At 31.2% G+C, this 57,671-nt stretch carries 55 protein-coding genes and 8 tRNA genes (2 of these 63 only partly in view); 19 read left to right on the forward strand and 44 right to left on the reverse strand.

Annotated elements, in window-relative coordinates:
- The 3 genes from OTK55_RS01695 to OTK55_RS01705 form a co-directional block, all read right to left on the reverse strand.
- Positions 1-465: the 5' end (the start) of an Ig-like domain-containing protein gene (locus OTK55_RS01695; protein WP_274870223.1), read on the reverse strand. 2,883 nt of this gene lie to the left of the window's left edge; 465 of the gene's 3,348 nt are visible here — the first part of the coding sequence; its start codon is at positions 463-465; its stop codon lies off the left edge, out of view.
- 329 nt (positions 466-794) lie between these two features.
- Positions 795-1,613 carry a metallophosphoesterase gene (locus tag OTK55_RS01700; RefSeq protein ID WP_274870224.1) on the reverse strand — a complete coding sequence of 273 codons (819 nt, stop codon included), beginning with the start codon at positions 1,611-1,613 and terminating at the stop codon, positions 795-797.
- A 7-nt stretch (positions 1,614-1,620) separates the two neighbouring features.
- On the reverse strand, positions 1,621-2,823 hold the full coding sequence (locus OTK55_RS01705) for an aldo/keto reductase (protein ID WP_274870226.1): 1,203 nt from the start codon (positions 2,821-2,823) through the stop codon (positions 1,621-1,623).
- A 193-nt stretch (positions 2,824-3,016) separates the two neighbouring features.
- Here OTK55_RS01705 and OTK55_RS01710 point away from each other — a divergent pair, with 193 nt between their 5' ends.
- Entirely contained in the window at positions 3,017-3,511 is a 495-nt protein-coding gene (locus OTK55_RS01710) for a GyrI-like domain-containing protein (protein ID WP_274870227.1), read from the forward strand.
- Between the two features lie 753 nt (positions 3,512-4,264).
- On the opposite strand, the gene OTK55_RS01715 is transcribed toward OTK55_RS01710, so the two are convergent.
- Positions 4,265-4,663 (reverse strand): translation initiation factor IF-5A, encoded by a 399-nt coding sequence (locus OTK55_RS01715; protein ID WP_274870228.1) that lies wholly within the window; start codon positions 4,661-4,663, stop codon positions 4,265-4,267.
- Positions 4,664-5,072: 409 nt separating this feature from the next.
- On the opposite strand from OTK55_RS01715, the gene OTK55_RS01720 reads away from it, so the two are divergent.
- Positions 5,073-5,690, forward strand: coding sequence for a biotin transporter BioY (locus OTK55_RS01720; RefSeq protein WP_274870229.1), 618 nt, complete (start codon positions 5,073-5,075; stop codon positions 5,688-5,690).
- Positions 5,691-5,915: 225 nt separating this feature from the next.
- Here OTK55_RS01720 and xerA read toward each other — a convergent pair whose 3' ends face one another.
- Complete coding sequence (gene xerA / locus OTK55_RS01725) at positions 5,916-6,866, reverse strand: site-specific tyrosine recombinase/integron integrase (RefSeq protein ID WP_274870230.1); 951 nt, start codon at positions 6,864-6,866, stop codon at positions 5,916-5,918.
- A gap of 92 nt (positions 6,867-6,958) precedes the next feature.
- Entirely contained in the window at positions 6,959-8,296 is a 1,338-nt protein-coding gene (gene dnaG, locus OTK55_RS01730; protein WP_274871738.1) for a DNA primase DnaG, read from the reverse strand.
- Positions 8,297-8,795: 499 nt separating this feature from the next.
- Between dnaG and OTK55_RS01735 the strand changes: the two genes are divergently transcribed.
- From OTK55_RS01735 to OTK55_RS01745, 3 genes are all read left to right on the forward strand, one after another.
- Positions 8,796-9,086, forward strand: coding sequence for a DUF211 domain-containing protein (locus OTK55_RS01735; protein ID WP_274870231.1), 291 nt, complete (start codon positions 8,796-8,798; stop codon positions 9,084-9,086).
- Between the two features lie 163 nt (positions 9,087-9,249).
- A complete protein-coding gene (locus OTK55_RS01740; RefSeq protein WP_274870232.1) occupies positions 9,250-9,921 on the forward strand; it encodes an RraA family protein in 672 nt (223 codons plus the stop codon).
- 451 nt (positions 9,922-10,372) lie between these two features.
- A complete protein-coding gene (locus OTK55_RS01745) occupies positions 10,373-10,657 on the forward strand; it encodes an H/ACA ribonucleoprotein complex subunit GAR1 (protein WP_274870233.1) in 285 nt (94 codons plus the stop codon).
- A 25-nt stretch (positions 10,658-10,682) separates the two neighbouring features.
- Here OTK55_RS01745 and OTK55_RS01750 read toward each other — a convergent pair whose 3' ends face one another.
- The gene (locus tag OTK55_RS01750; RefSeq protein ID WP_274870235.1) at positions 10,683-11,240 is read right to left on the reverse strand and encodes a hypothetical protein; all 558 of its coding nucleotides are present in this window, start codon (positions 11,238-11,240) and stop codon (positions 10,683-10,685) included.
- Between the two features lie 226 nt (positions 11,241-11,466).
- On the opposite strand from OTK55_RS01750, the gene OTK55_RS01755 reads away from it, so the two are divergent.
- Positions 11,467-12,402 (forward strand): transcription initiation factor IIB, encoded by a 936-nt coding sequence (locus OTK55_RS01755; protein ID WP_274871739.1) that lies wholly within the window; start codon positions 11,467-11,469, stop codon positions 12,400-12,402.
- Positions 12,403-12,574: 172 nt separating this feature from the next.
- On the opposite strand, the gene OTK55_RS01760 is transcribed toward OTK55_RS01755, so the two are convergent.
- Together OTK55_RS01760 and pyrH are read right to left on the reverse strand one after the other, a co-directional pair.
- The gene (locus OTK55_RS01760) at positions 12,575-12,769 is read right to left on the reverse strand and encodes a DUF2116 family Zn-ribbon domain-containing protein (RefSeq protein WP_274870237.1); all 195 of its coding nucleotides are present in this window, start codon (positions 12,767-12,769) and stop codon (positions 12,575-12,577) included.
- A 32-nt stretch (positions 12,770-12,801) separates the two neighbouring features.
- Entirely contained in the window at positions 12,802-13,476 is a 675-nt protein-coding gene (gene pyrH / locus OTK55_RS01765; protein WP_274870239.1) for a UMP kinase, read from the reverse strand.
- A 362-nt stretch (positions 13,477-13,838) separates the two neighbouring features.
- Between pyrH and prf1 the strand changes: the two genes are divergently transcribed.
- On the forward strand, positions 13,839-15,074 hold the full coding sequence (prf1, locus tag OTK55_RS01770) for a peptide chain release factor aRF-1 (RefSeq protein WP_274870240.1): 1,236 nt from the start codon (positions 13,839-13,841) through the stop codon (positions 15,072-15,074).
- 250 nt (positions 15,075-15,324) lie between these two features.
- On the opposite strand, the gene OTK55_RS01775 is transcribed toward prf1, so the two are convergent.
- The 27 genes from OTK55_RS01775 to tpiA all read right to left on the reverse strand — a co-directional run bounded on the left by OTK55_RS01775 (position 15,325) and on the right by tpiA (position 39,955).
- Positions 15,325-15,933: an ABC transporter ATP-binding protein gene (locus OTK55_RS01775; protein WP_274870241.1), complete on the reverse strand. Its 609-nt coding sequence runs from the start codon at positions 15,931-15,933 to the stop codon at positions 15,325-15,327.
- Between the two features lies 1 nt (position 15,934).
- Complete coding sequence (locus OTK55_RS01780; protein ID WP_274870243.1) at positions 15,935-16,891, reverse strand: oligopeptide/dipeptide ABC transporter ATP-binding protein; 957 nt, start codon at positions 16,889-16,891, stop codon at positions 15,935-15,937.
- 11 nt (positions 16,892-16,902) lie between these two features.
- Positions 16,903-17,769: an ABC transporter permease gene (locus OTK55_RS01785; RefSeq protein ID WP_274870244.1), complete on the reverse strand. Its 867-nt coding sequence runs from the start codon at positions 17,767-17,769 to the stop codon at positions 16,903-16,905.
- Positions 17,747-18,739: an ABC transporter permease gene (locus OTK55_RS01790; RefSeq protein WP_274870245.1), complete on the reverse strand. Its 993-nt coding sequence runs from the start codon at positions 18,737-18,739 to the stop codon at positions 17,747-17,749. Before OTK55_RS01790 ends, OTK55_RS01785 begins: the two co-directional genes overlap by 23 nt.
- 100 nt (positions 18,740-18,839) lie before the next feature.
- A complete protein-coding gene (locus tag OTK55_RS01795) occupies positions 18,840-20,468 on the reverse strand; it encodes an ABC transporter substrate-binding protein (RefSeq protein WP_274870247.1) in 1,629 nt (542 codons plus the stop codon).
- A 1,249-nt stretch (positions 20,469-21,717) separates the two neighbouring features.
- Positions 21,718-21,801 (reverse strand) — tRNA-Ser (locus OTK55_RS01800).
- 82 nt (positions 21,802-21,883) lie between these two features.
- Positions 21,884-22,192 (reverse strand): 30S ribosomal protein S10, encoded by a 309-nt coding sequence (rpsJ, locus tag OTK55_RS01805; RefSeq protein WP_274870248.1) that lies wholly within the window; start codon positions 22,190-22,192, stop codon positions 21,884-21,886.
- A 176-nt stretch (positions 22,193-22,368) separates the two neighbouring features.
- Positions 22,369-23,610 carry a translation elongation factor EF-1 subunit alpha gene (tuf, locus tag OTK55_RS01810; protein WP_274870249.1) on the reverse strand — a complete coding sequence of 414 codons (1,242 nt, stop codon included), beginning with the start codon at positions 23,608-23,610 and terminating at the stop codon, positions 22,369-22,371.
- Between the two features lie 385 nt (positions 23,611-23,995).
- Positions 23,996-26,188, reverse strand: coding sequence for an elongation factor EF-2 (locus tag OTK55_RS01815; RefSeq protein ID WP_274870250.1), 2,193 nt, complete (start codon positions 26,186-26,188; stop codon positions 23,996-23,998).
- Positions 26,189-26,325: 137 nt separating this feature from the next.
- A complete protein-coding gene (locus OTK55_RS01820; protein WP_274870251.1) occupies positions 26,326-26,889 on the reverse strand; it encodes a 30S ribosomal protein S7 in 564 nt (187 codons plus the stop codon).
- 28 nt (positions 26,890-26,917) lie between these two features.
- Complete coding sequence (locus OTK55_RS01825) at positions 26,918-27,343, reverse strand: 30S ribosomal protein S12 (RefSeq protein ID WP_274870252.1); 426 nt, start codon at positions 27,341-27,343, stop codon at positions 26,918-26,920.
- 257 nt (positions 27,344-27,600) lie between these two features.
- Positions 27,601-28,032: a NusA-like transcription termination signal-binding factor gene (locus OTK55_RS01830; RefSeq protein ID WP_274870253.1), complete on the reverse strand. Its 432-nt coding sequence runs from the start codon at positions 28,030-28,032 to the stop codon at positions 27,601-27,603.
- Positions 28,033-28,041: 9 nt separating this feature from the next.
- Positions 28,042-28,338 (reverse strand): 50S ribosomal protein L30e, encoded by a 297-nt coding sequence (locus OTK55_RS01835; RefSeq protein WP_274870254.1) that lies wholly within the window; start codon positions 28,336-28,338, stop codon positions 28,042-28,044.
- 10 nt (positions 28,339-28,348) lie between these two features.
- Positions 28,349-29,518 carry a DNA-directed RNA polymerase subunit A'' gene (gene rpoA2 / locus OTK55_RS01840; RefSeq protein ID WP_274870255.1) on the reverse strand — a complete coding sequence of 390 codons (1,170 nt, stop codon included), beginning with the start codon at positions 29,516-29,518 and terminating at the stop codon, positions 28,349-28,351.
- Between the two features lie 14 nt (positions 29,519-29,532).
- The gene (locus OTK55_RS01845; RefSeq protein WP_274870256.1) at positions 29,533-32,154 is read right to left on the reverse strand and encodes a DNA-directed RNA polymerase subunit A'; all 2,622 of its coding nucleotides are present in this window, start codon (positions 32,152-32,154) and stop codon (positions 29,533-29,535) included.
- A gap of 20 nt (positions 32,155-32,174) precedes the next feature.
- Positions 32,175-33,986: a DNA-directed RNA polymerase subunit B gene (gene rpoB / locus OTK55_RS01850; RefSeq protein ID WP_274870257.1), complete on the reverse strand. Its 1,812-nt coding sequence runs from the start codon at positions 33,984-33,986 to the stop codon at positions 32,175-32,177.
- A 31-nt stretch (positions 33,987-34,017) separates the two neighbouring features.
- Entirely contained in the window at positions 34,018-35,529 is a 1,512-nt protein-coding gene (locus tag OTK55_RS01855) for a DNA-directed RNA polymerase subunit B'' (protein WP_274870258.1), read from the reverse strand.
- A gap of 1,112 nt (positions 35,530-36,641) precedes the next feature.
- Positions 36,642-36,875: a DNA-directed RNA polymerase subunit H gene (locus OTK55_RS01860; RefSeq protein ID WP_274870260.1), complete on the reverse strand. Its 234-nt coding sequence runs from the start codon at positions 36,873-36,875 to the stop codon at positions 36,642-36,644.
- A 143-nt stretch (positions 36,876-37,018) separates the two neighbouring features.
- Positions 37,019-37,092, reverse strand: a tRNA-Lys gene (locus tag OTK55_RS01865).
- Positions 37,093-37,144: 52 nt separating this feature from the next.
- Positions 37,145-37,218: transfer RNA gene (locus tag OTK55_RS01870), tRNA-Lys, on the reverse strand.
- Between the two features lie 84 nt (positions 37,219-37,302).
- A tRNA-Lys gene (locus tag OTK55_RS01875) sits at positions 37,303-37,376 on the reverse strand.
- 9 nt (positions 37,377-37,385) lie between these two features.
- Positions 37,386-37,457, reverse strand: a tRNA-Asp gene (locus tag OTK55_RS01880).
- Positions 37,458-37,595: 138 nt separating this feature from the next.
- Positions 37,596-37,669 (reverse strand) — tRNA-Tyr (locus tag OTK55_RS01885).
- 6 nt (positions 37,670-37,675) lie between these two features.
- Positions 37,676-37,750 (reverse strand) — tRNA-Pro (locus tag OTK55_RS01890).
- Positions 37,751-37,763: 13 nt separating this feature from the next.
- Positions 37,764-37,837, reverse strand: a tRNA-Thr gene (locus OTK55_RS01895).
- Positions 37,838-38,011: 174 nt separating this feature from the next.
- A complete protein-coding gene (locus tag OTK55_RS01900; RefSeq protein ID WP_274870261.1) occupies positions 38,012-39,241 on the reverse strand; it encodes a phosphoglycerate kinase in 1,230 nt (409 codons plus the stop codon).
- Between the two features lie 36 nt (positions 39,242-39,277).
- Positions 39,278-39,955, reverse strand: a complete 678-nt coding sequence (gene tpiA, locus OTK55_RS01905) for a triose-phosphate isomerase (protein ID WP_274870263.1) — start codon at positions 39,953-39,955, stop codon at positions 39,278-39,280.
- Between the two features lie 178 nt (positions 39,956-40,133).
- On the opposite strand from tpiA, the gene twy1 reads away from it, so the two are divergent.
- Both twy1 and OTK55_RS01915 read left to right on the forward strand, forming a co-directional pair.
- A complete protein-coding gene (gene twy1 / locus OTK55_RS01910; RefSeq protein WP_274870265.1) occupies positions 40,134-41,081 on the forward strand; it encodes a 4-demethylwyosine synthase TYW1 in 948 nt (315 codons plus the stop codon).
- 32 nt (positions 41,082-41,113) lie between these two features.
- On the forward strand, positions 41,114-42,028 hold the full coding sequence (locus OTK55_RS01915) for a DUF1002 domain-containing protein (protein WP_274870266.1): 915 nt from the start codon (positions 41,114-41,116) through the stop codon (positions 42,026-42,028).
- A gap of 139 nt (positions 42,029-42,167) precedes the next feature.
- Here the strand turns inward: OTK55_RS01915 and sucC are convergent, their stop codons facing one another.
- The 5 genes from sucC to OTK55_RS01940 are packed head-to-tail and all read right to left on the reverse strand — an operon-like array spanning position 42,168 to position 46,049.
- Positions 42,168-43,274, reverse strand: a complete 1,107-nt coding sequence (gene sucC, locus OTK55_RS01920) for an ADP-forming succinate--CoA ligase subunit beta (protein ID WP_274870267.1) — start codon at positions 43,272-43,274, stop codon at positions 42,168-42,170.
- Between the two features lie 11 nt (positions 43,275-43,285).
- Positions 43,286-43,840: a 2-oxoacid:ferredoxin oxidoreductase subunit gamma gene (locus OTK55_RS01925; protein WP_274870268.1), complete on the reverse strand. Its 555-nt coding sequence runs from the start codon at positions 43,838-43,840 to the stop codon at positions 43,286-43,288.
- 3 nt (positions 43,841-43,843) lie between these two features.
- Positions 43,844-44,716 (reverse strand): 2-oxoacid:ferredoxin oxidoreductase subunit beta, encoded by an 873-nt coding sequence (locus tag OTK55_RS01930; RefSeq protein WP_274870269.1) that lies wholly within the window; start codon positions 44,714-44,716, stop codon positions 43,844-43,846.
- A 5-nt stretch (positions 44,717-44,721) separates the two neighbouring features.
- On the reverse strand, positions 44,722-45,849 hold the full coding sequence (locus OTK55_RS01935; RefSeq protein ID WP_274870270.1) for a 2-oxoacid:acceptor oxidoreductase subunit alpha: 1,128 nt from the start codon (positions 45,847-45,849) through the stop codon (positions 44,722-44,724).
- Between the two features lie 2 nt (positions 45,850-45,851).
- Positions 45,852-46,049, reverse strand: coding sequence for a 4Fe-4S dicluster domain-containing protein (locus OTK55_RS01940; protein ID WP_274870271.1), 198 nt, complete (start codon positions 46,047-46,049; stop codon positions 45,852-45,854).
- Between the two features lie 960 nt (positions 46,050-47,009).
- On the opposite strand from OTK55_RS01940, the gene OTK55_RS01945 reads away from it, so the two are divergent.
- Positions 47,010-47,741, forward strand: a complete 732-nt coding sequence (locus OTK55_RS01945) for a hypothetical protein (protein WP_274870273.1) — start codon at positions 47,010-47,012, stop codon at positions 47,739-47,741.
- Positions 47,742-47,755: 14 nt separating this feature from the next.
- Here the strand turns inward: OTK55_RS01945 and OTK55_RS01950 are convergent, their stop codons facing one another.
- The 3 genes from OTK55_RS01950 to OTK55_RS01960 all read right to left on the reverse strand — a co-directional run bounded on the left by OTK55_RS01950 (position 47,756) and on the right by OTK55_RS01960 (position 50,200).
- On the reverse strand, positions 47,756-48,112 hold the full coding sequence (locus OTK55_RS01950; protein ID WP_274870275.1) for a dihydroneopterin aldolase family protein: 357 nt from the start codon (positions 48,110-48,112) through the stop codon (positions 47,756-47,758).
- Positions 48,113-48,152: 40 nt separating this feature from the next.
- Entirely contained in the window at positions 48,153-49,307 is a 1,155-nt protein-coding gene (locus tag OTK55_RS01955; protein WP_274870276.1) for a DUF515 domain-containing protein, read from the reverse strand.
- A 113-nt stretch (positions 49,308-49,420) separates the two neighbouring features.
- The gene (locus OTK55_RS01960) at positions 49,421-50,200 is read right to left on the reverse strand and encodes an archaetidylserine synthase (RefSeq protein ID WP_274870277.1); all 780 of its coding nucleotides are present in this window, start codon (positions 50,198-50,200) and stop codon (positions 49,421-49,423) included.
- A gap of 290 nt (positions 50,201-50,490) precedes the next feature.
- On the opposite strand from OTK55_RS01960, the gene rnhB reads away from it, so the two are divergent.
- The 9 genes from rnhB to OTK55_RS02005 all read left to right on the forward strand — a co-directional run.
- Complete coding sequence (gene rnhB, locus OTK55_RS01965) at positions 50,491-51,126, forward strand: ribonuclease HII (RefSeq protein WP_274870279.1); 636 nt, start codon at positions 50,491-50,493, stop codon at positions 51,124-51,126.
- Between the two features lie 139 nt (positions 51,127-51,265).
- Positions 51,266-52,108, forward strand: a complete 843-nt coding sequence (locus OTK55_RS01970) for a MotA/TolQ/ExbB proton channel family protein (RefSeq protein WP_274870280.1) — start codon at positions 51,266-51,268, stop codon at positions 52,106-52,108.
- Positions 52,109-52,131: 23 nt separating this feature from the next.
- Positions 52,132-52,551, forward strand: a complete 420-nt coding sequence (locus OTK55_RS01975) for a biopolymer transporter ExbD (RefSeq protein ID WP_274870281.1) — start codon at positions 52,132-52,134, stop codon at positions 52,549-52,551.
- Between the two features lie 40 nt (positions 52,552-52,591).
- A complete protein-coding gene (locus tag OTK55_RS01980; RefSeq protein ID WP_274870282.1) occupies positions 52,592-53,200 on the forward strand; it encodes an IMP cyclohydrolase in 609 nt (202 codons plus the stop codon).
- A 152-nt stretch (positions 53,201-53,352) separates the two neighbouring features.
- A complete protein-coding gene (locus tag OTK55_RS01985; protein ID WP_274870283.1) occupies positions 53,353-54,117 on the forward strand; it encodes a coenzyme F420-0:L-glutamate ligase in 765 nt (254 codons plus the stop codon).
- Between the two features lie 8 nt (positions 54,118-54,125).
- Positions 54,126-55,028, forward strand: coding sequence for a 2-phospho-L-lactate transferase (cofD, locus tag OTK55_RS01990; RefSeq protein ID WP_274870284.1), 903 nt, complete (start codon positions 54,126-54,128; stop codon positions 55,026-55,028).
- Between the two features lie 71 nt (positions 55,029-55,099).
- Positions 55,100-55,861, forward strand: coding sequence for a GTP cyclohydrolase III (locus OTK55_RS01995; protein ID WP_274870285.1), 762 nt, complete (start codon positions 55,100-55,102; stop codon positions 55,859-55,861).
- Positions 55,862-55,982: 121 nt separating this feature from the next.
- Positions 55,983-56,714, forward strand: a complete 732-nt coding sequence (locus OTK55_RS02000; protein ID WP_274870287.1) for a tRNA-dihydrouridine synthase — start codon at positions 55,983-55,985, stop codon at positions 56,712-56,714.
- Positions 56,715-56,914: 200 nt separating this feature from the next.
- A protein-coding gene (locus OTK55_RS02005) for a TMEM175 family protein (protein WP_274870288.1) crosses the window boundary here: on the forward strand, positions 56,915-57,671 show its 5' portion. Its footprint extends 257 nt past the window's final position; the window shows 757 of its 1,014 coding nt (coding positions 1-757); it begins with the start codon at positions 56,915-56,917; the stop codon falls past the right edge of the window.

Genomic DNA, 57,671 nt, shown 5'->3' on the forward strand with positions numbered 1-57,671 from the left:
GTTTTTATATTTTAAACTTCCTGAAAAATCTATTGTTAGATTATAAGTACCTGCATCGTATCCGTCCGTGTCAAATTCAAATGGTTCCTGAGATATTGATATATTTTGTACGCCAATAATCTCCTTATTAATATAATAGGTTAATATTCCATCATCTAAATTTGCAGGTTCTGATGATACATTAATATCAATTACATCACCTACCTGACAAGTTACATTATCTGTTGATATTTCGATATTTTCTTGTTCTTTTGCTTTTTTCAGGACTTTTGATTGACTCTTATTATTAACTGTTTTATAACTTGTATGAGTATGATGTGATGTATTTACCTGACTGTTAGTTGTAGTTGTATTTGATATAACCTGTGTATCATTTATATGTTCTATTGTCATAGAATCTGGATTTTCAGCATTACTAACTGATAAACCATACATTAATAGTAGAAGACAGACTACTAATAACATTGTAGTAATTAATTTATTATTGTTAAATTATTGCACCTCCACATTATATTCTTATTATGAAATGTAGAGGTTAAAAGAAAAATCATGGGGGATATTTTTTTATTAATTATTCACTTGACAGTTTTAATATGATTATACTTGGAGTCTTGTTTAGTTTAATTAATTTATAGGTAATTCTTTTAACCTCTACCATTTATTTTGTATGAAGGTTAAAAGTTGCTTATTTATGATATCAAAAAATAGAAAGAAAAAAAGAGTTTAAACGATTATTTAGGATTATTTTTAATAATAACTTATTCCATTCAATTATTTTCAAATATAAACATATTTTATGTGGATTCTAATGTTACAATTGTTATCTGTGGTGTTGCCATGAACCTAAAGGGTACAATTCGTTCACCAATTCCATTAGTTACTACTAACTGTGAACCATCTTCTTCATATAATCCAGAGATATATCTGTTACCTTTTGATGATTTCTGCACCCATGGAGCATATCCAAAGAAATTAATTTGTCCACCATGCGTATGTCCTGTTAGAGATAAATCTATACGTGAATGATTTATCAGGTCAAAGTAGTTTGGGTTATGGTATGCCATTATCACAAAATCATTTTCTGTTGTTCCGCTTGTTGTTCTACGAGGATATTGTAGGTCTGTTGAAATATCTCCTACTCCTCCTAATCTTATTCTTGCACTGTTCTTCTCTATCCATACCCCGTCATTACGTATGTTAGTTATTGTAGTGGATTCATCTAATAATTCACTTGTTTTATTTTTTGGATCATTATTTCCAAGTATACCGTATACTCCGTATTTTGCATGAAGATTATTTAGTATTTTAATACAGGTGTCAGCATCATTTTCATCATTTGTCACATAGTCTCCTACTAATACTATTATATCAGCATTTTGTTCATTTGTTTGATTTACTATGTAACTTACCCTGTTTTCATTAACATATTCCCCATAATGTATATCACCCACAACTGCTATTCGTGTACCATTAAATTCCGCGGGTATGTCACTAGATTGTACTTTTATTTCATTTACGTCAAGTTGTGTAGGTTCAACTACCAGTATTGTTAGAAATATACAGAGTATAATCATTATTATCTTTGATTTTTTACCTACCATGCGTCTAACCATCCCCCCCTTAACGATTTAAATACCATTTGAATATAGGTTTTCCTACTACATTTACTAGTTTCATAAATGTTTTTAATCCAAATGGTTCTAGTTCATCAGATACTTTCTTTAATTCCTGAGGTATGTTAATTTTTTGTGGACATTTAATTATACATGCACCACAATTTATACAATTACTTGCATATCCTGGTTTTCCACCCATTATCCCAGATACTCGAAAAGTATACTTTGTATCTTTTTTAAATATGTATTTTGCATTATATGCTTCGAAACATGCTGGTATATCCACATGTGCTGGACATGGCATACAATATCTACACTGTGTACATGGTACCTGAATTAATTCCTCATATACCTTTTTAACATTATTGTAGACTTGTAACTCTTCATCAGATATTGAATCAGATTCAGTGCTATTCATCGTTTCAATATTTTCATCTAGCTGTTTTATTTCACCCATTCCTGATAATATACATGTTATCTCTTTTTGATTGGCCAGCCATTTTAATGCCCATCTACTAGGTGTTTCATCTATATTTTCCTCTTCCATGGTTACTTTTACTTTTTCAGGAACATCATGTGCTAGTAATCCACCTTTTAATGGCTCCATAATAAATACACTTACATCATGATTATATGCGTATTGCACTCCTTTTCTTCCAGCTTGAACTTCTTCATCTATAAAATTGTATTGTAGTAGACACATATCCCAATCATAGTCATCAATTATCCTTGTGAAATCATCATAATTATCATGATACGAGAATCCTACATGTTTTACTTTTCCCTCTTTTTTTATTCTGTCAAGAAATTCTAAGACATGTAACGGTTTTAGTCTTTTATATGTTTCATAATTTAAGGAGTGTAGAAAGTAATAATCAATATATTCCACGCCTAACTTTTCCATTTGTTTATCCAGATACTCTTCTAAATCCTCTTCTTTTTTAACAAACCATACAGGCAATTTTGTTGAAATCTGCACATCATTTCTTCTATCTTGAAGAATATTTCTAAGAAATGTTTCACTTTCCCCATTATGATATAGATAAGCAGTATCTATAAGATTTACACCATGGTCAATCGCATAGTTAACTAACTTAGTAGCTTTTTGTTTGTCTATTCTACCATTTCTTGTCGGTAATCTCATAGCACCCAAGCCAAGTAATGAGACTTCTTCCCCTGTTTTTTTTATTGTTCTAGTTTGAATCATGGGCATTAACACCTTTTAATCCTAAATTAATCGTTTTTAACATTTTAATATATTAATACTATTATCAAATCTATTATTTATAAATGATATAACTTATAAATAATTAAATGTATCAGACGTATAATAAAAAAACAAAATTAATTTTTATATAACAATTTTATATTAATAAAAAAAATTATAGGAGTGTAAATAAATGGTTGAAATAGTTGAAAAAAGAATCCCTGAGCAAAAAGTAGCTTATGTTCCACATACAGATAGTTTCAGTAAATTACCTGAATTTATCAAGGAAGTAGGAGATCTTATAGCTGAAAATAACTTTAAAGCTGTTGGCTATCCTTATGGTTCATATGAGAACGATCTTGAGGAACGTGCTGAAAATAACCAAATGTTTGAAGTAGGTATGCCTATTGATAACTTCTACAACGATGGAAAACCTGCTGGTAGAATAGGAAAACTTGGACTTAAAGAAGTTACATCACATACAGTATTAGCTGCTCGTCATAAAGGAACTCATAAAAATTTTAATGAAACTATTAAGGCTATAGTTGATTATGCTATAAAAAATCAATATGATATTGTTGGACCTATCACTGAGATATACTTCCCTGCAGAAGAGGGTAGCCCTGTTGAAGAAAACATGACTGAAATACAAATTCCTGTAATATATATGGGTCCTAAACGAGATTAAAACATTTTATTTAATATTTTACTATTTTTTATCTTTTTTTTATAATAATTAGAATTAGCTGTTTATCTAAAAAAATTTCTATTTCTATAGAAGATTAATTATCTGATTATTTGAATCTATTTCCCAGTATAACAGGAATAGAGTTTAAATTAAAAATATAATTAAAAATATTGAAAAAAAGGTTATGTAGTTAATTAATAGAACTTAGCATTTTTTTATTCTATCTGATTAGCTATTATCTTTCAAAAATAAATTATAATTAATAATTTTATTGCTCAGGATTTTATTGTGTAGATTAATTCCTTATTAATTTATCTCTTGAAAAGAATGTTATAAAGTATTTAAAGATTAATAAAATATTTTTCATAAATCTTTAAAAAAATTTTGAAAAAATTATACTATATCTTTTTAAATTTAATATTTTGTGAGTTTTTCTTTTATTTAACTTTAAATACTATACCATTCGTTAATAGCTAATTAACTAATTATATATTATGTTGATACTCCTATATAAAAAATTGGTAATTCATCACTAATTATCATTAAATTTTTTTGTATAATATTTTCTGTATAAAATAAGTATTGTTTAATATTATTATCCTAGTTAAGAGATAATATATAACTTTTAACTATTGATATTATAAATATTTCGAAAATTAGTGAAATTTTAATTCAGAAAAAGTATTCAATTTTATTTTAAAAAAAAGGTATTATTATTTATTATATGTAATAAGAAAATATGAGAAAGAAGAATTAGTTTCCTCCTTTTGTTCTCATGATTTTCATGTTTCCTAATGCTTCTATGTATTCTACTTCTTTACCTTCTGTGATTTGATCTTTTAATTCATCAGGTATTGGTAAATCGATGGTTTCGTAGGTTTCTAAATCCATAATTTGTACTTCTGAACCCATGATTGCAATTACTTGACCTGCTCTTTTATCAATGATAGGTATGTCTACTTTTGCGTTTACAGGTTTTACAAGACTTCTTTTTTGGTTATCGAATATTCCTACTGCTTCTATACGAGCTTTTGCTGCTCCGTGTTTACCAGGTGATGATGTTGATATACTGGTAATTTTTGAAGCTTCTCCATCTAATACTAAGTATTTTCCTTGTTTTAAAGTTTTAATTTCTACTACTTTTGTTGGCATTAAATTCCCTCGAAAATAAATAAATTTTATATTTTTTTATGATTTATCCTAGATAATTCATTGTTCTTCCATTAATCATGTATTAAACAGTATTATACTGATTTGAAGAACAATCATCGTTACTTTCTAATTATAAGTAATTAAATCACATTATAAAAAAATTAATTGTATAACATTGATACAATATAAATATGATATAATTTATATTCAATCTAATTAATATAAGTTACTCTCATCTATAAGTATCTATAGATATTAGGAATACATAATATGTAATAATGATGAAAAATAAATATCTTATTATAAGATAAATAATCTTATAATTACTGATTAGATTTAAAGAAAATCTAATATATTTTTCAATAATTTTAATAAGATATTATAAAATAAACAATACGAGGTAAATTATATGCCTATAAACAGTAATATTAATAAATTTCATGAGATGCAATCATCATGGTATACATGGAGAAATAATGCAAATACCATTACGATGGTAGGATTATCATTTCTAGTTGCATGTTTCACCGGATTAATGGCACAAGTAACAATTGCAACTCCTTGGAGTCCAGTATTAATCTCATTCCAAACATTTGCAGTACTACTTGCAGGTGCATTCCTCGGAGAAAAATGGGGAGCATTCAGTATGGTATTATATGCATTACTAGGAATTATAGGAATGCCATGGTTTACTGGAATGGAACACGGCTTTGCATGGATTTTATCAGCTAGTGGAGGATATATTGTAGGATTTGTTTTCGCTGCAGCATTCACTGGTTACATGTTTGACCATCATCCTAGTTCTAGAAAACCTGTTCAAACAGTAATTGTTATGTTAATAGCTAACTTCATTTGTATATACATTCCAGGATTAATTGGATTATATAACTTTATGTTAGGTACTGGCAGTGCATTATCAATTAGTCAACTAATATTAATGGGTGTATTACCATTTATTGTAGGTGACATTATAAAAATTGCAATTGCATCTGGTATATCAACATCAATATTACCAAAAGAAGATTAAATTCTTTAATAATGTGAAATGGAGAATATTATTTTTTCTATTTCATTAACTTCTTATTTTTTTAATAATATACTCTTTATTTTAATAAACACTATTTCTAAAAAAAAGTTTATATGATAACTAAAAAAGGGATATCATAGTCTATGTTATATTTAATATTCTACAAAAAAAGTATTTCTATTCAAAATTTAAAAAAAATAATAGATAGTACTGAAAAATTATAAGTTATTCAGTAGTACTATCTATTGGATTTTTATGTACATTATGATCTCTGTTAAGCCATGCTTCATCATATACATTTTTAAGAGTATGCATATCCACACTTGTATAAATCTGTGTTGTACTAAGATTACTATGTCCAAGTAATTGTTGAATAGATCTTATATCAACACCATTTTTAAGTAAGTGTGTAGCAAATGAGTGTCTTAATATGTGGGGAGTTACCCGTTTATTAATACCTGCTCTTTTAGCATGATCTTTAATCATTAACTCTATGTAACGTGAGGTTAGTTTATTATTTTTTTGGTTAACGAAGAGATATTCATTCTCCACTCCCCGTTTATCAAGATATTCATTAATAAGATTTAATGTAGTATCATCAAATATTACAATTCTATCTTTTTCTCCTTTACCTCTGACTCTTATTGTTCTTTCATCCTCATCAATCGCTCTTATCTTAAGATTTACTAGTTCAGATACACGTAATCCTGTAGAGTATAATAATGTTAAGATTACTTTATTTCTTAAACGTGTGATATTCTGTGGGTTTGATTTCTTAGGATCATAATCTGCATCTCTAGCATGTATAAGATCATATACTTCTTGTTCATTCAAGGATTTTGGTAGTGATTTTGTTCTTTTTGGTGCTTTAATTTCATCATATATTGGAATTTCAGCATATTCAAAGAATTTCTTTAACACTACTGTTACCAGATAAAGGTAGTTCTGTGATACTTCCTTTTCTCTTTTTAGGTATTGTAAATATCTTTTAAATGAACGTAGCATGTCTTTTGGAGAATTAAGCTTTTTTTGTGATAATAGAAATCTGTGAAAACTGTTAAGGATTGACTTGTATGTTTTCAAAGTATTTGTTGAGTAACTTTGAATATCTAATTCAAGTATGTAGTCCTCGATTTGATCTTCTAATTCTAATTCTTCTAGGTATTCTGATGTCAAGTAGATACACTTCCTTATCTCTATTTTCACTTATTCTACGATTTCTTCTATTAAGTTTATCATAATGTATTTTTTTATGATTGTTGTTGTAATTATTTTGTAATTATTTTTATTGTTTCAGGTTTTTTTACAACTTCATTCATTTTTACTGCTGTTAGACATTCAACATTTTTTTCTCTGGCAAGATCAACCAATCTTTGACTTATTATTCCATCAAAGACTACTGTTTTTACATCATCTTGGGTGTTTTTTATTTCATTGTATATGTTTGCTACTGGTACTTCCTTGATTTCATTGAAATCTGCGTTGTAGAATTTTCCTTTGCTGGTTCCTGATAGTTGGTTTAATATTTTTTGATATTTGTTTAGTTTTGGTTGTTTTTTTTCTGTTTCCTGTTTTTGTGTGTTCTCTTCTTTTTCATGTCTGGGTTTGTCTTCTGGTCTGTGTTGTTTATATTGGTGTCTTATTTCTTGTTTGTGTTGTGGCTGTTTTTTTTCCTCGTGGTTGTATTGTGTTGTTTGTCTGTGTATTTTATTGTTTTCTGTGTGGTTGTTGTTTGTTCTTGGTTTGTTGTGGAATTTGTGTTGGTTATGGTTGTAATTTGCATGACTTGTTATTTTGTCTACTGATGTTTTGTTTTTTAGTGCGTAGATTACTTGGTCTTTATCTAGGTATTCTACTTCCTGTCCTCTTGGTGCTCTTGTAACATAGTCTATGTCACCTATTTGGAGTAATTCTTTTAGTATTAGATCTCCTCCTCTGTCACCATCTAGGAATGCTGTTATTGTTCTATCTTTTGTAAGGTCTACTACTGTTTTTGGTATGTTTACTCCTTCTACTGCTATGGTGTTTTTTATTCCATATTTTAGTAGGTTTAGTACGTCTGATCTTCCCTCAACAATGAGAACTGCATCTGATGTTGGAGTATTTGGACCTGCAGGAAGGTTATCTTCACCATATTCTATAATTTCAGGCATTCTTATTGATTCTTTAACTTCTTCTATCATTCTTGAACTTTCAGGTGTGAAGTCTTCCATCATGTTCTGATATAATTCTTTTGCTCTTTCAACAATTGTTCGCCTTTTTACTGCTCTTACATCTTCAATTTTCGTTATTTTTAGGTTTGCTTCGCATGGACCTACTCTATTTATTGTTTCTAATGAAGCAGCGAGTATTGTTGTTTCTACTCTATCTAAGCTTGATGGTATTATTATTTCTCCCTGGGTTCTTCCTGATTTGTTAGTCATCTCTACTTTTATTCTTCCTATTCTACCAGTTTTCTGTAATTCTCGTAGATCCAGACTATCACTTAGAAGTCCTTCGGTCTGTCCAAATATTGCTCCTACAACATCCGGTTTTTCTACAAAACCCTTTGCATTTATTTGTGAATGTATTAAATATTTTGTTGTTGTAATTTCATCTTTTACCATGTAATAATAATCTTCGTCATCATGGTATTTGGCATTTTTATGTGTCATTTAATCGCCTTTTTTTTATATTTTAAGCGATTGATGAAAGGAATTGTTTCTATATATTTATTATTGTTAAGGAAATATTCAATGATGAATTTCCATAACTTCGGTTTATTTATGATTTTAGTAAATTTTATAATAATATAATAAATTAACTTAAGAATTCTTCTTATATGAAAGAATCTAAGTAATTTTAGTCTTCCATTAGAATTTTAAGCCTTATTTTTATCATGTTTTATCATACAACATGTAATTATTGTCATCAATAATTAATGCTTATTATTGTAATAAATTCATACATATATTTTATAACTACTTCGTTATATCATATACAGTTAATAATTTATATCATATATTATATTAAGTTATTGGATAAACTATAGAAGAATATATCTAACATAAAAAATATATATATAGTAAAAACTAGCGATTATATTAATCGGAGGATATTATAGAAATGGAAAATTCATTAATAAGAGTAGTTTTAGACATACTAAAACCACATTCACCATCACTACCATCATTTGCTATGTATTTAAGTAGTCTTGAAGGTGTAGATGGAGTAAATATAACATTAATTGAAATAGATAAAGATACAGAAAACATTAAAATTACTATGGAAGGAAATGACTTAAATTACGATAAAATACGTGAAGCAGTAGAACATTACGGTGGATCAATCCATAGTGTCGATGAAGTTGTTGCAGGAAGAAGACTTGTAGAAGAAGTAACAACACCACAGGACTAAATAAACTAGTATCTAACTAACCCCCTCTTTTCTTTCATTCATTTCTTAATTATTAATTATTTTTTTTAGATAATGAAACTTGAATAAAAATATAATGTATAATAAAACACTAATCATATGGAGAACATTAATACAATAAATTATTATATAGGATGTGCATAAAATGTCAGGAAAAATAACACCAAAAACTGTTTTAAATTTCAATAAAAAAGAGCCTAAGAAAATAACACTAGATAATTTACTTGATATTTCTAGTACAGATAATGTGTCAGATGCAATGAAAAACTTATATGGAAAACAAGGTTTACTCTGCGATGTTAAACCAATAGATTCATCATATAAGGTAGTTGGAAAAATTAAAACAGTTGAAACTGATTCTTATGATTGGGGTACATGTATAAAAGGAATCTATGCTGCTGAACCTGGAGATGTGTTACTCATAAAATGTTCAGATACCGAACATGCTGTCTGGGGTGAAATGGCTTCTCAAGCAGCTAAAAAACATGGATTAAAGGCAACAGTTGTATATGGAGCATCACGTGACACTCCTGATATTATAAAACTAGGTTATACAGTATTTTCAAAGGAAATAAAATCCCGTGCAGGTCTACCAACAAATGATGGTACCATAGGAGACAGATTAATCCTTGACGATATGGCTATTTGTGATGGAGACATCCTTGTTGGAGATATGGATGGTGTTGTTATTATACCACAAGAAAAAGTAGAGGAAGTACTTGAAGAAGTTAATAATATTAAAAAATTTGAATCTAGTTGTATTAAAGAATTAATAAAAGAAGATAAGCCATTAGATAAGATATTAAAAATAGAATAAAATTTTTTATTAATCGCCCCCATTTATTTAATCTTTTTTTACAATGTAATAGAATATGAACTAAAATAAATTTATCATGCATACTATGTGATATAACCTGTTCCTATAGTAAACCTATTTATAAAAAAATAGATAGTATTTAAAGCTATCCAAAAGTATAAATATAAAGACATGTAAACTTTATAATATCATTTATAAAAAAAATGTGATAAAATATATAAAGGAAAAAAATAATTTTTAATGAATAAAAAAATACAATTCAGAAAAAACAGAAAATCACCTTCAAAACTAAAATAAACATAACAACCACCCTTCAATAAACCAAGAGAAATAATTAAGACTAATTTTCAAAAAAGTATAATTAATCCAATAACAATCATCAATCATTTTATTATAAAAAAATTATTAATTCCAATTCCATATAATGGAATAAAATAAAATATTAAAGAAAATGACGAAAAAAGATAATAAATTTAAAGAAATAGGTACAATAAGCCACATAACAAGCACAAACAAAATAATTGTACCGTCAAAACAAACACCACGGATTGGCACAACGATACTAAACAAAAAACACAAGCCAATAGGTAAACTAAGTGACATCTTCGGATCCACTAAAAAACCATACCTATCAATAAAAACCAGCAAAAAATACAGAAAAGCCAAGCCCGGTGAAAAAGTATATTTACCACCAAGAAATAATAAAAGGAGGATGAAACAACGGCAGGCATACTAAAAAGAAAAAGAAGATACGGAAGACCTCACAAAACACGAAAATCAGAGAAAAACAAAAAATCATCCAAAAAAGAAACAACTGAGAAACCAACACCCACCACAAAACCAAAAACACAAACCAAACCAAAAACTAAAAAACGAGGACCGGGAAGACCACCAAAAAGCAAAAAAACCAGTAAGAAAAAAGATGAGGCAATCACAGATACCGAATCTAAACATACGACAACAATCCTAGAAAAACAAGAACCACCAAAGAAAAGAGGACCAGGAAGACCACCAAAAAGTAAAAACAAGAAAACACAGGAAAAAGAAGTTAAACGAGGCCCTGGAAGACCAAGAAAAGAAACAAAAAGAAAACCAGGAAGACCTAAAAAAGAAACAACTGAAACAAAACCTAAACGAAAACCAGGAAGACCAAGAAAAAATAAGAAAAAAGAAGACGAAACTAAGACAACAACCAAAAGAAAACCAGGAAGACCACCAAAGAACAAAAAAGAAGAGAAATCCAACGACGATAAGAAGAAAGAGAAAAACAAGAAACCAAATCCATTACTAGAAATAATGGATAACTTCAAAGACGACAACAACGACACATCATCCGATGACGATACTGAAGCAGAATTAAACGATTTAATAATCAACAATCCAATGGGAGATAATGTTGATGTTATAATACCTGAAGATTCTGATATAGAACTCATGTCCAATTCTGACCTAGACGTTGAAGAAATCATCAAGATAGACACAACAGACACTGATGAAATTGAAAAAGAATTAGAAAATAATAATGGACTCAGTGAAAAAGAACAGATGAAAGAAGACGTTGCAGAGATGGAGAAAAAAGAGACAAAATGTCCAGAGTGTGGTTCAACAAAACTAATCAATGACCATGAACGTGGAGAAGTAGTCTGTGGAGCCTGTGGTTTAGTAATCGATGATAACATTGTAGACATGGGTCCGGAATGGAGAGCATTCGACCATGAACAGAGAGATAAAAGAACCAGAGTAGGAGCTCCAATCACATACACAATACACGACAAAGGACTATCAACTATGATAGACTGGCGTAACAAAGATATCTATGGAAGAGATATACCAGCAAGAAACCGTGCACAATGGTACAGATTAAGAAAATGGCAACGTAAAATCAGAATCAGTGGTGCAACAGAAAGAAACCTGGCATTTGCATTAAGTGAGTTAGACCGTGACTCATCAAGATTAGGACTTCCAAGATCAGTACGTGAATCAGCATCAGTTGTATACAGAAATGCTGTGGACAACAAACTTATACGTGGACGTAGTATTGAAGGAGTTGTAGCTGCATCATTATACGCTGCTTGTCGTAGATGTAAAGTACCAAGAACACTTGATGAAATTGCAGAAGTATCCAGAGTAAGTAAAAAAGAAGTTGGAAGAACTTACAGATTCCTAACCAGAGAATTACATATAAGACTACCACCAACATCCCCTATCGACTATGTACCTAGATTTGCTAGTGAACTAAACCTATCAGGTATTGTTCAATCTAAAGCAATAGAAATCATTAACCAGGCAATGGAAAATGGTTTAACAAGCGGTAGAGGTCCAACAGGTGTAGCTGCTGCTGCATTATATATTGCAAGTGTATTATTAGGTGAAAGAAAAACACAACGTGATGTAGCAGATATTGCAGGAGTAACAGAAGTAACAATCAGAAACAGATACAAAGAGTTAACAGAACAACTAGATATGGGTGTAAACCTATAATACTAGTTATTTAATCCTCACCATTCTCCTTTTTTTAGAAAAAATAGCTAATTATATTATTTATTTAAGAAACAGTTACGAATTAAATTTTATTTTATAGAAAAAAATAGTATTAAAAAGGGAATTATAGAAATAAAATCCCTAGTCATTTATATAAAAAATATTTTTGATTCTAGAACGGTTTAAATACCATTACAGCCCATACTATGATGAATAATATAACAACACCATATAATATTTTTCTTTGTTTTGCTACTTGTTGCTGTTTTAATTGATATTGTTCCTGACATTTATCAGAGCAGAATGATTCAGTCATAGGAATAGGTTTACCACAAATAGCACAATGTCTATGAGCTTCAACTACCATAAAATATTACCTCCCGTAGGTCATGTGAATGTCTAATCAGTAGTTATGAGTGTACCGATAGGTTCATTGATAGCTTTTTTAACATTCTCTGGATTGTTACCATTAAGTATTACGGTTTTTATACCTGAACGTTTTATTATTTCTATAGCTGTTTTATCAATGAATTCATAAGTACCTGCTTTTGTTTCGTTGCCTGATACTATTTCCATTAAGTTATCTGCTGTTACTTCATCGAACATGACTGCGTCATCATACTTGTTTGGATCTTTATCATATAATCCGTCAACACTAGTAGCATTGATAACTAGGTCTGCTCCAACAAATTCAGCTAGAATACTACCAACAGCATCTGTACTGTGAGCAGGTTCTGTACCACCCATAACAACAATTTTATTAGTAGCAGAGTATTCTAGTGCTTGTTGGAAGTTAACTGGAATAGCAGGGAATGCTATGTCTTTAAGAGCTAGTTGAAGTAATCTTGCATTAATTCTAGTAACTTGTATTCCAATCTCGTCACATATGGATTCTGTTTCACCCATATCTCTGACAACACTTATATAATCACGTGCAGGTCTACCTCCACCAACAACAATGAATATTTCATGTTCATTGTAGAGTTCTCTGATTACATCTGCATATGCTTCAAATTTCTTATTATCATATTCTTTTAGTAGAATTGATCCACCAATTGTAATAACTATACGCATTAATACTCTTCTCCTAATAACTTTAATCAATATACTACAAACAATCTATAGAATAGAAAGTTTAAATTTTAACTATTTATATTTATCTATTCTATTATTTTTATATTTAATTGATAAGCAAAAAACTAACATAAAACTAAAATAGAATATAAAACATAAATATAAACATAATGTAAAATTGAATATTATTCACATATATATTCAAAAAATAGAGTAACAGGAACTAAGGATTACATGACAATAGAGTGATTAAAGTATAATCCAATGATAAATAAGAAAGTCACCTGCTACTAAAAACAACACATATTAACGCTAAACAATATCATCAAATTATTAAAAAAAAAAGGAAAGTGAATTATAAAATGAGTGACGTATCATCAAAAGAAATGTACGAAGTTAAAAAAACTCTAAAAGAATTAGAAAATAAGAAAGGAAGAGGAACTGAACTAGTAAGTGTATACATACCGCCTGACAAGCAAATTAGTGATGTAAGAAAACAGATGGTTGACGAAATCGGACAGAGTTCAAACATTAAAAGTAAACAAACAAGAAAAAATGTACAGTCAGCTATTGAAGTAATTATACAAAGATTAAAACTATTCCCAAAACCACCAGAAAAAGGATTAGTAATGTTTGTAGGTATGATTCCAAAGGGAGGACCTGGAACAGAGAAAATGGAAACATACGTATTCCAACCACCTGAACCAGTACAGACCTACATATACCACTGTGACAACCAATTCTTTGTAGATCCACTAAAACAGATTATAGAATACAAGGAAGTATATGGAGTAGTTGTACTAGACAGAAAAGAATCAACCATAGCAACATTAAGAGGAAAAAGAATAGATATCATCAAACACTTAACTAGTGGAGTACCTGGAAAACATAAAGCAGGAGGACAGTCACAGAGAAGGTTTGACAGAGTAATTGAATTAGCAGCACACGAATTCTTAAAACGTATAGGAAGACATGTTGATGAAGCATTCCTACCACTGAAAGATGAACTAAAAGGAGTACTAATTGGTGGACCAGGACATACAAAGAATGATTTTGTAGACGGAGACTATATACACTATGAAATACATGATAAGATTATCAACATTGTAGACACATCATATACTGGAGATTTCGGAATAAGAGAAGTGATAGATGAATCCATGGATACATTAGCAGAAATGGATATCATCAAAGAAAAGAAACTTATGAAAAGATTCCTCCACGGATTAATATCAGAAAATGGATTATCCACATATGGTGAAGAAGAAGTTAGAAGAAACCTGCAGATGGGAGCAATAGAAACACTGCTGCTATCTGAAAACCTTAAATCAAAAAGACAAACATACACCTGCCCAGCATGTAACACAATAGAAGTCATAACAACAAGACAACACCAGGAACCACCGGAAAAAAGATGTCCAAAATGTAATGAAATCATGAAAATAACAAAAACACAAGAAACAACAGAAGAACTAATAGAACTAGCAGAAGAAGTAAACACCAAAGTAGAAATAATATCCATCGAAACAGAGGAAGGAACCCAATTAGACAAGGCATTTGGTGGAATAGCAGGAATACTAAGATACAGAGTTAAATAAATAAAACACTATTAACCCCCCCCCCCCTCAAATACCTTTTTTTAAAATAAAATTAATAAAAAAATACCTCCACATACACATGAACTACTTATAAATAAAGAAATAATAATATAACCCTTATTCAGAATAAAAGAATTCATAATATAAAACAAGATTACTACTTAACTACCATTAAAATTAGAAGAAAAAATAAATAAAACAATAGAAAAATAATTAAAAAAAATAAAAGCAGGGTATTAAAATAACAGACCTACTTATTTAAATCATCAAGATAAACAATATCATCAGTAACCCTATTTAATAATCGCTTATCATGACTGACAAGAAGAACACCGACATCCCTCTCACGGACAATGGTAAGTAAACTATCTAAAATCTGAACCTGAGTAACAGCATCAAGCATAGTCGTGATCTCATCAGCAATAATAAACTTAGTTCTAGGATTCATTGCTCTGAGAATAGAAAAACGCTGTAATTCTCCACCGGATAACTCTGAAGGAAAACGTTTGAACCATTCTTCCTTAATACCAAAAGTATCAAGAACATCCTCTGGTGGCATCCAAGACTCAGTAAGTACCTGACGCATATTCCAGCGCGGATTCATAATCTTCTCAGGATGCTGATAGATTAATTGAATAGGATTGAATCCAGAGCTAAACTGTTCACCATTAACGGTTACCTGACCATCATAATTCTTGATAAATCCAGTTAATATCTTACAAAAGGTACTTTTACCACTGCCACTATCACCAAATAATCCTATAACCTTATCATTAGTCATTTCAAAGTTCACATTATCCAATACTTTATGTTTACTTGTGTATCCATAGGATATGTTTTCTGCCTTCAATGTATTCATATTAATCCTCCTCAATTAATGGATGATAGCATCTGATCATTGTCCCATCTATTTCTCTAAGTTCCGGAAGTTTATCAATACACTCCTCTGTCTTATATGGACAATTATCCTGGTACGGACATCCCTCTGGTATATGCATGTATGATGGCTGATGACCCTCTGTTAATTCAAAGTACGTGTCAGGTAATGCTCGGTACAATGATCTTGTATATGGATGTAACAGGTTTTCACCCTCACCCCTGAAGTTTTCAGTATCAGTAATCTCAATAACATAACCGAGGTATAATATTGCTATACGGTCACTGGTTCTCATTGCAGTATCAATATCGTGGGTAATCAGAATCATGCCCACACCATCATTTTTCAAGTCAATAAGACTATTAATTGTTTCTTCAACAGATTTCTCATCTAAACCTGGTGTAGGTTCATCTGCAATGATTGTATCCGGATTATTTAGTAGTGCTGTTGATATTAATACTTTACGTGCCATACCCCCCGATAGTTGGAAGGGATACATTTCATCAACTTCCTCTGATAAACCATAACGTTCAAATATTTTTCTCTGCTTACTCAGACGCTGTTCTCTTATCTCAGGGTGGTCCTCATCCACATATCCTATAGCTTGTTCTTTAACCTTCATTAACGGGTTAAGATAATTAACAGATTGAGGTATGAGACTGATATTCTTACCACGTACCTTTTCCTGCAGTTCTGGTGTCAGTTCCTCACCTTTATATTTTATACTACCATTAACTTCTGCATTTAATGGCAGAATACCCAGAATGGCATGTGCAAGTAGGCTTTTACCTGACCCGCTAGAACCAAGAACTGCTAATATTTCATGACTATGAACTGTCATTGTTAAATCAGATATAACATGTAGTTTACGTTGTTCCAGTCCCTTGAAATACTGGTTGAAAGATATTGAAAGATTCTTTATTTCTAATAACTCATCCATGCTTAGTCCTCCTATGTTTGTGCACTCTGCGGATCTAGTAGTTTATGGACATTCTCCCCTATAAGATCAAACAGCAATACTAAAAACAGTAATGACAATCCCGGGTAGAATGCTAGCCACCAACAGCCCAGACTAAGATAACTCATACTTTCTGATAAGATTATACCTATTGCCGGTTCGTGTGGTGAAAGACCAAATCCGAGGAAGGTTATACTTGCCTCGTGCATAATTGCATGAGGGAACATTAAGATTACTCCTACAATAATCTGTGACACTACACTAGGTAGAATATGATGTCTTGCAATCCATAGCTTTGATTTATCCAGATTTTCAGATAATTTAACATATTCTGTTGTTTTAAGTTGTTTTATCTCTGCTCTAAGTACTCTTGCTAGTGGTGTCCAGTGTGTTAGTCCAACACCCATAATTACACCATAGAATCCGCCTCCACAGGATATGGATATTAGTATAATTAGTAATATGTGCGGAATTGAACCGAACAGGTCAATAGCAGCTGCTACAAATTCATCAGCTACTCTGTTAACACTAGATAATATACCAAATAATACTGCTATAATTGTACTTACAACAGATGCAAATGCACCTACTCCTATACTAAGACCTAATCCTAGCAGTGTTCTTTGGAACATGTCACGGCCCATCCAATCAGTGCCAAATATATGTTCAAAGGAGGGTGCTTCATTAATACTTGCAAAGTTAGTTGTTAAACTACTAGAATCAATGAAGAAATTACTAAGAAATACACTGAGAAGAATTAAAGATGCAACAATAATTATAACCAGTGTTTTAGTTCTGAGGTTAGCATGATATAAAACCCATGGTCCTTTGTCTTCTTTATTCTTTTTCAAGATTCTCATTCTCCTTTATTCTTGGATCAACAAAGTAGTATAGTATATCTGCAAATAGGTTACCTGCAAATACGAATATAGCACTTATCAGCACTATACCTAATAGTAGTGGCACATCACTTTGAAGTCCTGCTGCTACTGCTGTCTGTCCGATTCCAGGATACTGGAATACTTGTTCTACTAGTACTGCTCCACCAAATAATTCACTGAAATTCATGAATTGCAATGTGAGAGCAGGAAGTAATACATTTCTTATAGCTTGTCTTTCAATTAAAGGCCATCCTGATTCTCCTCTTGCCTTAGCAAATAATATGTAATCAGAGGATAAGACGTCAACTAATTCATTACGTGTGTATAATGCTATTGGTGCTACTCCAACAAGACTTAACGTTAATGTTGGAAGTACCAGTCTTGCAATCCACTGCCATATTGTTACATCTGATTCAACTGTTCCAATGGGAACTCCTAATCCTATTGGGAACCATCCCAGATATACTGAGAATACTATCAGTACCAGTAGTCCTATCCAGAAGGATGGTGCTGATTGCAATATGTAACAGTATACTTTTACTAGTTTATCTATCCATGAACCCTTATTTTTACCTGCAACAATTCCTAATCCAAATCCGAGCAACCCACTTATAACCCAGGATATTGCCATTAATACAATAGATGCTTCAAATTTCTGTGCAATAACATCGACTACTGGAATACGGTATATGAGTGATGTTCCAAGATTTCCTTGTAATAACATGAGTAACCATTTACCAATTTTAGTAGTTAATGGTTCACCAACACCCCAATACTGTTCTAGTGAAGCTCTTTGAGCAGCTGACACTGCTGTTTGTTGAAGATATGCATTTACTGGGTCAATAGGAGATAAATCTAGTAAAATAAAACTGAAAATTGCTACTGCAATCATTAAAACAATGAAATGTATTGTTTTATTTCTTATAAAAAGCATTGCTTTTTTATTCATTAAATACCCCCATATTGTAATAAAAAACTTATTTATTAAAAAAAGAAAAGAACTGGAAATTTACTGTTTTAATCCCAGTTCCCTAATAGTTTATACTATTCTAGTTAGTAGAGTTATCACGAGTCCAGTCACAAATATTGGCCATGTAATCCTGTCCCATTTTTGGAGCCGTACCCATGTTAATACCATCTTTTACAAAGTAACAGTAATGATAATCTGCTACCCATAACCATGGTGCATCACCGTTAGGACCAAATCCTGAGCCATCGCCAATGTATGCCGCCTGTGACCAGTACTGGTTAGCCTGGTCCTGGCTGGTTGCACTCATTGCTTGGTCTAGTATACTGTCTACCTGTGAATTATTATATGCGTTAGGATTCATATAATCATCACGTGTTAGATTTTCTTTACTGTGATACTGCTGATAAGTGTTTCTGTATGGGTCATCAGAGGATTGCTGCATTAATACTCCCTGACTGTACATGTTTTTGTAGATTGTATCCCAATCCGTACCTTCTAGTTCTACATTAATACCTATTTGTTTTGCTTGTTCTGATATAACTGTTGCTAGTGCTTGTCTTGATTGATCTTTAGAACTGTAGTATAATTTGAATGTTGCATTTGTTCCATTTTTCTCCACTATTCCATCACCATCAGTATCAGTCCATCCTGCCTCTGATAGTATCTGTTTTGCTTGGTCAACATTATTATCAGTTACTTTTGATGCATTGTTTGCATATGGTAATGAGTCCACACCACTGAATTCTGGTGTACCATGACCTTTGTATACTGAATCAATAATCTCCTGACGGTTAATACCTACATTTAATGCTTTTCTTATTGCTGGATCAGCTGTTACATTATTTCCTACTGGATCTCCTTCAGCTGTTTTTATTCCAGTGTCATTTAGATATGGTAGTGACACACCTTGTGCACGTGGACTATCATAATCTACTAATTTGTATCCATCTACTGTTTCATTTAAGCTAGATAGTGGTGCTTGTACGACATCTGCTTGACCAGATTTTACTAGTTCAAATGCTGTGTCCTCTTCTGGGAATAACATTGTAACCTGTGTGAAGTATGGTTTTTTACCATAGTAATTATCATTTACTTCAAAGATTGCCTGTTGTCCTTTATCCCATTGTTTTAATTTATATGGTCCTGAACCTACAGGATTAGCACCGAATGTTGTGTTATTATATCCATCTGCTTTAACAATACCAATGTATCTAAGATTATATACAAATGATGATTGTGGTTTAACCAGTTTCATCTCAACAGTAGTATCATTAATTGCTGTAGCACTATCAAGGTTAGACATGTCTAACTGTGAATTACTAGTTTTAGCTGTGTTAAATGTGAAAGCTACATCTTTTGCTGTTAAACTTGAATTATCAGAGAATTTTACCCCGTCTCTTATATTAACAGTCCATGTTAAACCATCTGAACTTACATTATAACCAGTAGCTAAATCATTAACAAAATTACCGTTCTCATCTGATGTTAATAATGTACTGAATATGAGAGGATTAAAGTTTAAGTGACCACATCCCCATCCAGTTAATGAATCAAAACCTGTTTCAGGTTCACCTGCGTGACCTGGACATGTAACAACAATATGTGTTGGATCATTATCATTACTAGTACCAAAATAAGAAGCAGCAGCTATTACAGCTATGACTATAATAATTAAAGCTACTATACCATATTTTATCTTCTTATTCATTATTTATATCTCCTACAGTACCCCCTCTAATAAATTAATAAAAAATTATTCACAAAATCATCCTCATTAACATTAGAAAAGTAATACTTTTTTTATAAAACTTATTATAATCCTATTTATGAATTCAATTATATTTAAATCTTACGTAGAGAAATAAACAATTAATAACAAAAGTAATAAAAAAAGGGATAAAATAAACTAAAAAGTAATACAAATAAACAATGTACATAAAATAAATAAAAAAAATAAACAAAATCAATAAACTTATATAACATGATAAATAAATAAAAAAAATAGAAAAAAAAACAACCTGGCGGTCCTGGGAGATAGCTTAGTAACCTTACTTCAAAAAAAATGAAGTACAACCCAAGAAATTTTACTACATAACCATCAAATATGTAGATAAAATAGACCATAAACACAATAAAAAGAACACTGGGGACAAGTGGAATAGCTTAATTACTACTCAAAAGAGTTAACTTAAGAAGTGAGAGATTACTTACAGTTCAAGTTCTAATCCAATCGGCAAAGGGAAAATAATACATAAATTATATGCATATAAAAAAAATGGTGGGATAACTGTAGAATTACAATAGCCCACCATAGTATTACCCTTTAATAAGTACAAATTATACATGATTCAATTCATTGAAATATAGAACATCCTCACTCACAAATAATATGTAATTCATTAGTACGGCCATGACTATGAGTTGTCTTCGTCACTTCCAATTAATGCTTGAGACCATATACTATAATAGCTATTTACATCCTTAAACATCACAGTATCTATAGGGAAATCTACTTTTAAATCATTTTAATATGACGTGATTATTATATCCATGATATGCTTATATAGAATCATATAATTAATAAATAGATATAGATTATGTGAATTAAATCCAAATAATATTAAGTTAAAGTTCACAAATATAAGCAATTCATCTCACGTAGAACCTTTTGAAGTTTTATAATTATACATCATTTTTTTGCTTCTTCTAAAAATGTATTTTCTTTCCATTTTTATAATTTCTCAAGTAAATTAATACTTAATTCCATTTATAAATTCATATTATTAGTTAAAAAAAATAAATGAAAATCCTGATAAAAAACAATAAAATCAGAAATGATGTAAAAGTATTTAAAAAAATTGTAATAAAAAAAATGAAAATACTTAAAATTAATAAAAAATGTAAAAAAATATAGTTTAAAAAAAATGAAACACCCATTATTTAGGTGTTTCCCTCAGCGCCGAGAATGGGATTTGAACCCATGAGGAGATAACTCCACGGGATCTCAAGTCCCGCGCCTTACCTGGCTAGGCTATCTCGGCATATGTTAAAAAAAATTTAAAAACTAATAAAATCTATTACTTATTTATATCAGTAATAATTTATATAGTTTTTTATTAGTATCTAAGATTTAAGTTCTATTTCGATACTTACGTTATCAGGTACGTTAACTTTCATAACTTGTCTCATTGCACGTTCATCTGCTTCAATACCAATAAGACGTTTGTGAATACGTAACTCCCATTTTTCCCATGTTGCTTTACCTTCACCATCTGGACTTTTTCTAGTTGGTACAACTAATTTCTTTGTTGGTAAAGGAATAGGACCTGATAAATCTACACCAGTTCTTTCAGCTATTTTGATTAATTGGTCACATACGTTAGCTATTTTTTCTGGATCGGTACCTGTTAATTTAATTCTTGCTTTGTTCATTTAAATTCCCCTTTAATAAAATATATCCCATTATATAATGTAACAACTAATAAATTATATTCAAAGTATACACATGAATATAGCATAATAGCTAATATAAATTAAATCTATTAAAAATAGTTATTACATGAGTCGATTTTTTTGAAAAAAAAAAATATAAGTAAAAATTAATTTACTTATTTAGCTTGGGTTATGTCTATACACATACCTGCTGCTACTGTTTGACCCATATCACGGATTGCGAATCTTCCCATGTGAGGAATTTCTTTGATGTTTTCAATTACCATAGGTTTTGTTGGTTTAATGGTAACTAATGCTGCATCTCCTGTTTTTAGGAAGTCAGGGTTTTCTTCTTTAGGTTGTCCTGTTGCAGGATCAAGTTTTACATCTAAAGATAAGAATGTACATGCAACTTGTGCTGTGTGTGCGTGGAATACAGGTGTGTATCCAACTGTGATTACACCAGGGTGTTGTAATACAACAACTTGTGCTTTGAATTCTTTTGCAACGCTAGGTGGGTTTTTGGTTGTACCTGCTACGTCTCCTCTTTTAATATCGTTTTTACCTACACCTCTTACGTTGAATCCAACGTTGTCTCCAGGAACTGCTTCTTCGAGTGTTTCGTGGTGCATTTCGATAGATTTTACTTCTCCAGTTACTCCTGCTGGTTCGAATGCAATATTTTCAGCTGTGTGTAATACACCAGTTTCTACTCTTCCTACAGGTACTGTACCTACTCCAGTAATGGAGTATACATCTTGTACAGGTAATCTTAAAGGTAAGTTTACAGGTTTATCTGGTTCATCTAATGCATCTAACTCTTGGATTAAAGTGTTACCTTTGTACCATGGAGTGTTTGAACTTTTCTCGGTTATGTTGTCTCCTTCAAATGCGGAAACTGGGATGAATGGTACTTCTGAAGGTTTGAATCCTACTGTTGAGATTAGTTTTCCTAATTCTTCTTTGAGTTCGTTGAATTTTGCTTCATCGTAGTCAATTACATCCATTTTGTTAATTGCAATGATTAATTGGTTTATACCAAGTGTTCTTGATAAGAAGATGTGTTCTTTTGTTTGTGGCATGATACCGTCGTTTGCTGCTACTACGAGTACTGCTGCGTCTGCTTGTGATGCACCAGTAATCATGTTTTTAACAAAGTCACGGTGTCCTGGACAATCTACTACTGTGTATTCGTATTTTTGTGTTTCGAATTTAGCGTGAGCAAGGTCGATTGTTACTCCTCTTTCTCTTTCTTCTCCGAGTTTGTCCATTACAAATCTAAATTTGTCTTCTCCTTCATCGAGTTGTTGTTCTGCGATAGCTCCTTCTAATAATAAAAGGTGTCCTACTAATGTTGATTTTCCGTGGTCTACGTGACCAATGAATGCTAAGTTCATGTGAGTTTTTGCTTTTGCCATTATATATCCTCCATATATTAAACATGTATTTGAATATAATTTATAAATCAGGTACTATCCTTTGGATAGTTTGGTTTATAGATGTTAGCAAGCCGATTGCTAGATATATTTTATCTAGAGAACGTCCTCTAACTGTGTAATAAAGAAATACGTAGTTCTACTACAAGAAATATACCAGGAGATTGGTATATTCCCCTGTAGAAATATTTCTTATATATTATCCTTAATTACAATTTTATAAATTACAATAATTTTCCTAAATCTCTTGTGGAAATCTAGATATATTAAATTTATCTTTTAGTAATTATTGTATTTATAAATTTTTATTTATATACTTTATGGTTATGTTTTATAAAAAAAGTATACGTGGAGATAAGTAATATACTTATCCTAAGTAGTGGTCCGGTCCATATGGTTCTGGACTTAAACCTTTTCTTTCACGTATCTCTTTTACTATTTTATTTTGTAATTCTCTTGGGATTCTTTCAAATCCAGAGTTTTCTGTTGACCAAATACAACGTCCTTCTGCTGCTGATCTGATATCTCCAGCAAATCCGAACATTTCTGCTACAGGTACTTTGGATTCAATTGTAGACATGTCTCCTTCCTGACCCATTTCTACAATTTGTCCTCTTCTGTTTTGGATTTCACGGGTAGCTGCTCCCATGTAGTCTTGTGGTACACTGATATATACTTTTTGCATTGGTTCCATTAATGTTGGTTGTGCTAACATCATTGCACCGTATATTGCTTTTCTTATAGCAGGTAATACTTGTGCTGGTCCTCTGTGTACTGCATCTTCGTGTATTTTTGCGTCCATAAGACTGATTTTTATTCCCATAGCTTTCTCATCTGCTAATGGTCCATCATCTAGTGCACTTTCGAAACCTTCCATTAATAATTCTTTAATTTCATCTAAGTATTGGATACCACGAGTTTTGTTTACAAATATACTGTGTTTGTATACATCCCATACTTTCTTAGCTTCGTCTTTGTCTAATCCATGTTCTTGGAATACTTTTGCACTTTCTTTACCTTTTACTCTACCTTCTTCTATTTCTCCTTCGGAGATAGCGTTCATTAAATCATCAGATAATGGTTCAACGTCTATGTAGAATCTGTTATGTTTGTTAGGTGATTTACCTTCAACATTGGTTGCTGTGCCAGCAATTGTTTCTCTGTATACAACAATAGGCTCTGAAGTTTCAACTTCTAATCCTTTATCATTAATTCTGTAGATGATCACTTCTAAGTGTAATTCACCCATACCAGCAATTAAGTGTTCACCAGTTTCCTCGTTAATCTCTACTCTGAGAGTTGGGTCTTCTTTACCTACTTGTCTTAATACTTCTATAAGTTTAGGTAAATCTTTGGTGTTTTTAGCTTCTACAGCTACTGTAACTACTGGTTCAGATATGTGTTCAAGACTTTCGAATGGTGCTATTTTATGATCTGCATCAGTGATTGTTTCACCAGCAATAGCTCCTCTAGCTCCAGTAATAGCCACAATGTTTCCAGCTGGTACAGAATCAGTGTTGATTCTTTCTGGACCCATATATACTCCTACTTGCTGGGTTCTTGCTTTTGCCATTGAACCTACAAAGTATATTTCGGAACCTTTTTCGATTGATCCACCATATACACGTCCAGTAGCTATTTCTCCAGCGTGTTTATCTATACTTACATCTGTTACCATTACTGCTAATGGGGAAGTTGAATCGGTGTTAATCATACCTTGACCTTCAACTGATTCGATGTCTCCGGACCAAATTTTAGGTACCCTGTATTGCTGTGCTACTTTAGGGCTAGGTAAGTGTTTTACTACCATACCAAGGATTACTTCCTCGATTTTTATTTTTTGAGCTAATTCTTTTTGTTTGTCTTCATTACAGTATTCAATAATATCTTTGAATGTAATGTGTGTTTTTTGCATCTCAGGTACGTTGATAGCCCAGTTGTGGTATGCTGAACCGAATGCTACTGTACCATCTTCAATTTTAACTTGCCATTCTTCTTTGAATTGTTCAGGAGCCATGTTTCTGATAAGTTTGTTTACTCCTGCAATGATTTTAATAAATCTGTTTTGTAATTCAAGGTCGTCAAGTTTTAATTCGTTTATTAATCTGTCTACTTTGTTAATGAATAGTACTGGTCTTACATTTTCTTTTAATGCTTGTCTTAGTACTGTTTCTGTTTGAGGCATGATACCTTCAACTGCACATACAACTACTACTGCACCATCTACTGCCCTCATTGCACGTGTTACGTCTCCACCAAAGTCTACGTGTCCTGGTGTATCGATTAAGTTGATGAGGTATTCTTGATCCTCATAAGTGTGTACCATTGATACGTTAGCTGCATCAATAGTAATTCCTCTTTCTTGTTCTTGTTCATCAAAGTCTAGGAATCTTTGATCACCTGCTAATTCAGAGGAAATCATTCCTGCAGCTGCAAGAAGATTGTCTGATAAAGTAGTTTTTCCATGGTCAATGTGAGCTACTATACCAATGTTTCTAATATATTCTGGCTTGTACATTAAATCTTTAATTTTGTTAACCATTTGATCTCGTCGACTCAAATATATCACCTAAATGTTAATCATAATATAATTATTTATCTTTTATTAAATGTTTTTTAATCTTTCGATTATTTTCATAAAGTCAAAAATTCTAGTTATTTCAAAAGAAGTAAGAAGAACTAGGAGTAGTTCAAGAACTAGTGTGCGGATCTTGCTACTCTTTCTTTTTCTTCTTTTTTCTGTACAGCATAGCTTCTGGAATCTTCTTCTGATGCAAGTAAGATTTCATCTGCTAAGCATTGTGCAGCTGATTTTTTGTTTTTGAATGCAGATTGCATTGCTCCTTTTGTTAAGAATCCTAATGATAAGTCTACTCTTCTTTGAGGTGCAATATCTACTGCTATTTGGTATCCTATTCCACCATATTTTATACGGGTGGTTTCTTCTCTAGGTGCTGTGTTTTCTACAGCTTTTACTAATACTTGTACAGGATTTTGTTTGGTTTTGTTGTTGATAATTTCTAAAGCATCTTCTACTATGGAGTATGCTTTGTTTTTCTTACCACTGTTTCTTTCTGTTTTCATGAGTTTGTTCATGAGTCTTTCTACAATGGATACTCTTGATTTTGCAAATTGTCTTTTTACGTGACGTCCCATTGTGTGTGGTACTACAATTTCATCTAGGCATACATAGTTTTGTAATCCCATATCTTCTACTGTAACTTCTGTTACATCCCATTTATCAAATAATTTGAAGCTCATATTAATTAAATCTCCTTGAATAACGTAATTACCTTACAGGTTTTTCGATTTTTCCACTTACCATTTCAGCTAAAGCAACGTTGTTAACTTTTGTAACTTTCCATCTTACTCCAGGAATATCACCCATGGACCTACCTGATGGTCCTCCTATTCCTTCAATCATTACTTCGTCGTGTTCATCGATAAAACCGATAGCTCCGTCACCTGGTGCGAATGCAGTGATTTGTTTACCGTTTTTAATTAACTGAACTCTTACACATTTTCTTATAGCAGAGTTAGGCTGTTTTGCTTCAATTCCCACTTTTTCTATTACAATTCCTCTTGCTTGAGGTGATCCTTCTAGTGGGTCTGCTTTTATGTTTAATCCGAGGGTTTTACGTTTGTATTGTGTGTCTTTCCATCGGAAGTTTTGTCTGTTATCTTTTAATTTTTTTGCTGCGAATAATCCTGGCAAATTTATTCCTCCATTAATTTAATTTTATTTATTCTATTCAAAGTTTTAGTTTCACATGCACATATTACCTACTAGATGAAGAGAGTAAGTTTTAATGCTTTCATGCTATATTTCATCTAAATTTACGTGAAATTACTTCCACATACTTTTCATTATAGTTTTATAATTTTTGTATTAACTGAGTTCTAAGATTAAAAGATTAAAATAATGGTAATAATACCATAATCTGATAATCTTTTATTTAATCATAAATATGGTTATTTTATGATAATATCACTAATTTCAAATTGTCTTTTAGCAAATTGTCTGGCTCGCTGAATATTCTGACCATTTTTACCAATGGCAGCTCTCTTAGTCTTTGAGTCGACATCTAAGGTGGCGATTTTATTACCCTTAGCATCAGTTGAAAATTCTATTGAATTTATTGTTGCTGCTGATAATAAATTTCTTATAAATTCGCCGGGGTCGTCGGAGTGTTCTATTATTTCAACACTCCTATCTACAGATTTCTGCATCTTACCAATAGTACTTCCACGTTTTCCTATTGCTAAGCCCATGTCTCCTTTTTTTACCAAAAAAGTAACTTTATTATGTTCGTCATCTATGATACAGTCCTTAACAGTGGCACTAGTTATTGTTTCAAATAAACTTATGTATCTGATTTCGTTGGTTGTAAGTTTGACGGACATAGTATCAACTTATTCTTTTAACTCTAATATATTAGAGTCTCCAGGTTCTAGAACTACTAGAACTGTTACTGTGAATGGTTTACCACAGATTGAACCTAATTCTACACTAGAACCTTCAAAAGTGTATACTGGCATATCAGATAGTTTAGAATATGTTTCTATATCTTCTTTTACATCTTTTGGAGCATTAGCTGCGATTACAACGAGTTCTCCTTTTCCAAGTTTTATTGCTTGGGTTGATTTGTTGGATCCTAATATAACCTTACCAGTATCTACGGCTACACGTATCCCTCTTTCTATATCCATTTACTGCCTCCTAATTTTTATCTTTCATTACAACACCAACAGACCCAGTTCCATGGGGTATTGGCTGTCCAACAATGACATTCTCGATTATACCTGTGAGATTATCAGTTTCTCCACGTATACTAGCGTTAAGTAAGTGTTTACCAGTTTCCTCAAATGCTGCACGTGCAAGTACACTGGATTTTTCTCCACTAATACCATGTCTACCAATGGATTTTACAACACCATCAGCAGTCATCATATCAGCTACTAACATAATATGTCTTATGTCTACACTAAGTCCCTGTTCTTCCATGGTTGTGTATAACTCATGTATGATAGCATTACGTGCTGCTTCTATACCAAGAACTTTTTCAATCTCAAAGATATCGTTTGTTGTGGTTTTAACAATGTCTACACCATCAATTTTAAGAATAGCTCCAATATTAGAACCTTCTGTGTGTATTACCCATTCATTATGTTCATGACGGATAACTACTTTACCGATACCTTTAACACCACTAATCTGGAGATCTCTGACTTTATCAGCAAGTAATCTTAATTCTCGAATACCATGTTGAATTTTTTCATCATCTTTAGAAAATGTGGTTTTAAAACTCAGTAAATTATTATCTATATTTACTTGTTTAAAAGTTTTTTCAATTACACTAGTAACTTCTGAAAGTTCAAGTCTACGTTCTTCAAGTATATCTAAATCAATTTCAGCTGTAATTATATTATCCATATAGTTTACATTGAAATTTTTAATGACATCATTTAGTGTAATTTTACCAATTTTATTTCCCATTTTTCTGATGAATTCTTCATCATTTTTGTATTCATCTGTGAAGTATATGTCCATTGTAGGAGTTGCTATTTTCTTACGTGCATCTACTACTTCTATAAGTCTTGGAAGACCTAATGTTACGTTAAGCTCTACTACCCCTGCGTAGTGAAAAGTACGCATGGTCATCTGTGTACCCGGTTCTCCTACTGACTGAGCAGCTATTGTTCCTACTGATTCTCCAGGTTCTACTTCTTCACGTTCATATGCTTCTTTAACCTTTGAGACTAGTGTGTCTAGTTCATCATCGGTTAAATTGTTACGTTCACTTGCCTGAGCTATTTCTTCAACAAGTTTAATAGGGAAATAACTAGCGCCTTTTTCGTCTACTACTTTTTGTACTTGTTCTGTATCCATACTTGATTCTCCCCCTATTTACTGTTTGTACTAGATTCTAGTCTCATTTCTTCTATGAGTTTATCTAGGTTTGCAACTTGTCCATAATCACTTTTTGCTGGGTTAATTCCATCTTCTCCATATTTGAATTGGATGATTGCTCCCCTGTTATCTCTTACTGTACCATCTTCATGTACACTTAAGTCGTGAAGTGCGTTTACAAGACGTCTCTGCATGTAACCACTCTGTGCTGTACGAATAGCTGTATCTACTAATCCTTCACGTCCTCCCATTGCGTGGAAGAAGAATTCTAATGGATCTAATCCTTTCTTATAACTACTGTGTACAAAACCACTTGCTTTAGAACCTACATCTCCTTTATGGAAGTGAGGTAATGTTCTGTCAATGTAACCCCTGTTAATACGACCTCCACGAACAGCTTGCTGTCCTACACAGGTTGCAATCTGAGTTAAGTTTAACATTGAACCACGAGCACCAGTAAGTGCCATGATTACTGCACTGTTTGATGTTGTGAAGTAACGTTCTGCGATAACACCAGTGTTATCCCTTGCTTCTCCTAACACTTGCATGATTTTCATCTCAAGTGTTTCACGTAGACTACGTCCAGGTAATGCTTCTAGTTCATTGTTTTCATATGCTTCGATGAGTTGTTCCACTTTACGGTCAGATTTTTCAAGTAATTCTGCAATTCTGTCCTCTGCCTCTTTAGGAATTTCCTCATCTGCTGTTCCTGTGGTAAATCCTCTCTGCATTACACCACCAAAGATTGCTAGCTTAGTAGCATGGTCTAGGAAGTATCTTGCTGCATCAGATCCAAATTGTTTTACAATTGCATCTAATATTTTACCACTACCGGAACCGTATCCTTTATCATCTACTACTCCCTGTAGTAGCTGACCATTACTGATTACAACATATGCATCATATTCACAGTCTTTATGTTTACATTCCTCACAATTTCTACAAATCTCAGCCTTATATATTAAGTTAAGTTTGTCAGGTAATAGTAAACTGAATATTTCCTTACCCGTCCAATCTCTACCCTTAGGCTCTGGAAGTTCCATCTTAGACCTTTTAATAATCTGGAAAGCCTTATCCTCAGGATATGATGTAGCCTTGTTTGTAAGTAAATATGCACCGGTAATATGGTCGTGTAAAGCACCAATAATTGGTCCACCATAACGTGGTGATAGGATATGCTCCTGTACCTTCATAATATCATTTGCTTCAGCACGAGCCTCAGGGGTCTGGAATACGTGCATGTTCATCTCGTCACCATCAAAGTCAGCGTTGTATGGTGGACATACACATAAGTTTAACCTGAAGGTCTTGTATGGTAAAACTCTTACTTCGTGTGCCATCATGGACATACGGTGAAGTGAAGGTTGACGGTTGAATAATACTATATCACCATCAATAATATGTCTTTCAACAATATATCCTGGTTCAAGGTTTTCAATTACAGTATCCTTTGTCTCATCATATACTCTGATTTTACGTCCATCAGGTCTGATAATATAATTTGCACCTGGATGTACATCCGGACCATTACGGATGAATTTCTTCATCTCTTCCATGTTCCATTCAGTAACTGCTATAGGTACTGTTACCTCTTTAGCAATCATTTCCGGTACACCGACCTCGTTAATACTGAGGTTAGGATCTGGTGAAATTACAGTACGTGCTGAGAAGTTAACACGTTTACCAGCAAGGTTACTTCTGAATCTTCCCTCTTTACCTTTAAGACGTTGAGCTAATGTTTTTAAAGGTCTACCAGACCTATGTCTTGCAGGTGGAACTCCTGATGCTTCATTATCAAAGTAAGTTGTTACGTGGTATTGTAATAACTCCCATAAATCCTCAACAATTAACTGTGGAGCACCGGCTTCCATATTCTCTTTAAGCCTCTGGTTAATACGTAAGATATCAACTAGTTTGTGTGTAAGGTCATCCTCTGATCTTTCACCAGTTTCAAGTGTGATTGATGGTCTTACAGTTACAGGTGGTACTGGAAGAACAGTTAACACCATCCATTCAGGCCTTGCAACCTCCGGATTAATACCAATGTATATGTAATCCTCTTCAGGTATATTTTCTAATCTTTCACGTACCTCACTAGCTGTTAATTTATAATTACCTTCAACAAGTGAAATAGGCTTATCTATCTTAACTTCTATTTGTTCTTCACCACAGTATGGACATTTATCCTTCTTAGCTGCTAAATGGATTTGTTTAAGAATCTTAGAAATATCTTCACCATTTTGGATTCTTTCCTCAAGTTTCTCTTTGTACTCAACTTTCTCAGTATCAGTTAAGAGAACTCTTCCACATTTACGGCAAGTGGACCTTAATATTTTATGGATTGTATCAGCAAATCCAACGTGTATAACAGGTCTTGCAAAGTTAATATGTCCAAAGTGTCCCTGGCATTCTCCACCTTTAGAACCACATGTACGACATTTAAGTCCAGGGTCAATAACACCTAACCTTGGATCCATTAATCCAGCTTCTATTGGATAACCATCTTCATCATATGTATCTGGTGTTACAATCTTAGTTACAGACATCTTCCTAATAGTTTCAGGAGACATTAGACCAAAATCAATTTCAGATACTTTTTTAATTATTCCTTTCAAGTATTAATCCTCCTAGATACTTATGCTTTATCCTCTAATACAAGACTTGGAGATATACATAATGATTTTAATTCATCAAGTAATAATTTGAATGCATATGAAATTTCAACTGGGAATGTTTCTGTTTCACCACAGATAGCACAGTATGTTCTATCACGAATCTTATCTCTTACAGCTAATCCACCACATTCACCACAAATTAATGCTTCATACTTATCTGATTCATCAAGTAATCTTTCCTTCAATGACAATGCTGCACCGTGAGCAATGAGACAGTCACGTTCCATCTCACCAAACCTAAGTCCTCCTTCTCTTGCTCTACCTTCGGTAGGCTGACGTGTAAGAACCTGTACAGGACCTCTGCTTCTAGCATATACTTTGTCTGAAGTCATATGGTGTAATTTCTGGTAGTATGCTACTCCAATAAATATCTCTGCTCTGAAACGTTCACCTGTGATACCATTATATAATTGTTCACGACCATGAGTTTCAAAACCATTCTCTCTTAATAAACATTTAATTTCATCCTCAGGCATACCAGTAAATGGTGTACCATCAATACGTTGACCAATCATACAGCCAGCTTTACCAGCAAGCATCTCAATAATCTGTCCAATAGACATTCTTGATGGGATAGCGTGAGGGTTAATCATTAAATCAGGACACATACCTTCCTCATTAAACGGCATGTTTTCCTGTGGTACAATAAGACCGACTACACCTTTCTGACCGTGTCTTGAAGCGAACTTGTCACCATACTCAGGTTGTCTGTGGTCACGAACTTTAACCTTAGCTAGTTTACTACCTTCAATAGTCTCAGTTAGGATAACTTTATCTACAACACCATGTTCTCCATGGCGTACAGTTACACTAGTTTCTCTTCTTCTTTCTGCAACGGTACCGAATTCGTCAACATCTTCAAGGAATCTTGGAGGTGATGTCTTACCAATTAATACATCTCCACTTTGAACAGGAACCTCAGGATTTATAAGACCGTCTTCGTCGAGATTCTTATATACTTCCTCAGACCTGTAACCTCTAACCATGCTCTCAGGGTATTCGAAGTGATCCTCTTGACCACCAGGATATCTTCTCTCAGATGCCTCGTAGGACCTGAAGAATGATGATCTACCAAGACCTCTTTCTAGTGAACCCTTACTCATAACAAGAGCGTCTTCCATGTTACACCCTTGGTATGATAAAATAGCTACTACAAAATTCTGACCAGATGGTCTTTTATCATATTCTGTAGAAACCATACTTTTTGTTTTAACAACAGGCATTTGTGGCTGATGTAACAGGTGTGCTCTTGTATCAGTTCTGAGATTATAGTTTGACACATATAATCCAAGAGCCTGCTTTGTCATACCTGCTTCCATAGTGTTCCTAGGAGAGGAGTTATGGTTAGCATAAGGAATAATACCAGCACAGATACCAAGCATAGTGGAAGGATCAATTTCTAAGTGAGTATGTTCAGGAGTAATATCTTCCTCAAACATTGCAATATAAGCATTCTCTTCCTCTTCTGCATCGATATACTCGATAATACCTTCATGGATAAGATCAAACCATTTCATCTCTCCTGAAGCTACTTTATCGATAATTTCATCTGTAAGTTTAGAAACACCATTCTCAACAATAACTAATGGTCTTCTAGCCCTTCCAGGATCAGTGAATATAAATATCTCATTATTATCCTCATAATAAGTGATGTTTAATTCATGAGTTAATTCATTAGATCGTCTTCTAGCCTTAACTTCCTTAACAAATGCTTCAGGTTCCTCTGTTGTTCCAATTAATTTACCATTTATATATACTTTAACTGTTACCATTATAAGTCTCCTTAAATACAATCCTTCAATTTTACTCTAAGTTATGATCTAATGGTGTGATGTAATCCATTGCCTTAATATCCTTCTCAATCTCCTTTAAAGGATAACCTTCAGAAATCTTAGTCACAATAGCAAGGTTCTTAACCAATCCACAGTTAGGTCCCTCAGGAGTTTCGTTAGGACAAATCTTACCAAACTGTGTAGGGTGTAAATCTCTTGCTTCAAAGTGAGGCTGACTTCTAGATAAAGGAGATACTACACGTTTAAGATGTGATAAAGTACCCATGTAACTAGTACGGTCGAGTAACTGACTAACACCAGCTCTACCACCAACCCAATTACCAGTAGCAATAGCGTGTTTAATATTCTCAGTTATAACATCACTTCTAACAGCCTGTTTAACAGATGGCTCCTTACCACGTGATAAACTTCTCTCTAACTGATAAGTCATATCCCTAGTTAAACTAGTGAAAGCAACTCTGAATAAGTCTTCCATAAGATCTCCAGATACTCTGAGTCTTTTATTAGCATAGTGGTCTTTATCGTGAGGTTCACGTTCACCATTAATAACTTGTAAAAGCATTTCAGTCATTTCAGCAAGATATACTGCTTTATCTATACGGTCTTCTGGATCTACTCCAACGTGAGGTAAAAGATATCTATCAATTACATCTTCTGCTCTCTTAATTCTGTACTCTTCAGTCATACCCCTAGCTACTTTGTTACCAATGTATTTAACAGCATCATATTTAGTATTGATACCAGTAGTCTGGATATCATCAATTAATAAGAATTGAGTATTAATATCATCAGATACACTGTTAACAAGATCTACATCTTTCTCAAATCCAAGAGCTCTTAATAATATTACAAGAGGTATTTCTCCTGGAACATAAGGGAATGAAATTCTGAGGAATACTCCTTTTTTATGTGGTTTTCTGTACTCTAAAGTAATTCTAGCACGGAATCCACTTTTAATTGATGTTACAACAGCTCTAGCTCTTCTATCAGCTTTATCTTTTTCACTTTGTTCTAAGATAATTTTGTTAGGAGCAATCTCTTCCATTGTAACAATAGCTCTTTCAGATCCATTTACGATAAAATATCCTCCAGGATCCTGTGGATCTTCACCCACTTTCTCTAATTCTGCATCGTTTAAGCCATATAAGTGACATGCTTTAGATTTAAGCATGACAGGTAACTCACCTATATATACTTTCTCCATCTCATAATCATCAGATTCACCTTTAACAAGAGCCATGTCAAGGTACATATGAGCAGAATAGTTAAGATTTCTTAACCTTGCCTCTGCAGGTTCAATAATACTTTTAGAACCATCTGCCTCTTTTATGAAAGGTTTAACTATTTCAACGTCACCCGTTTTAATAGTGTATTCACCATGATCCAAGGTAATTGGTTCAGTAATATCAACAATCTCCTGAATCTTATTATCAAGAAAATCATTGTATGACCTAATATGGTGGTCAACTATATCATATTCATCAAAAAATGAATCAACTAAAGGCCATGCATTTTTTGTCATATATCCATCTCCCATTTGAAAAAAATTCCATAAACAAATAGAAATTAATACACACTAATCATAATTTCATCTGGAATTCCTTTCTAAAAATTTTCAGTCAACTACATGATATTCAAATTAAAGTATTTCACTAATTATGTGAAACACTAATAAAAAATAAATGATTAACAGAGTATACTCTAAATACTACATAATATACATTAATCCATGAATTATCAACTACCACTTATAAGTGATGGTAATTAAGTAAATAGACAATAATACACAAACTAATACAATCAATTCTCCACAAGAATTAAATATCCTTGCCTCAACAAAAATGTAATATCAAATAAAATAATACTATATCATATCATAACCAAATGATAAGAGACAGTGAAAAAAAGAATTTACAAAAAAATCCATAATCAATAAAAAGTGTAACCAAATCCATAAAACAATCAGAAACATCCATAAAAAATCCAATAAAGATTCGAAATACACAATAAAACAACACATGTATTCATTGTAATTAATATAATTCAAAATCCTTACAGAAAATACTCATGAACTCCCATTATAATACCAATTCTAATTACAAATTTCCTCTCTTATGAATGATTAAATATTAATAAATCCTAAATTTACAAAAACCCATCACTTATCAAATAACAATAAAATAATCACGATTTACTTCAACAAAAAAGTAATAAAATTATTTAATTCAAATGAAGTTACGATAATCATTTACAGCATTATTAGACATCATTATAAATTTATTATTATATCGAATATCATCATATATTTTAACGTTATATTATCTGCCTAAAACGATAATAAAACTTTAAAACATCTTATTTCTTCATAATTAATTTTAGAATAAAACATTTAATTCTATCTAAAATAAATATACATAGAATTTCAAATCTAATAAAGGAAACATGATTTAAAATTTAATTCTATAAATTAATACGTATATTTTATGTATGTACCTCATCTAATAAAAACATATAGTTTTATATATAAGTGGTTTCTTTTATATACTCCCTATTAAAAAAAAGATAAAAACTCTATATTAGAAATAAAAAACTAATAAAAAAAAAAGTTAATTGTTAAATCGTAATCATGATAAATTATTCTCTAACAACTCTATAAGCAACAAATATTCCTGCAGTTTCACTTTTTCTAGTAATTTTAATAATATCACCTAACTCAGCACCAATTGCCTTAACTACAGGGTCAGTAGGTAATATTTTAGGAATTTGATCTACACGAACATTTAACTTATCAAGAACTTCTTCAGCTTCTTCATCAGATAATATTGTATGTTCTGGAACTAGATTATGTTGTAATATATCAACTTTCAAATTATATCCTCCAAATATGAATATTCACTATAAAAAAATTATCATTTAATTATTAATAATTTTACAAGTTATGATATAAATATTATTTGTATTCATTGAAAAATTAATTTTATAAAAAATAGTTAAATGATTTAAAATTCTAGCGGGCCCGACGGGATTTGAACCCGCGACCGCATGGTTAAGAGCCAGGCGCTCTCCCAGACTGAGCTACGAGCCCTAATATATTATAATGAAAAACATTACATAATTAAATAATAATAAAATGTTAGCGGGCCCGACGGGAGTTGAACCCGCGACCGCCTGGTTAAAAGCCAGGCGCTCTCCCAGACTGAGCTACGAGCCCCTATGTAAAAATATTATCAATTTTAACAACATGTAATATTGCTGTAATTAATAATAATAATCAAAAATTAAGTTAAAATATTAGCGGGCCCGACGGGAGTTGAACCCGCGACCGCCTGGTTAAAAGCCAGGCGCTCTCCCAGACTGAGCTACGAGCCCCTATGTAAACGCCGTGGCCGGGATTTGAACCCGAGTCGCAGGCTCGACAGGCCTGCATGATAGCCTCTACACTACCACGGCATATTAAATATATTATGCATTGTATTTTTCATATACAAAGCAACTAGTTTACTATTTAACTTTAATAGTATTTAAACTTAACTATCTTACATGTTATAAGATAAAGTAAAATTTATAATTAATAAAATTATAAAGGTATCCCGTCTGCCGGACTTGAACCAGCAACATTCGGATCTACAGTCCGATGCTCTGCCAAATTGAGCTAAGACGGGTAAATATGGGACCGCCCGGATTTGAACCGGAGTCTCAGGCTCCCAAAGCCCAAAGGATCGACCAAGCTACCCTACGGTCCCACGTAAAATTTAGAGCCCCAGGGGGGAATTGAACCCCCGACCGCTTGATTACAAGTCAAGCGCTCCACCAGACTGAGCTACTGAGGCATCTAAAGTATTTAACACTATATCGTATAAAGTGTTAAGAGCTATTAATTATTTTAGTTAACCATAGTATATAAATGTTACTGTTTGATTAAATCAAATAATAAAAAATCACTTAAAAAAGATATAAAAAGAAAAAAATAACAATAATACCTCAGAAAATTCTGAAAAAATTATTTAATTCTTATTTAATTTAGCAGAATCAATTAAAGCTTTTACAGCAGGTAATTCTTCACCAGCAATGAGATTTATACTTGCTCCACCACCACTACTAATATGGGTAATATCATCATCTAAATCCATATTACTTGCAGCAGCTGCTAAATGTCCTCCACCAATTATAGAAAATCCCTTTGATTCAGCCATAGTGTTTAATAAAGATTCTGTTCCTAATTCAAATCCTTCTTTCTCAAAGACTCCTGCTGGTCCATTTGCAAATAATGTTTTTGCTAATAGGATTTTTTGATTATATATTTCAATTGTTTTACTACCTATATCATATATTGGTAAATTAGGAATATTATCAATAGGATATTCTACTCTTTTATCATCTTCGAGAATAGCTAAATCTACAGGCAAGATTATTTTATCAGAGTAATCTTTTAGTAAATCTTTTGCTATATCAATATACTCTTCAAATCCTCTCTCTATAATAAAATTATAATTATATTCTTTTAAGTCAATTCCTTTAGCTACTAAAAATATATTAGCTACTAATCCTGTTGTTAATATATAATCAGCACTATCAGTTTTTAATGCATTAGCCATTACATTAATAGAATCATCTGCTTTAATTCCTCCAAGTACATATACTCTTGGTTCTTTAGCATTATCTAGTATTCCATATAAGGAGTTTAGTTCTAGTTCCATCACTCTTCCAGCAACTGCTGGTAGAACTTTAGCAAAGCCTATTATGGATGTTTGAGATCTATGTGCTGTTGCAAATGCATCATTTACAAAATAATCTGCTAGTGGTGCTAATGTTTTTACCATGTATGTATTACTTTGTTCTTCTGGTGTTAGTTTTGGCATTTCCTCTGAGTAGAATCTTACATTCTCTAATAATGCTATTTCTCCATTTACCATGTTTTTGATTATATCCTGTGCTTGCCTTGAGAATATTGAGTCAACGTATTGTACTTCTTTTCCTAGAATATTGGATAGTGCTAATGCATGTTGTTTAAGTGGTGTGAAATCTGATTTTCCAGGCCTACTTTGATGTGCTAATATTACTACTTTTGCTCCTTTCTCTGATAATTCCTTGATTGTTTTTGAATGTAGAACTAATCTAGTATCATCTAATAAATCACCACTTAATGGGTCTACTGGAGAATTGATATCCACTCTTAGTAGTACTGTTTTTCCTTCAAAATCAAAATCATCTATTGTATTAAATTTATAATCCATGTAAAATAACCCCTAATATTCAATAGACTAGTTGGTTTAGATTAAACTTACTAAATCTATTAATGCTTGTTTCTGATCATCAGCTTTAATAATTCCTGAAGCTAAAAGAACTCCTTCAGCACCAAGTTCTAAAGCTGCTTTCATGTCTTCACCTGTTGATATTCCAGCTCCACATAGTACTGGAATATTATTGTTGATTTTATGTATTTCTTCCACTGTTTTTTCAACAACTTCAGGACTTGCTTTAGATACTGGTATTCCTGTACCTATTAATTCTGGTGGTTCAATAGCTATATAATCTGGATTAAAAGATGCGGCTGCAGCACTTGTTTTTACGTTATTAGTGCATAATACACTTGTTAAATTAAGTTGTTTTGATTTTTCTACTATTGCATCTATGTCTGCGAGTGTTAATCTCTGTTCTGAATGATTGATTAAGGTACCTGTTATTCCTGTTTCTTTAAGTGCTTCAGGTAATGTAGAGCCTGTGTGTCCTCCTGGTGTTATATTATCCATATGTTGAGAATATACTGGAATATCTACTGCTTCAATAATTGGATATAAATCAACTGCTTGTGGTGCAATTGCCATATTTACACCTGTTTCATCACTTGCTTCTTGAACATATTGTGATAACGTTACTGCATTCTTACCTGTTGATTCTGCATATGTTTTATAATTTAGTATTATTATTGGTGTTTCCTTTTTAGTCATAAAATTACCTACTAATCAAAAAAGTTAATTTCTATATTATATATTACATAGAAATTCTATTACTTGTTAATATATTATATCTTAATTATTATTATAGTAATTTAATTTAATAGGATGAGTTGAGGTATTTTTTTTAAATTATATTTTTATCTAAGAACTGACAAATATAGAAAGTAATATGTTAATTTCAGAAAAAAAACAAAAAGATTTAGAAAAGAAAGGTTATCGTTTTGCAGGAGATAAGTTACATGCTGCAAATAAGATATGTCATTGGACTAGAAAGAGTATAGTTGATGAAGGTACTTGTTATAAAGAACAATTTTATGGTATTAAAAGTCATAGATGTTTACAGATGTCACCTTCAGTCCCTTATTGTCAAAATAAATGCTTATTTTGTTGGAGAGATACTGAAATAACAAAAACATCATGGGATACTGATGATTATGATGATCCAAAAACTATAATAGAGGACTGTATTAACAATCAGAAGCAGTTATTATGTGGATTTTTTGGTAATGAAAATGCTAATCCTAAAAAATTAGAAGAATGTGTTAAACCAAACAATGCTGCTCTAAGTCTTGCAGGTGAACCTTTATTATATCCTGAAATTAATCAGTTAATTGAAGAATTTCATAAACAGGATTTCACAACATTTCTTGTTAGTAACGGTGAATCCCCTGAAAAAATACAAGCTCTTGAAGACCATGAACCAACACAATTATATTTATCACTAGATGCACCTAATGAAGAAATATATCGTAAAGTATGTAAACCTCAAGTAAATAATAGTTGGCAAAAATTACAGGAAAGTATTGAATTATTATCTAGTATAGATACTAGAAAAGTTCTCAGAATAACTTCAGTAAAAAACTTGAATATGACACATGCTAGTGAATATGCTAAAATTATTGAAAATAGTGATATTGATTATGTTGAAATAAAAGCATACATGTTTGTGGGAGATTCTAGAAATAGACTTGAATGGGAGAATATGCCTAAAAGTGTAGACATCCAAAAATTTGCACAGGATGTAGCTAATGAAACTAGTATGGAAATTATAGATGAAGTAGAGAAAAGTAGAGTATTATTACTTGGTGATAAAAAACCACGTAAATATAATAACTAATAGGTTAATTATAATATTAGAGGTGAAAAATTATGTGGGGAAAAATAGTTGGTGTAATAATTTTAATAATTATTGCAGTAGGATTATTTGTACCTGTAGGATCAATCACTAATACTGTAAGCAACGACAATAACACAAGTGACGTTGCTGTTACCTACGGAGAAACAACATATAATAACGGAAACTATAAAAATACAGTTGACCAATACTTCCAAGATAATGGAAACCTTGACTTAAACCATGTTAAACAAACAGTAATCACAGCAGATGATGTTAATAAAATATCCGGTGACATAAGTCATAAAACATATAATTCCAATCAAGTATTATCTTGTGCAATGGTTGAATTAAACACTAATGATGATATTCAAGTAGATGTTGATAAATCAAAAATTACCACAGTAACAGAAAGCATGTATAAATCTGCATTAAATTCTTCTGGTATAACTAAAGGTCATGTAATTGTAACATCACCAACAACAGCTACTGGTGAATCAGCACTTGCAGGTGTAATGAAATCATATGAAACAGCAACTGGTAAAGAAATTCCAAGTGATTTGAAAGACGCAGCAAACAATGAGATCTATACTGAAAGTCAAGTAGTAAACAACACTAATGCTAGTGCAGATGACGTTGCAAATCTTGTTTCACAGGCAAAAGAACAAGCAAGTCAACAAAACACAACTGATAATCAGACTATAACAAATATAGTAAATAATGTAGCAAGTAACAATAACATCAACCTATCAAACAATGATGTAAATCTCATAGTACAATCAGTATCACAGAGTCAGTCCGTGAAAGACCAAGCTACTGATTACCAATCACAGATATCTGATTATGTTGATAATAATGGTTCACAATCATTATTCCAACAATTATGGGAGATGCTACAATCATTAATAAATAATAATGGAAGTAGTAGTAATACTAACTACTCCAATTAACATTCTCCTCCTAAATAATTTTTTTTATAAGGTTCTTATTTTATCAATAATTTAATCTAAAAAAATAGTAGTTTTTATAATTTAATCTAAAAAAGTAGAAATGAAAAAATTAGTAAAAAAAATTAGGAATATGAATTATTTATAATTCATTTAAAATAGAAACAGCCTTTTTAGCTGCTCTTTCCATAGAAGTTTCGAAAGGTATATTATGTTCTCTTAATATTCTTTGACCTTCTTCTTCATTTGTACCAGTTAATCTAATAACCATAGGTACTTTAACTTCCATTTCATTAGCTACATCTACAACAGCATTAGCTACATCATCAGCCCTAGTGATACCACCGAGACAATTTAAGAAAATAACTTTAACATTAGGATTTTTAAGAACTAATTCTAATGCCTGTGTGATACTTTCCTCTGATGCTCCTCCACCAACATCTAAAAATGTAGCTGGTTCTCCACCATAATATTTTATTAAATCCATACCAGTTAATGTTAAACCTGCACCATTACCAATAACAGCAATGTTACCGTCAAGTTTTACATATGCAAATTTTTCATCTTTGAACTCATCGAATTCTTTGAGTTTTGTGTGTCTGAAGAATGCATCATCATCTATTGCCATCTTAGCATCTGCTGCAATGAATCCGTCAGTTGTTTTCATTAGTGGATTTATTTCTGCTACAGTTGCATCATATTCTTTAAAGACATTGTATAGTTTCCAAATGAAATTACCTACTTCAGAGATTTCACTTGTGTCTACTCCCATCTCTAATGCTATATTACGAGCTTGATATGGCATGAATTCCTCTAGTGGTTCAACATATTTTTTAACTATTTTTTCTGGTGTTTCTTTTGCTACTTGTTCAATGTCCATTCCACCAGCAGTACTTGCCATGATTAATGGTTTTTTAGCATCTCTATCTAGAATAATTGAAAGATAATATTCATTAATTTTATTTTCAACTTTTTCTTCTATGAGTACTTTTGTTACTCTTTCACCTTTGATTCTTTTTTGGAATAATTCTTCAGTACGTTCTGCTGCTTCTTCTGGAGTATCTGCAAATAATATTCCTCCAGCTTTTCCACGTCCACCAGATAATACTTGTGATTTTACAGCTACTGGTTTGTCCATTTTTTTAGCTATTTCTGCTGCTTCTTCAGGAGAGTGTGCTAAATGACTTTCTGGTACTTTGATGTTACCTCTTTTAAATATGTTTTTTGCTACGTATTCATGTATATTCATGGTTGAATCACCTACTCTTTGTTTACTATTTTTGTTCCAACTTCAAATGCTTTTAGGTTCATTTCTTCAGTTCCTTTAGGTACACTGTCGAGTATTGCTTTCTTAGCTGCTTCTTCAGAAATCATTCCTGTTATCTCTACAAATGACCCTAACATTACTATGTTGGCTACAATTTTTCGTCCTATTTTTTTATCAGCTGCGAATGTTGCTCTTGATTTATATAGAACTATGTTTCTTTCATTGATGATTTCTGATATTTCTTCTTCATGTACAAGATTAGGGTCTATAATTAAAGTTGCATTTTCCTGAATATCATCTATGTACTTCATTAATGCCTCGTGAGACATTGCTACAAATATTTTTGGATGTTCTACTTTCGGATAATCTATCTCTTCATCACTTATTACTACTTCTGTACGTGATGCTCCTCCTCTTGCTTCTGGACCATAGGATTGTGTTTGTACTGCATATTTTCCATCATATAATGATGCTGCTTTAGATATTACAATACCACACATTAATACTCCCTGTCCACCAAATCCAGCTATTCTTATATCAGTTCTCATATCTTAATCCCCCATATATGCTTTGTTAATATTTTCATCTGGGTCGATATCAGAGTGTTCTTTAATTACTTCTTCAATAGAATCTACGTATTCTTTTCTTGGTTTATTTACATAAATTCCAGTAATTATTTTTCCTTTTAATTCTTCAGAAGACATATCTTTTGCTTTTTCAATGGTAATAGTGTTTTCTTTAAACCAGTTAAGCATAGCAATTGGTGTTTTCATTTTATTTTTACGTCCATAATATGTTGGACATTGAGATACTACTTCTATGAATGAAAATCCCTTGTTTTCTAATCCTTGTTTGATTGCTTCTGATACTTGAATAGGTTGAGCTGTAGTATATTTTGCTACGAAAGAGGCTCCTGCTGCTTTTACTACTGCGGATATATTAAATGGTTGATCAGTAGATCCATATGGTGCAGTAGTTGCATAACTACCTTCAGGACTTGTTGGACTTATTTGACCTCCAGTCATACCATAAATATCATTATTTATACATACTACTGTTAAATCAATATTTCTACGTGCTGCATGAATTAAGTGATTTCCACCTATTGATGTTGCATCACCATCACCTGTAACTACAACAATATCCTGTTTTGGATTTGCTATTTTAAGACCAGTAGCATATGCTATTGCTCTACCGTGTGTTGTATGTAATGAATCACATTTCACATATCCAGGTATTCTTGAAGAACATCCGATACCTGATACCATACTAATATTATCAAATGATTTATCAGATAATTCTATTGCATTGAATATAGTGTTTAGTACAACACCGTTTCCACATCCTGGACAAAATATATGAGGTAATCTTTCCTGCCTTAAATATTTCATAAATCTATGAGGGTGTTCTAAAGTTTTATCCATAATTATTAATCCTCCATGATTTTATTTAATATTTCAGATGGTGTATGTAATGCTCCACCAATCTTTGGAAGTAATTCTACTTTTGCATGTTTACCTAATACTCTGTCTACTTCAAGATATACTTGTCCTAAATTTAATTCAGGTACTATTATTCTGTTAGCATTCTTTGTTAATTCAAGTAATTTCTCAGCTGGGAATGGCCATACTACACCAAGCTTAATATATCCTACTTTTAATCCTTTTTCTCTTGCTTGTTTTACTGCTGTTAATGCAGATCTTGAAGGAATTCCATAACTTAATACAATTGTATCTGCGTCATCAATAAATTTTGCATCAATAATTGACATTTCACTGCTATTTTTTAGGATTTTATTACATAACCTGGTAACTAATTCAGTATGTACATCAGCATCATCAGTATTAGGATATCCCCTTTTATCATGTGTTAATCCAGTGACATGAATATTAAAACCTTGTCCAAAGGAAGGCATAGGTGCAGTACCATATTTTGGTGCATCATAAGGAAGATATACTCCGTCAGGTTTTTCAGGCATTGTTCTTGGAACAATTTCTACCTTTTCAGGCACAACAATCTTTTCTCTCATGTGTCCAACAATTTCATCACCCATTACAAATACAGGACATCTGTACTGTTCAGCTAAGTTAAATGCTTTAACAGTATAATCAAAACACTCCTGTACTGATGAAGGTGCTAATGATATTGTTTCATAATCCCCATGAGCTCCCCAACGTGATTGCATCATATCAGCTTGTGCAGATCTTGTTGGTTGTCCCGTAGATGGTGCACCTCTTTGCATGTTAATAATAACTATTGGTGTTTCAGTCATTGCTGCATAACCAATATTTTCTTGCATTAATGATATTCCAGGACCACTTGTAGCAGTAACTACTTTTTGACCACCCCAAGAAGCACCTATTATTGCACCAACAGCTGAAATTTCATCTTCCATTTGAACAAAGTGTCCTCCTACTGTTGGTAATTTTTTTGACATGATTTCAGCAATTTCAGTTGATGGAGTGATTGGGTAACCTGCAAAGAATCTGCATCCTGCAGCTAATGCTCCAAGTGCACAAGCTTCATTACCCTGTACAAAATATTTTTCATCTGCCATGTTTAATCAGCCTCTATTGAAATTACTTGATCAGGACACATTAAAGTGCATAATTGACATTTGACACATTTTGTACTATCTGGAATAGGTACATGTACACCCTTTAAATTTAATTTTTTAGATGGAGTGTAAACATCTCTAGGACAAATATCTATACAAATATAGCATCCCTTACATAACTCTTCATTTATGTATATCATAGTATTACCTTTTGATTATTAAGTAAAAGTTCTGATATTTTATTTTTACTCCTTATTAGTAAATTAATAACCATACTTTCCTTAATTATTTAATAAAATTGTAAGTCATTATCATGAAATCTAAAATAATAAAATTATCATTATACTATATTCATGATTTGATGAATAAAATTAATTTAAACATCCATATTCTCACATTAACATTATATTTGTTTGTTATCTTATTAATAATATTGTTAAATATACACAATATTTAGAGATAATATAAGAAAAAGTATAATAAAACAAAATAAAAGATAAACATATTTTAAATAAAAATCTTAAACACTATACAATTAATTACCAGATATTTAAAAATATGAAAAATAACTAAAAAGAATATAAAAAATCATTACAAATTATAATATTACTTATTCAAATATTATATCCTGTTAAAAAAGAAAAAAAGAAAAAAACATCTTAAAAATAATTATAACAGATCCGTAAAAAAACATGAAAATGAAAAATATACTAAAAAAAATATCACCAAAAAACATGTTTAAAAAATCAATATAAACTCCTTAATTTAAAAATTACTCCTCAATTTTCAGTTATATACTCATATTTATATAAAAACTATTTTAAATAAAAAATTAAGTTACAATAGTTACCAGTAGCTTAAAGTAAAGAAATCATAAAAACAAAAATCAACATTTCAAAAACATACTTTTAAAAGTATGAAATTATGAAAAAATCAATAAAAACAAATGTTTGAAAAATAAAAACAAACATTAAATTCCATGAATATTCTAAGATATAAAAGATGAAATTAAAAAACAAAAAACAAAAATTGAAAAATAAATCAAAGTTTTATTAAAAAATAAACATGTCCAAAAAAATAAAAAACATCATTTCAAAAACAAAAATCAACAATTTTAATATAATACATTAACAGATATTAATATAAGAATGAGGGGTAATATGACTGAAAAATATGTACGAAAAACTATAAAACTAGACAAAGAATTATGGGACAAATTTCAGGAAAAAATAGAAGCAGAATATGGAACAACTTACAAACATACATCTGAAGAAATTGAAAAAGCAATCGAAAATTATACTAATGATGATCTAGAAGATATTGAGAAAACAAAAACAAAAATCAACAATTTAAAAAATGAAAACAAAGAAATTAATCTGGAACATGAAAATCTAAAAAAAGATTTTAAAAAACTTAATACATCTTATGATAAACTTAATAAAGAGTTAGAAACTCAAAGTACTCTAATCAATCAGCAGAAAAGTGATAATGATAGATTAAACAAAGAAAATAATGAATTACAAGAAAAAATTAAAGAAATGGAAAATAATCTAAAAAAGATAACTGAAAACAATAATAATCTAGAAAAAGAATTAAGAGATCTCAAAGAAAATAATAATAAACTCGAAGAAAAGTACATAGAACAGGTAGAAGAAACAAATAAACAAGTACAAGAGAATACTAAGATTAAAAATAAAAGAGAACATGCACAGGAACGTTTAAATAGAACTCAGGATGAATTAAACAACACATTAAAACGATTAGAAAAATATAGTTATGCTATAGGCCAGGTACAACATATGAGTTTTATTGATAGGCTATTTAACAGATTACCTGAACAAATAAAAGAATTACAAGCAGGATCTGATGAAGAAAATAATAATGAAAATTAAAAATAGAAAAAAGATTAATCTTTAATATACATTAAAGGATAATCCAAATCTTCCATATATGATATACATGTACATACTGATATTTCATTAATTTTAGTAGTGATTTGAATATTTAGCATATTCCCTTCAAGAGAAGTATAACCCATAGTTCCAGATGATTGTTTTATCAAATCTTTATTCAAAGAAACGTCTACATCAATAACTGCTGGTTGCAATAATATACTCTCTTCAATAGCATGTTCTAAACTGGAACATGTATCAATACTAACAGGTGTACCAACAAATTGATGATATAATGCACCCATACTTATACCACCTTCAAAAATTGCTCGTTCTCTATCTGATAAATTTTTAAAATAATCTTCTTCCAATCATCACACCTCTAATTATAAATTTATATAATAATCTAATCTAATTACTTGTTAAATTTACCCATCTTGGTGCATCATAAGTTGGTATTGTTATAATAAGATTATCCATATTAGATATAACATCATCTACTGAATCACGGGGTACTTCAACCATTATAATATAATCAACATCTAAATCACCTAAATTAGAAGTTCTTTCATAATTAGATAATCTATAACCATAATTATCTAATAGAAGATTTAATTGATTTTCATCAAGAGCACCTGCTGATTCAGATTCGAGAAGTTCTTGAATATCCATACTATTGGTTTGAGTTATGTTACGTGTATTTGGTGATTCACTAACTTCCATATTAGAATCTATGGACCCAGAATCTTTAGACCTTAAGATAGATACTACAATACAACCACCAACTAATTTATTAGTATCCGAGTTATTACTATACTCTTCATTATTTGACACATCAGTTACCTCAGAAGTTGAATCATTTTCAGAAGTGGTATTATTAAGAGAATTATTCTCATCATTATCCTGTGAATCTGTAGACATGTTTTGATTATTTTTATAAATATCTATAACATCACCCACGTTTAATAATCCGCTTGCTGCTTGTTTTCTATTAATACTCAAAGGTATTATAACAGAATCTACTCTTTCAATATGAGTATCTGCTAACTCATGAGCTGTTGATAAATTAATATATTCACTTGCATTTTTTACGGACATTATGTCCGCTGTATCATTTACATTTACTTGAACTCTATCATATTTATCCTTATATTGATTTATTTGATCAAGTAATTCATTTTTTAAAATAGGATATGCCATTGAATCTACATCAATTGAATCTACTTCTTCCACTGAATTTGCCGAATTTATTCTTGAAATAATAGCTTGTTTTGAAGAACTATCTGTCATGTTATCTTTAAATAAAGAATTAACTTCATTAATTTTTATATTTTTCTCATTCTGTATTTCTTCCATGTTTGGACTGAGAATTAGAAAATAATATCCTATAGAGAAGATGATAATTACTATAAGAAAAAGTACAACTCCACCTATTATTAATTCCTTATTTTGTTGTTCTTCAAAGTATCGGGTATGTCTTTTATGCAGTGTTTTTTTATTAGATGTATTTTCATTTTCCAATGCATCTTTTAATTGTTGATAATACTGTTTATAATCAAAATTCAATAAATCTTTTAATTTTTTCATAATATTTTTTTTGTATGTGTTATAATGAATACATGAAAAAATTAGTTATATTAAAATACAATATTTTAAAAAAATAGAAAAGAAAGGAAATATTATTTTCTTTTAAATAAATTACCTGATGATTTAGATGTTCTATTTCCTACATCTCTGAAAACACTTAATCTATCTTGAATATTTCTTATTTGTGTTTCTGAGAAAAGTCCGTAGATAATTGTTCCGAAGATGTAAAGTAATGAAGCTAATAATAGTAGGTATGATGGTATGTATGCAAAGTATCTGTTTATTCCAGGTATTAAACATATTATCATAAATACTGCAACTATACCTATTACTCTTTTATCACTTACTTTTGGATATGGTAACTGTGAAATCATTAGTATTGATATTATTATCATGAGTATTGATAGTACATATACATCGTATACTGATGATAATAATAGTGCTGCTAAAGTGAATGAGGTTACAGGTATTGGTAAACCTACAAATGTTCTTGTCGGACCTCTTTGATCTATAAGCATCGTATTATAACGGGTTAATCTTAATAATCCACAAAGTAAAACTATAGCACATGGTATTATTATCCAGTATGTTGGTGCTGTTGCATATAATATTACAGCAGGTGCTACTCCAAAAGAAATCACATCTGCTAAAGAATCTATATTTTCTCCAAATACAGAATCTAATTGTGTTCTGTTAAATCTTCTTGCTAATGGTCCATCAATGCTATCAAAAATTACTGCTAATAATAATAGCTGTGCTGCTACTACATCATTTCCAATAAAAATAGCAAATATAGAACCTAAACCAGATAATGCATTACCCATAGATGCAATATCTGCTATAGTAATCATTTTAAATATATTGCCATCCATCTAAATCATTTCCCTTTTTTTGAATTATATAAAATGTTTATTGGTTTTAATAATTATTTATTATGTTTTATATTTGCCTTCTTTTCTAAATATGTGTTATTCATAATATTTTTTTTAGTATGTAAATATAACTAACAACATATATTCATATACTTTAAACATTGTTTAATCTAATATATAAATTTATTATAAATTAATAAGTATAAAGATAAATGAATAATAATACTGAAAGAATACTTGAATAATAAATAACATATAATAATACAAAAATAAAACAAGGAAACAACAATATGACAGATGATGAAAACAAATTAGTATTAGGAATAGATGAAGCAGGAAGAGGCTCAGTAATAGGACCCCTAGTAATAGGTGGTGTTCTCATGCCAAAGAAAAAAATACGATTCCTAAAACGAATAGGTGTTAAAGATTCCAAAAAATTAACCCATAAAAAAAGATCTGTTCTATCAAGAAAAATAAAAAAAATAACGCAATTTCAAACAGTTCAAATAACAGCCCAAGAAATAGACCAACAAAGACAAGATGGAATAAACTTAAACCAAATAGAAACAATAGGTATGGAATCAATAATAACCCAAATGAATCCGGATATATGTTATATTGATTGCATAGATGTTAATGAAAATAGATTTCATGATAAAATACAAGAAAAAAATCCCAACATTGAAATAATAACAGAACATAAAGCAGATGACACCTACAAAATAGTATCAGCAGCATCAATAATAGCAAAAGTAGAAAGAGATAAACAAATAGCAATCATAAAAAATGAATATGGTCCTGTTGGATCAGGATATCCTAGTGATAGAAAAACAATAGACTACCTAAAAACTATTGAAAATGGAGAATATCCACCAATAGTTAGAAAAACATGGAATACTATAAAAAATCTTGAAAAAAATGAATAAAAAATAAAATATTCATATACTCAAATCACAAAAATCCTGAAATTTATATAATAAAAAAAGCAAAATAAATAATATATAATAATGAATTTTTAATTTTAGTTATTACAATAAACAAGTTCAAAAAAAAGGAGTAAATTAAATGGACATTATAGGCATCATAGGTTCTACATTGAATGACGTCATATCCATGTTCCAAAGTGGGGGAGTAATAGTATATATCCTCACAATAATTGGTTTATATGGTTTATTTCTTGCAATTGAAAAAATATTATACTTACGCAGAGCTTCAAAAATAGATTTATCAGAGTTAATGATTATAGTAAATGAATCAATGGCTCATGGAGGATCTTTAGAAGCACTACGTGCAATTGGTAACTATAAAACACCTATATCTCGTATAATATCTGAAGCACTTAAAATAGGTTACAGAAGTAAATCCGAAGTAGAAGATAATATGGAACAAGTATTCATCGTTGAAATGAGTAAAATGATGAGTGGTCTTTCTACAATACAAACAATTATTGAAATAGCTCCACTGATAGGATTAATAGGAACTGTTATAGGAATGTGGTATACATTCAAACAGTTAGGAATAAATAGTGATATCACTCTTATGGCAAATGGTATTTACATTGCAATCATTACAACAATTTTTGGATTAGCAGTAGCAATCATTCTACTACCATTATACATGTACATTAAGAGTATGATAGAAACTCAACTAGATAATATTGAAATTGCTAAAAAAATGAGTAATTGGAGATCTGCTGAGATGAAAATATGGATAGAATCCGATAAAGAAGAAGTAATTGAAGCATTACAAGAATCTCCCGGTATTATCAAAGTTAAAGAAATAGATGATGATCAAGCCAATCTTAAAATTGACCTCAAACCAAATATGCTAGAAAAAGGTATTAAAACAATTATTAGAGAACGTTCTGATACATCAAATAGAATTGTAGAGAGTAAATTAAAACAATAAATACAGAACAAGGAGATATCCTAATGGCAATAGACACTAAACGATATAAGGACAGAATAGAACATCAGAGTCCTAACATCAACTTAGTACCACTTCTTGATGTTATTTTTACAATTATGATTTTCTTACTTGTAATGTTAAGCCAGAATCCTATGGATCAACCACAAAATTATACGCCGGACCAGATATCCGCAAAGCCAAATAGTCAAAGCGGTAATTCAGATTATTATCTACTACCATTAAATGGATTACATAAAGTAACAGTAAATGGTGTAGATTATTCAGATGATATACGTAATGGAGCAGTAGCGGTACACACCCGGGTAATGGATGAAGGTCAGATTACCATGGATTCGTCTACTGGTACCATAACTATTCAGGCGCCTGAAGACCTACAGGACATAGCTGTAAAAGCACCGTCAAGTAGCAGTTCGTCGACGTGACGATAACTAATATATAAAAAAATAATTGAGATGATAAAACATGTATCTTGGAAGAATTATATCAATAGGTAGTAATGATGAAGGAGTATATGCTTCATACAGAGTATCAAGCAGATCATTCCCTAATCGTAAGTCTGTTATAAATGAAGAAAAAGTAGCAATTGTACCTACAGAGGGATCTGAAGGAGACATATATAAAAATCCTTACATAAGCTACAATTGTATTGATATTATTGACGATATCTGTGTTGTAACTAATGGATCACATACCGATATTATTGCAGGTAAGATAAGAGAAGGCATGAATATGAGAGATGCTGTAGCATTATCTTTACTTGCTATGGATTATGAAAAAGATCAATATAATACTCCACGTATTGGTGGTGCTATAAACATGAAAGGAGAAGGATACATAGGTATAGTCACAGATAGTGGAATAGAGGTTAAAAAAGTAAATCCTGGTGAAGCTTACTATGTATCGGTATATGAGCATAATACTCCTAGAAAAGTAGATTATGATGTTAAAAATGCTACAGAAGCTACTGAATATATTTATGATAAAGGAGTATTTAGTGAATTTACACACCCTGTAACATCATGTGCCGCATTTGGTAAAGATAAATGGGAAATTGATGTTAAAAATCCTTAAACCCCTCTTTTTTTATTTAACTTATTATAAACATTATTCCATTATTTCAATAATCAATTGATTATTAAAACTTATTACATTAAACAAATAAAGAATATATTAAATATACTTGTTCTAGTTGCGGTACATATTCTAGATAAAAGATGATTATTATGAAATTAGAGATTAAGGGAATAGAGGATTTTCCATTAATAAAAGAAAATGATAATTTACCTGAAATAATATTTGAAACTATACAAAAAAACAATATTAAACTAGAAGATGATGATATTCTAGTTCTTGCAGAAACAGTTGTTTCTAAAGCTGAGGGAAATTATGTTAAAATAGATGATGTTGAACCATCAAAACAAGCCTATGCAATGGCTATTGAAAGTGAAAAAGATCCTAAACAATGTCAAATAATATTAGACCATACAAAAGATATTATTAGATGTCAAACGGGATTAATAATTACTGAAACAGAACATGGATTTATCTGTGCTAATTCAGGAATAGATAATAGTAACTGTGAGGAAGGCTACGTTACACCACTCCCTGTTAATCCAGACAAAAGTGCTCAGGAAATAAAGAAATATCTTGATGATAAATTTAATGCAAATATAGGAGTTATTATATCTGATACTCAGGGACGAGCATGGCGTGTAGGAGCCATAGGTGTAGCTATTGGTATTAGTGGATTCCATCCTATCACTGATTTTAGAGGTTCTATAGATTTATATGGACAAGAATTAATGAGTACTATTGAAGGTACTGCTGATGAACTTGCAGGTGCAGCTTCTCTTCTTATGGGTCAATCAAATAGTGGTATTTGCTTAGTACTTATTAGAGGATATGATTTATCACAAGTTAGATGTGACATTGAAGAATCATCTATTAATGAAATTTTAAGAGATAAAGAAACAGATGCATTTAGGTAGGTGTACTCATGATTACTGTTCTTTCAGGTGGTACTGGAACACCTAAATTATTACAAGGAATTAAAGAAATTGTTAAACCAGAAGATTTGACTGTTATAGTTAATACGCTGGAAAATAATTATTTTAGTGGAGTGTATGTTTCAGCAGATATAGATACGGTTATGTATACATTATGTAATCTTATAAATGATGAATTATGGTATGGTCGTAAAGATGATACATTCTATACACATGATACACTTGAAAAATTAGGATATCATGAAAAACTTCGCATAGGTGATAAAGACCGTGCCTTAAAAATACAGAAAACAGAATTAATTAAAAAATACACGCTACAAGAAGCTGTTCAAATACAGAAAAATGCTCTTGGAATAAAATCCAACATATTACCTATGAGTAATGAACAACCAACAGTAAAAATTGATACAAATGAGGGATTAATGAGTTTTCATGATTTTCTCATAACACACCAATCCAAACCAGAAGTTAAAGATGTTATTTATAAGGAAGTAGAACCAGCTAATGGAGTTATTGAAGCAATAGAAGAAAGTGACCATGTGATAATAGGTCCTTCTAATCCTATTACATCAATTAATCCTATTCTAATAATGCCTGGAGTAAAATCTGCACTGAAAAAAACATATGTTACAAGTGTATCTCCAATTATAGGTGATAGCGCTGTTAGTGGCCCTGCTAGTAAATTCATGAAAGCTAAAGGATATGACGTTGATTGCATGGGCGTATGCTCTATCTATAAAGATTTTTTAAATCATTACATAATAAATACTACAGACTACAAATATAAAAATATTATAGAGAAAATGATTTCTAAGGTATCTGTAGAGAATATTATATTAAAAAATATGGAAGATAAAATACAGTTAGCAGAAAAGATACTTAGAATAGATTAAACATATGTACTTACTTTATACAACTAATAGAGATTAAGCTAATTATTTTTATAAATATTTAAAGTGATTGAATGATACAAATTACGTTAATACAAATAGATAATTATGGGCCTTGGACTGTTACACCAGGACCACGAGCCGAACCAGATTTACAAACATTACAATCAAGATTATATGGGGATTTAGAAAGAGAATTTGGTGCTCATGGTGGAATCGTATTTTTCAACAGATTTGATAATTTAATTGCAGTTAGTAATGGCATGGATTATGATGATCATTTACTAATCCAGCAATCAATACGTAACCGATACCCTATCACTATCAGTATGGGAGTTGGAACTGCCGAAACAGCTATTGAAGCTCAGAAAATTGCTACAAAAATGATACAGAATGGTGGTGGAGCTCAATCAGCAGAACGCTGTGAAATACTGAACATTGATTCATTAGCAGAGGATGAGGATAGCTTTGTTCAGATTGCTCACATTGACATTAATGATATTACAACCAATTTAACAGATAAGAAAACTGCATATGATACATCAATTAAGGTATATGACGTTCTATTAACCTTGATGAAAGAATTATCTGAAATTGGTGCAATGTGCTTCTTTATTGGTGGAGATAATTACATGGCTCCATCCAATAATATTTCCAAAGACCAATTACGTGATGCTCTAAAAAGAGTAGATGAAAAAACAGGAATTAGATTAAAGGCTGGTGTAGGTATTGCTAAGAAAGCTGGAAGAGCTGCAGATCTTGCAGATATTGGCCTTGAAGACATTCGTGCAGGTCTCACAGATGACTCTGTACTAATATTTAACGATTTAGATTAAATCAAATAAATTTAAATTCTACTCCCCTTTTTATTAATAACGCCTTTATAAAAACTCTTTTTTTTAAATAATATGAAGTACCATATAATATTAAATAAAACAAGATAAAAGGTGTATTTTTATGAATGTAATATCTGCCATGGCTGGAATTACCGATGGAGAATTCTGTAAAAAATTCACAAAACAAAATGTAGACATGATTACACTTGGTGGTTATAACTCTGATATTGAATCATTTAAAGCAGGACTTGAAAACTCAGTTAATGATAGACGTGAATTTCTAACTTGTCCTCATCATTTATCTGTTGAAATATCAGAACAAGTGGAATTAATAAAAGAGTATAATCCTTCATGGAAAGGACTTGTTAATGTTAATTTAAGAGGAACAGAACCTACATCCTTCAAATTACTACAGGATAATAAAGATATTGATGTATTAGAAGTTAATGCTCATTGCAGACAAGAAGCTACTGAGAAAGCAGGTGCAGGTCAGGGATTACTTAAAAACCCTGAGAAGTTATCTAAAGTATTAGAAGAAGTATCCTCACATAAAAACTATGATATTAGTGTTAAGATAAGAGCTAATGTAGAAAATGTGAATACTCTTAAAATTGTAGAATTAATTGAATCATATAATGTAAAATACTTACATGTTGATGCTACTAATCCAGGTATTATGGAAGCTGATTACGATATAATTAATAAAATCAGTAATATCACTAACATGCATTTAATAGGAAATAATAGTGTGACAACACGAGAAGATTATGAAAAAATGCTGGATAGTGGTGCAGATAGTGTTTCTGTTGCACGAGCAGCAATGGATGGAGACGTTACTAATATATTTAAATAAATTGAAATAACGTGATTAACTTAAAAAATGTGAAATAATTGAACTAAAATTACTATACTTTTCATTAAATATAGTAATTTCTTCTTCTAATTTTAAATAAAATACTAATTTTTTAAATTTATACTAAAAAAGTTATAGCTTATTTTACGAAAATTTTAAAAAGTTTTAAGATAAAACAGATTAATATGACTGATGAAACATTGAAATTTTTACATGATATTAAGAAAAATCGTCTTTCAGTTGATTCATTAGAGTCTATTGTAGATGATATATTTGCTGTAGCAATGACTATTCTTGCATTTACAATTGTTGTGCCAGGTTTAAGACAGGTAAATACTATGGGACTCTCTAATTATCTTAATCAATTTGGATCACAACTATCCTTATTAATTATATGCTTTATAATTTTAGGAAACAACTGGGTTACTGAGAGAGAACTCTTAAGTTCTGTTGAAAAAATTGATAGAACATTAATAGATATTACACTAATTCTGTTAATAGGCGTGATGTCCTATCCTATATTTATGAATTTAGTAAATACACTTGGAAACGAATATCCCATATTTATAGAATATTATCACTTAAACAAGTTATTTGTAGCTATACTATTCGTAATACAATGGAGACATATATCTTCTAATCAATTACCTTTAAAAAAATCATGGAATATACGTAGCATTAAACATAATATCAAATTAATTGATAATAGCTGGGCTATCAAGACACTTGCATTTAAGATATTTTATTACCCCATAGTTGTTGTAATAGCCTTAATCGTGTCTTATTGGTATCCTGGACCTAGTCGATACGTATATGTATTGCTTTTATTAAAGCCTGTGTTGACTAACTATAATGAAAAATATTATTTCGAAAAAATAAAAGAAAAAATAAATAACGACAATGTAATCCTGTCTAATATTTCGGATTCTGTGAATAACATGTCCATTGAAGATAAAA

It is taken from the genome of Candidatus Methanosphaera massiliense (genome assembly GCF_028890305.1).
Taxonomy (GTDB): domain Archaea; phylum Methanobacteriota; class Methanobacteria; order Methanobacteriales; family Methanobacteriaceae; genus Methanosphaera; species Methanosphaera massiliense.

Coding starts and splice junctions, on each gene's coding strand:
- OTK55_RS01700 (WP_274870224.1), bottom strand. CDS start 1,613: ATGGTTAGACGCATGGTAGGTAAAAAATCAAAGATAATAATGATTATA.
- OTK55_RS01705 (WP_274870226.1), bottom strand. CDS start 2,823: ATGATTCAAACTAGAACAATAAAAAAAACAGGGGAAGAAGTCTCATTA.
- OTK55_RS01710 (WP_274870227.1), top strand. CDS start 3,017: ATGGTTGAAATAGTTGAAAAAAGAATCCCTGAGCAAAAAGTAGCTTAT.
- OTK55_RS01715 (WP_274870228.1), bottom strand. CDS start 4,663: ATGCCAACAAAAGTAGTAGAAATTAAAACTTTAAAACAAGGAAAATAC.
- OTK55_RS01720 (WP_274870229.1), top strand. CDS start 5,073: ATGCCTATAAACAGTAATATTAATAAATTTCATGAGATGCAATCATCA.
- dnaG (WP_274871738.1), bottom strand. CDS start 8,296: ATGGTAAAAGATGAAATTACAACAACAAAATATTTAATACATTCACAA.
- OTK55_RS01735 (WP_274870231.1), top strand. CDS start 8,796: ATGGAAAATTCATTAATAAGAGTAGTTTTAGACATACTAAAACCACAT.
- OTK55_RS01740 (WP_274870232.1), top strand. CDS start 9,250: ATGTCAGGAAAAATAACACCAAAAACTGTTTTAAATTTCAATAAAAAA.
- OTK55_RS01745 (WP_274870233.1), top strand. CDS start 10,373: ATGACGAAAAAAGATAATAAATTTAAAGAAATAGGTACAATAAGCCAC.
- OTK55_RS01755 (WP_274871739.1), top strand. CDS start 11,467: ATGAAAGAAGACGTTGCAGAGATGGAGAAAAAAGAGACAAAATGTCCA.
- OTK55_RS01760 (WP_274870237.1), bottom strand. CDS start 12,769: ATGGTAGTTGAAGCTCATAGACATTGTGCTATTTGTGGTAAACCTATT.
- pyrH (WP_274870239.1), bottom strand. CDS start 13,476: ATGCGTATAGTTATTACAATTGGTGGATCAATTCTACTAAAAGAATAT.
- prf1 (WP_274870240.1), top strand. CDS start 13,839: ATGAGTGACGTATCATCAAAAGAAATGTACGAAGTTAAAAAAACTCTA.
- OTK55_RS01775 (WP_274870241.1), bottom strand. CDS start 15,933: ATGAATACATTGAAGGCAGAAAACATATCCTATGGATACACAAGTAAA.
- OTK55_RS01780 (WP_274870243.1), bottom strand. CDS start 16,891: ATGGATGAGTTATTAGAAATAAAGAATCTTTCAATATCTTTCAACCAG.
- OTK55_RS01785 (WP_274870244.1), bottom strand. CDS start 17,769: ATGAGAATCTTGAAAAAGAATAAAGAAGACAAAGGACCATGGGTTTTA.
- OTK55_RS01790 (WP_274870245.1), bottom strand. CDS start 18,739: ATGAATAAAAAAGCAATGCTTTTTATAAGAAATAAAACAATACATTTC.
- OTK55_RS01795 (WP_274870247.1), bottom strand. CDS start 20,468: ATGAATAAGAAGATAAAATATGGTATAGTAGCTTTAATTATTATAGTC.
- rpsJ (WP_274870248.1), bottom strand. CDS start 22,192: ATGAACAAAGCAAGAATTAAATTAACAGGTACCGATCCAGAAAAAATA.
- tuf (WP_274870249.1), bottom strand. CDS start 23,610: ATGGCAAAAGCAAAAACTCACATGAACTTAGCATTCATTGGTCACGTA.
- OTK55_RS01820 (WP_274870251.1), bottom strand. CDS start 26,889: ATGAGCTTCAAATTATTTGATAAATGGGATGTAACAGAAGTTACAGTA.
- OTK55_RS01830 (WP_274870253.1), bottom strand. CDS start 28,032: ATGTCCGTCAAACTTACAACCAACGAAATCAGATACATAAGTTTATTT.
- OTK55_RS01835 (WP_274870254.1), bottom strand. CDS start 28,338: ATGGATATAGAAAGAGGGATACGTGTAGCCGTAGATACTGGTAAGGTT.
- rpoA2 (WP_274870255.1), bottom strand. CDS start 29,518: ATGGATACAGAACAAGTACAAAAAGTAGTAGACGAAAAAGGCGCTAGT.
- rpoB (WP_274870257.1), bottom strand. CDS start 33,986: ATGGTAACAGTTAAAGTATATATAAATGGTAAATTAATTGGAACAACA.
- OTK55_RS01855 (WP_274870258.1), bottom strand. CDS start 35,529: ATGACAAAAAATGCATGGCCTTTAGTTGATTCATTTTTTGATGAATAT.
- OTK55_RS01900 (WP_274870261.1), bottom strand. CDS start 39,241: ATGGATTATAAATTTAATACAATAGATGATTTTGATTTTGAAGGAAAA.
- tpiA (WP_274870263.1), bottom strand. CDS start 39,955: ATGACTAAAAAGGAAACACCAATAATAATACTAAATTATAAAACATAT.
- twy1 (WP_274870265.1), top strand. CDS start 40,134: ATGTTAATTTCAGAAAAAAAACAAAAAGATTTAGAAAAGAAAGGTTAT.
- OTK55_RS01915 (WP_274870266.1), top strand. CDS start 41,114: ATGTGGGGAAAAATAGTTGGTGTAATAATTTTAATAATTATTGCAGTA.
- sucC (WP_274870267.1), bottom strand. CDS start 43,274: ATGAATATACATGAATACGTAGCAAAAAACATATTTAAAAGAGGTAAC.
- OTK55_RS01925 (WP_274870268.1), bottom strand. CDS start 43,840: ATGAGAACTGATATAAGAATAGCTGGATTTGGTGGACAGGGAGTATTA.
- OTK55_RS01930 (WP_274870269.1), bottom strand. CDS start 44,716: ATGGATAAAACTTTAGAACACCCTCATAGATTTATGAAATATTTAAGG.
- OTK55_RS01935 (WP_274870270.1), bottom strand. CDS start 45,849: ATGGCAGATGAAAAATATTTTGTACAGGGTAATGAAGCTTGTGCACTT.
- OTK55_RS01940 (WP_274870271.1), bottom strand. CDS start 46,049: ATGATATACATAAATGAAGAGTTATGTAAGGGATGCTATATTTGTATA.
- OTK55_RS01945 (WP_274870273.1), top strand. CDS start 47,010: ATGACTGAAAAATATGTACGAAAAACTATAAAACTAGACAAAGAATTA.
- OTK55_RS01960 (WP_274870277.1), bottom strand. CDS start 50,200: ATGGATGGCAATATATTTAAAATGATTACTATAGCAGATATTGCATCT.
- rnhB (WP_274870279.1), top strand. CDS start 50,491: ATGACAGATGATGAAAACAAATTAGTATTAGGAATAGATGAAGCAGGA.
- OTK55_RS01970 (WP_274870280.1), top strand. CDS start 51,266: ATGGACATTATAGGCATCATAGGTTCTACATTGAATGACGTCATATCC.
- OTK55_RS01975 (WP_274870281.1), top strand. CDS start 52,132: ATGGCAATAGACACTAAACGATATAAGGACAGAATAGAACATCAGAGT.
- OTK55_RS01980 (WP_274870282.1), top strand. CDS start 52,592: ATGTATCTTGGAAGAATTATATCAATAGGTAGTAATGATGAAGGAGTA.
- OTK55_RS01985 (WP_274870283.1), top strand. CDS start 53,353: ATGAAATTAGAGATTAAGGGAATAGAGGATTTTCCATTAATAAAAGAA.
- cofD (WP_274870284.1), top strand. CDS start 54,126: ATGATTACTGTTCTTTCAGGTGGTACTGGAACACCTAAATTATTACAA.
- OTK55_RS01995 (WP_274870285.1), top strand. CDS start 55,100: ATGATACAAATTACGTTAATACAAATAGATAATTATGGGCCTTGGACT.
- OTK55_RS02000 (WP_274870287.1), top strand. CDS start 55,983: ATGAATGTAATATCTGCCATGGCTGGAATTACCGATGGAGAATTCTGT.